General features: G+C 59.4%; 52 protein-coding genes (1 of these 52 only partly in view). 29 read left to right on the forward strand and 23 right to left on the reverse strand.

The genetic code is table 11. The features are described 5' to 3' along the window. The first annotated feature begins 455 nt into the window (after positions 1 to 455). From AC1RTP_RS06940 to AC1RTP_RS06985, 10 genes are all read left to right on the forward strand, one after another. Positions 456 to 1,934, forward strand: coding sequence for a B12-binding domain-containing radical SAM protein (locus AC1RTP_RS06940; RefSeq protein ID WP_498605846.1), 1,479 nt, complete (start codon positions 456 to 458; stop codon positions 1,932 to 1,934). A 107-nt stretch (positions 1,935 to 2,041) separates the two neighbouring features. Then, positions 2,042 to 3,163, forward strand: coding sequence for an MlaE family ABC transporter permease (locus AC1RTP_RS06945; RefSeq protein ID WP_498605847.1), 1,122 nt, complete (start codon positions 2,042 to 2,044; stop codon positions 3,161 to 3,163). Beyond that, positions 3,163 to 4,002, forward strand: coding sequence for an ABC transporter ATP-binding protein (locus AC1RTP_RS06950; protein WP_498605848.1), 840 nt, complete (start codon positions 3,163 to 3,165; stop codon positions 4,000 to 4,002). Before AC1RTP_RS06945 ends, AC1RTP_RS06950 begins: the two co-directional genes overlap by 1 nt. 10 nt (positions 4,003 to 4,012) lie before the next feature. Next, positions 4,013 to 4,951 (forward strand): MlaD family protein, encoded by a 939-nt coding sequence (locus AC1RTP_RS06955; RefSeq protein WP_498605849.1) that lies wholly within the window; start codon positions 4,013 to 4,015, stop codon positions 4,949 to 4,951. 9 nt (positions 4,952 to 4,960) lie between these two features. Continuing rightward, on the forward strand, positions 4,961 to 5,596 hold the full coding sequence (locus tag AC1RTP_RS06960; protein ID WP_498605850.1) for an ABC-type transport auxiliary lipoprotein family protein: 636 nt from the start codon (positions 4,961 to 4,963) through the stop codon (positions 5,594 to 5,596). 3 nt (positions 5,597 to 5,599) lie between these two features. Next, a complete protein-coding gene (locus AC1RTP_RS06965) occupies positions 5,600 to 6,778 on the forward strand; it encodes a VanZ family protein (protein WP_498605851.1) in 1,179 nt (392 codons plus the stop codon). Between the two features lie 27 nt (positions 6,779 to 6,805). Next, positions 6,806 to 7,135, forward strand: coding sequence for a (2Fe-2S) ferredoxin domain-containing protein (locus AC1RTP_RS06970; RefSeq protein WP_498605852.1), 330 nt, complete (start codon positions 6,806 to 6,808; stop codon positions 7,133 to 7,135). Further along, complete coding sequence (locus tag AC1RTP_RS06975) at positions 7,128 to 7,754, forward strand: alpha/beta hydrolase (RefSeq protein ID WP_498607129.1); 627 nt, start codon at positions 7,128 to 7,130, stop codon at positions 7,752 to 7,754. Before AC1RTP_RS06970 ends, AC1RTP_RS06975 begins: the two co-directional genes overlap by 8 nt. Before the next feature lie 24 nt (positions 7,755 to 7,778). Then, entirely contained in the window at positions 7,779 to 8,924 is a 1,146-nt protein-coding gene (locus AC1RTP_RS06980; RefSeq protein ID WP_498605853.1) for a D-alanyl-D-alanine carboxypeptidase family protein, read from the forward strand. Next, positions 8,924 to 9,799 (forward strand): aldo/keto reductase, encoded by an 876-nt coding sequence (locus AC1RTP_RS06985; RefSeq protein WP_498605854.1) that lies wholly within the window; start codon positions 8,924 to 8,926, stop codon positions 9,797 to 9,799. Before AC1RTP_RS06980 ends, AC1RTP_RS06985 begins: the two co-directional genes overlap by 1 nt. A 123-nt stretch (positions 9,800 to 9,922) precedes the next feature. On the opposite strand, the gene pssA is transcribed toward AC1RTP_RS06985, so the two are convergent. Then, positions 9,923 to 10,705 carry a CDP-diacylglycerol--serine O-phosphatidyltransferase gene (gene pssA / locus AC1RTP_RS06990; RefSeq protein WP_498605855.1) on the reverse strand — a complete coding sequence of 261 codons (783 nt, stop codon included), beginning with the start codon at positions 10,703 to 10,705 and terminating at the stop codon, positions 9,923 to 9,925. Between the two features lie 114 nt (positions 10,706 to 10,819). On the opposite strand from pssA, the gene AC1RTP_RS06995 reads away from it, so the two are divergent. Together AC1RTP_RS06995 and AC1RTP_RS07000 are read left to right on the forward strand one after the other, a co-directional pair. After that, the gene (locus AC1RTP_RS06995) at positions 10,820 to 11,785 is read left to right on the forward strand and encodes a CAP domain-containing protein (RefSeq protein ID WP_498605856.1); all 966 of its coding nucleotides are present in this window, start codon (positions 10,820 to 10,822) and stop codon (positions 11,783 to 11,785) included. 48 nt (positions 11,786 to 11,833) lie between these two features. Beyond that, entirely contained in the window at positions 11,834 to 12,433 is a 600-nt protein-coding gene (locus tag AC1RTP_RS07000; RefSeq protein WP_498605857.1) for an Hpt domain-containing protein, read from the forward strand. Positions 12,434 to 12,439: 6 nt separating this feature from the next. On the opposite strand, the gene AC1RTP_RS07005 is transcribed toward AC1RTP_RS07000, so the two are convergent. The 9 genes from AC1RTP_RS07005 to rpmH all read right to left on the reverse strand — a co-directional run bounded on the left by AC1RTP_RS07005 (position 12,440) and on the right by rpmH (position 18,642). Next, complete coding sequence (locus AC1RTP_RS07005; RefSeq protein ID WP_498605858.1) at positions 12,440 to 12,628, reverse strand: hypothetical protein; 189 nt, start codon at positions 12,626 to 12,628, stop codon at positions 12,440 to 12,442. A gap of 192 nt (positions 12,629 to 12,820) precedes the next feature. Beyond that, positions 12,821 to 13,543 (reverse strand): CPBP family glutamic-type intramembrane protease, encoded by a 723-nt coding sequence (locus tag AC1RTP_RS07010; protein WP_498605859.1) that lies wholly within the window; start codon positions 13,541 to 13,543, stop codon positions 12,821 to 12,823. Next, positions 13,540 to 14,196, reverse strand: coding sequence for an SdpI family protein (locus tag AC1RTP_RS07015; RefSeq protein WP_498605860.1), 657 nt, complete (start codon positions 14,194 to 14,196; stop codon positions 13,540 to 13,542). The genes AC1RTP_RS07010 and AC1RTP_RS07015 overlap by 4 nt, the downstream gene beginning before the upstream one ends. Further along, positions 14,189 to 14,476, reverse strand: a complete 288-nt coding sequence (locus AC1RTP_RS07020) for an autorepressor SdpR family transcription factor (protein ID WP_498605861.1) — start codon at positions 14,474 to 14,476, stop codon at positions 14,189 to 14,191. Before AC1RTP_RS07020 ends, AC1RTP_RS07015 begins: the two co-directional genes overlap by 8 nt. A 123-nt stretch (positions 14,477 to 14,599) precedes the next feature. Next, positions 14,600 to 15,979: a tRNA uridine-5-carboxymethylaminomethyl(34) synthesis GTPase MnmE gene (mnmE, locus tag AC1RTP_RS07025; RefSeq protein ID WP_498605862.1), complete on the reverse strand. Its 1,380-nt coding sequence runs from the start codon at positions 15,977 to 15,979 to the stop codon at positions 14,600 to 14,602. A gap of 172 nt (positions 15,980 to 16,151) precedes the next feature. Then, entirely contained in the window at positions 16,152 to 17,837 is a 1,686-nt protein-coding gene (gene yidC, locus AC1RTP_RS07030; protein ID WP_498605863.1) for a membrane protein insertase YidC, read from the reverse strand. An 8-nt stretch (positions 17,838 to 17,845) separates the two neighbouring features. After that, a complete protein-coding gene (gene yidD, locus AC1RTP_RS07035) occupies positions 17,846 to 18,079 on the reverse strand; it encodes a membrane protein insertion efficiency factor YidD (RefSeq protein WP_498605864.1) in 234 nt (77 codons plus the stop codon). After that, positions 18,076 to 18,483: a ribonuclease P protein component gene (rnpA, locus tag AC1RTP_RS07040; protein WP_498607131.1), complete on the reverse strand. Its 408-nt coding sequence runs from the start codon at positions 18,481 to 18,483 to the stop codon at positions 18,076 to 18,078. The genes yidD and rnpA overlap by 4 nt, the downstream gene beginning before the upstream one ends. Before the next feature lie 21 nt (positions 18,484 to 18,504). Continuing rightward, positions 18,505 to 18,642: a 50S ribosomal protein L34 gene (rpmH, locus tag AC1RTP_RS07045; protein WP_078035393.1), complete on the reverse strand. Its 138-nt coding sequence runs from the start codon at positions 18,640 to 18,642 to the stop codon at positions 18,505 to 18,507. 429 nt (positions 18,643 to 19,071) lie between these two features. On the opposite strand from rpmH, the gene dnaA reads away from it, so the two are divergent. The 6 genes from dnaA to AC1RTP_RS07075 all read left to right on the forward strand — a co-directional run bounded on the left by dnaA (position 19,072) and on the right by AC1RTP_RS07075 (position 26,550). Beyond that, positions 19,072 to 20,463 (forward strand): chromosomal replication initiator protein DnaA, encoded by a 1,392-nt coding sequence (gene dnaA / locus AC1RTP_RS07050; RefSeq protein ID WP_498605865.1) that lies wholly within the window; start codon positions 19,072 to 19,074, stop codon positions 20,461 to 20,463. Between the two features lie 171 nt (positions 20,464 to 20,634). Then, positions 20,635 to 21,741, forward strand: coding sequence for a DNA polymerase III subunit beta (gene dnaN, locus AC1RTP_RS07055; protein ID WP_498605866.1), 1,107 nt, complete (start codon positions 20,635 to 20,637; stop codon positions 21,739 to 21,741). Between the two features lie 140 nt (positions 21,742 to 21,881). Beyond that, positions 21,882 to 24,377 (forward strand): DNA topoisomerase (ATP-hydrolyzing) subunit B, encoded by a 2,496-nt coding sequence (gene gyrB, locus AC1RTP_RS07060; protein WP_498605867.1) that lies wholly within the window; start codon positions 21,882 to 21,884, stop codon positions 24,375 to 24,377. Between the two features lie 766 nt (positions 24,378 to 25,143). Next, positions 25,144 to 25,518: a hypothetical protein gene (locus AC1RTP_RS07065; protein ID WP_498605868.1), complete on the forward strand. Its 375-nt coding sequence runs from the start codon at positions 25,144 to 25,146 to the stop codon at positions 25,516 to 25,518. A 153-nt stretch (positions 25,519 to 25,671) separates the two neighbouring features. Further along, positions 25,672 to 25,896: a hypothetical protein gene (locus AC1RTP_RS07070; protein ID WP_498605869.1), complete on the forward strand. Its 225-nt coding sequence runs from the start codon at positions 25,672 to 25,674 to the stop codon at positions 25,894 to 25,896. A 381-nt stretch (positions 25,897 to 26,277) separates the two neighbouring features. Then, a complete protein-coding gene (locus AC1RTP_RS07075) occupies positions 26,278 to 26,550 on the forward strand; it encodes a type II toxin-antitoxin system Phd/YefM family antitoxin (protein WP_498605870.1) in 273 nt (90 codons plus the stop codon). A 193-nt stretch (positions 26,551 to 26,743) separates the two neighbouring features. Here the strand turns inward: AC1RTP_RS07075 and AC1RTP_RS07080 are convergent, their stop codons facing one another. Further along, entirely contained in the window at positions 26,744 to 27,229 is a 486-nt protein-coding gene (locus AC1RTP_RS07080; protein WP_498605871.1) for a hypothetical protein, read from the reverse strand. Between the two features lie 293 nt (positions 27,230 to 27,522). On the opposite strand from AC1RTP_RS07080, the gene AC1RTP_RS07085 reads away from it, so the two are divergent. From AC1RTP_RS07085 to AC1RTP_RS07095, 3 genes are all read left to right on the forward strand, one after another. After that, positions 27,523 to 28,485 carry an aspartyl protease family protein gene (locus tag AC1RTP_RS07085; RefSeq protein WP_498605872.1) on the forward strand — a complete coding sequence of 321 codons (963 nt, stop codon included), beginning with the start codon at positions 27,523 to 27,525 and terminating at the stop codon, positions 28,483 to 28,485. After that, positions 28,486 to 28,923, forward strand: coding sequence for a hypothetical protein (locus AC1RTP_RS07090; protein WP_498605873.1), 438 nt, complete (start codon positions 28,486 to 28,488; stop codon positions 28,921 to 28,923). Positions 28,924 to 29,006: 83 nt separating this feature from the next. Continuing rightward, a complete protein-coding gene (locus tag AC1RTP_RS07095) occupies positions 29,007 to 30,662 on the forward strand; it encodes an energy transducer TonB family protein (RefSeq protein ID WP_498605874.1) in 1,656 nt (551 codons plus the stop codon). A 14-nt stretch (positions 30,663 to 30,676) separates the two neighbouring features. Here AC1RTP_RS07095 and AC1RTP_RS07100 read toward each other — a convergent pair whose 3' ends face one another. From AC1RTP_RS07100 to AC1RTP_RS07115, 4 genes are all read right to left on the reverse strand, one after another. Beyond that, positions 30,677 to 30,943, reverse strand: coding sequence for a PAAR domain-containing protein (locus AC1RTP_RS07100; RefSeq protein WP_498605875.1), 267 nt, complete (start codon positions 30,941 to 30,943; stop codon positions 30,677 to 30,679). Further along, the gene (locus AC1RTP_RS07105) at positions 30,940 to 31,935 is read right to left on the reverse strand and encodes a T6SS immunity protein Tli4 family protein (protein ID WP_498605876.1); all 996 of its coding nucleotides are present in this window, start codon (positions 31,933 to 31,935) and stop codon (positions 30,940 to 30,942) included. The genes AC1RTP_RS07100 and AC1RTP_RS07105 overlap by 4 nt, the downstream gene beginning before the upstream one ends. A 94-nt stretch (positions 31,936 to 32,029) precedes the next feature. Further along, positions 32,030 to 33,682 carry an esterase/lipase family protein gene (locus tag AC1RTP_RS07110; protein WP_498605877.1) on the reverse strand — a complete coding sequence of 551 codons (1,653 nt, stop codon included), beginning with the start codon at positions 33,680 to 33,682 and terminating at the stop codon, positions 32,030 to 32,032. Between the two features lie 14 nt (positions 33,683 to 33,696). Next, positions 33,697 to 36,420 (reverse strand): type VI secretion system Vgr family protein, encoded by a 2,724-nt coding sequence (locus AC1RTP_RS07115; RefSeq protein WP_498605878.1) that lies wholly within the window; start codon positions 36,418 to 36,420, stop codon positions 33,697 to 33,699. Positions 36,421 to 36,708: 288 nt separating this feature from the next. On the opposite strand from AC1RTP_RS07115, the gene AC1RTP_RS07120 reads away from it, so the two are divergent. The 4 genes from AC1RTP_RS07120 to AC1RTP_RS07135 are packed head-to-tail and all read left to right on the forward strand — an operon-like array spanning position 36,709 to position 43,333. Continuing rightward, positions 36,709 to 38,190 carry a DUF3375 domain-containing protein gene (locus AC1RTP_RS07120; RefSeq protein WP_498605879.1) on the forward strand — a complete coding sequence of 494 codons (1,482 nt, stop codon included), beginning with the start codon at positions 36,709 to 36,711 and terminating at the stop codon, positions 38,188 to 38,190. Continuing rightward, positions 38,156 to 38,839 carry a DUF4194 domain-containing protein gene (locus tag AC1RTP_RS07125; RefSeq protein WP_498605880.1) on the forward strand — a complete coding sequence of 228 codons (684 nt, stop codon included), beginning with the start codon at positions 38,156 to 38,158 and terminating at the stop codon, positions 38,837 to 38,839. The genes AC1RTP_RS07120 and AC1RTP_RS07125 overlap by 35 nt, the downstream gene beginning before the upstream one ends. Further along, a complete protein-coding gene (locus AC1RTP_RS07130; protein WP_498605881.1) occupies positions 38,836 to 42,183 on the forward strand; it encodes an ATP-binding protein in 3,348 nt (1,115 codons plus the stop codon). Before AC1RTP_RS07125 ends, AC1RTP_RS07130 begins: the two co-directional genes overlap by 4 nt. After that, positions 42,167 to 43,333 (forward strand): Wadjet anti-phage system protein JetD domain-containing protein, encoded by a 1,167-nt coding sequence (locus tag AC1RTP_RS07135; RefSeq protein WP_498605882.1) that lies wholly within the window; start codon positions 42,167 to 42,169, stop codon positions 43,331 to 43,333. Before AC1RTP_RS07130 ends, AC1RTP_RS07135 begins: the two co-directional genes overlap by 17 nt. Before the next feature lies 1 nt (position 43,334). Here the strand turns inward: AC1RTP_RS07135 and tssF are convergent, their stop codons facing one another. Then, a complete protein-coding gene (gene tssF / locus AC1RTP_RS07140) occupies positions 43,335 to 45,011 on the reverse strand; it encodes a type VI secretion system baseplate subunit TssF (protein ID WP_498605883.1) in 1,677 nt (558 codons plus the stop codon). 227 nt (positions 45,012 to 45,238) lie between these two features. On the opposite strand from tssF, the gene AC1RTP_RS07145 reads away from it, so the two are divergent. Further along, entirely contained in the window at positions 45,239 to 45,841 is a 603-nt protein-coding gene (locus AC1RTP_RS07145; protein WP_498605884.1) for an OmpW/AlkL family protein, read from the forward strand. Here the strand turns inward: AC1RTP_RS07145 and AC1RTP_RS07150 are convergent. The 5 genes from AC1RTP_RS07150 to AC1RTP_RS07170 are packed head-to-tail and all read right to left on the reverse strand — an operon-like array spanning position 45,838 to position 52,495. Further along, positions 45,838 to 46,308 (reverse strand): DUF2244 domain-containing protein, encoded by a 471-nt coding sequence (locus AC1RTP_RS07150; RefSeq protein ID WP_498605885.1) that lies wholly within the window; start codon positions 46,306 to 46,308, stop codon positions 45,838 to 45,840. The two genes, AC1RTP_RS07145 and AC1RTP_RS07150, sit on opposite strands and share 4 nt — an antisense overlap. Before the next feature lie 52 nt (positions 46,309 to 46,360). Then, positions 46,361 to 47,584 (reverse strand): hybrid sensor histidine kinase/response regulator, encoded by a 1,224-nt coding sequence (locus tag AC1RTP_RS07155; RefSeq protein WP_498605886.1) that lies wholly within the window; start codon positions 47,582 to 47,584, stop codon positions 46,361 to 46,363. Continuing rightward, a complete protein-coding gene (locus tag AC1RTP_RS07160) occupies positions 47,584 to 48,192 on the reverse strand; it encodes a chemotaxis protein CheB (protein ID WP_498605887.1) in 609 nt (202 codons plus the stop codon). Before AC1RTP_RS07160 ends, AC1RTP_RS07155 begins: the two co-directional genes overlap by 1 nt. Continuing rightward, on the reverse strand, positions 48,189 to 49,019 hold the full coding sequence (locus tag AC1RTP_RS07165; protein ID WP_498605888.1) for a CheR family methyltransferase: 831 nt from the start codon (positions 49,017 to 49,019) through the stop codon (positions 48,189 to 48,191). The genes AC1RTP_RS07160 and AC1RTP_RS07165 overlap by 4 nt, the downstream gene beginning before the upstream one ends. Further along, the gene (locus tag AC1RTP_RS07170; protein WP_498605889.1) at positions 49,019 to 52,495 is read right to left on the reverse strand and encodes a response regulator; all 3,477 of its coding nucleotides are present in this window, start codon (positions 52,493 to 52,495) and stop codon (positions 49,019 to 49,021) included. Before AC1RTP_RS07170 ends, AC1RTP_RS07165 begins: the two co-directional genes overlap by 1 nt. A gap of 113 nt (positions 52,496 to 52,608) precedes the next feature. Between AC1RTP_RS07170 and AC1RTP_RS07175 the strand changes: the two genes are divergently transcribed. Then, complete coding sequence (locus AC1RTP_RS07175; protein WP_498605890.1) at positions 52,609 to 53,049, forward strand: hypothetical protein; 441 nt, start codon at positions 52,609 to 52,611, stop codon at positions 53,047 to 53,049. A gap of 4 nt (positions 53,050 to 53,053) precedes the next feature. Here the strand turns inward: AC1RTP_RS07175 and AC1RTP_RS07180 are convergent, their stop codons facing one another. After that, positions 53,054 to 53,980 (reverse strand): zinc-dependent alcohol dehydrogenase family protein, encoded by a 927-nt coding sequence (locus AC1RTP_RS07180; RefSeq protein ID WP_498607133.1) that lies wholly within the window; start codon positions 53,978 to 53,980, stop codon positions 53,054 to 53,056. Positions 53,981 to 54,099: 119 nt separating this feature from the next. Here AC1RTP_RS07180 and AC1RTP_RS07185 point away from each other — a divergent pair, with 119 nt between their 5' ends. After that, the gene (locus AC1RTP_RS07185; protein WP_498605891.1) at positions 54,100 to 54,978 is read left to right on the forward strand and encodes a LysR family transcriptional regulator; all 879 of its coding nucleotides are present in this window, start codon (positions 54,100 to 54,102) and stop codon (positions 54,976 to 54,978) included. On the opposite strand, the gene AC1RTP_RS07190 is transcribed toward AC1RTP_RS07185, so the two are convergent. Next, positions 54,975 to 55,976: an aldo/keto reductase gene (locus AC1RTP_RS07190; RefSeq protein WP_498605892.1), complete on the reverse strand. Its 1,002-nt coding sequence runs from the start codon at positions 55,974 to 55,976 to the stop codon at positions 54,975 to 54,977. The two genes, AC1RTP_RS07185 and AC1RTP_RS07190, sit on opposite strands and share 4 nt — an antisense overlap. Positions 55,977 to 56,077: 101 nt before the next feature. Here AC1RTP_RS07190 and AC1RTP_RS07195 point away from each other — a divergent pair, with 101 nt between their 5' ends. Next, positions 56,078 to 56,340, forward strand: the start of a protein-coding gene (locus AC1RTP_RS07195) for a LysR family transcriptional regulator (RefSeq protein WP_498605893.1). The gene runs 631 nt beyond the window's last position; only the first 263 of its 894 coding nucleotides appear in the window; it begins with the start codon at positions 56,078 to 56,080; its stop codon lies beyond the right edge, outside the window.

Genomic DNA, 56,340 nt, shown 5'->3' on the forward strand with positions numbered 1-56,340 from the left:
ACTTGCATGTGTAAAGCATGCCGCCAGCGTTCAATCTGAGCCAGGATCAAACTCTTCAGTTCAATCTCTGTTTTTCGGTATTGCTACCGAGGTCACTCACTCAAAATACTGACGAATCTCTTTCGAGATTACGTTTAATATATTTTGTGCGAGCGTTATAACGTATATTTTGAGCATCAGGCCCGAAGGCCTGGGCATATCGTCAAACGCCCACACTTATCGACTGTTGATTTTTAAAGATCGCTGCTTTGTTTTGTCGACGAAGCGTTGTGTTCGTCAGCAGCAGAGAAGCGAGATTATGCAGTGTTTCGTGTATCTCGTCAACCCCATCTTTTTCTCGTTTCGCTTACTGTTTTAACAGTGTTGCGTTGCGAGGGACAGAACTATAGCCGACCCGCGCCGACTCCGCAAGGGTAAAATGCATGGTTTCGTAATACCGTATTACTGCAGCCGCCATGACCATCCTCCTCTCCACACTCAACGCCCGCTACACCCACGCTTCGCTGGGCCTGCGCTACCTGCTCGCCAATATGGGAGAGCTGCAATCGCAAACGCGCATCCAGGAATTCGTGATCGGTGCGAAGACGACCGAGATGGTGGAGCGTATTCTTGCGGCGCAGCCGAAGATCGTGGGCTTCGGCGTATATATATGGAACGTGGAAGAGACCTGTCGCCTGGTGGCGACGCTGAAGCGCGTTGCGCCAAACCTGGTTATCGTCCTTGGCGGACCGGAAGTCTCTTATGAAACCGGCGAGCAGGAGATCACGCGCCTGGCGGACTACGTGGTGACCGGCTGGGGCGACGTGACCTTCCCTAAATTGTGCGGCGAGATCCTGAACGGGCCGAAGCCTTTGATGAAGGTGCATGCGGGCGTGCAGCCGCCGATGGCGGAGATCACCCTGCCCTATGCGCTCTATTCGGATGAGGACATCGCGCATCGCACCTTATATGTAGAGGCGTCGCGCGGCTGCCCGTTCAAGTGCGAGTTCTGCCTGTCTGCGCTGGACAAGACGGCGTGGCCGTTCAATATTGACGCCTTCCTGGCGGAGATGGAGGCGCTGCATGCGCGCGGCGCCCGCACCTTCAAGTTCGTAGACCGCACGTTTAACCTGAACATCAAGACCAGCCTGAAGATCATGCAGTTCTTCCTGGATAAGCTGGCCGCCAATCCGGATGATCCGGTTTACGCGCACTTCGAGCTCGTGCCGGACCACCTGCCGGATGCGCTAAAAGAAGGCATCGCCAAGTTTCCAGCAGGGACGCTGCAATTCGAGATCGGCATCCAGAGCTTTAACCCAGTGGTACAGGCAAACATCTCGCGCAAGCAGGATAACGCGAAGGCCGCTGACAATATCCGCTGGCTGTGCGAGCACTCCGACGTGCACATGCACGTGGACCTGATCGCCGGCCTGCCAGGTGAAACGGTGGAGAGCTTTGCCGAAGGCTTCGACAAGCTGTGGGCCCTAGGCCCGCACGAAATCCAGTTCGGCATCCTGAAGCGTTTGCGCGGTACGCCGATCATTCGCCACACGCAGGAATTCGGCATGGTGTACGACCCGTACCCGCCTTATACGATCCTGGCCAACCGCGATATTGACTTTTCGACCATGCAGCGTCTGGTGCGCTTCGCGCGCTATTGGGATCTTGTGGCGAATTCGGGACGCTTCACGCATACCGTGCCTGTGCTGCTGGGCGAGAACCCGTTCAATTCATTTATGGCGTTTGCGGATTGGCTTTATGCCAACACCGATGCGACGCACCGCATCGCTTTGGACCGCCTCGCCGTCATGGTGGGGCGCTGGCTGGGCGAAACCGGCATGCAGCCGGCCGCCGTTACTGAGCTGCTGGCGCGCGATGGCCATGGGGTGAAGCAGAAGGCGGCGGCGCCGGCTTCCGCGGCGCCGGCGCGGCAGGTGCGGCACTTGGCCGCCTAAACCCGGTAAGTCTGGGCCTCGCCGGCCGCGTGGCCCAAGGGCCGGACTCTGTCTGTTCACCCGCCGGTGGTGTGGCGCGACAGGCGAAACTCTTTTACACTGGCGGCATGCCTATTGCTCAAGAGCCAACGTTATCTGTCAGCCCAGATGGGCGCACGGTGTCAGCCGGGGGGACCTGGCAAGTCAGTGCGCTCGCAAGCAAACGGGTAATGAAGGGGATTTCCGCCTGCCTTGACCATGTGAAGGACATCCACGCCGTCGAATGGGACTTGAGCGGCGTCGAAATGCTGGACCACGTCGGTGCACAACTCCTTTGGCAGGCCTGGGATTACAAACGCCCATCCAAGCTGAAACTGGTCAACGGCCAGGAAGAAATCTTCAAGCGCATCGAAGCGGCAGGCAAGCTGGAATTCCCGCGCGCCCGCAAGCAGCACTTCGGCTGGGTGACCACGCTGGGCTTCGGCATCATGCACTTCCTCGAGCATATGCGCGGGTTCGTGCACCTGATTGGCTCGGTGGTGCAGGATGTGGGTCGCTTTGCGGCACATCCGATGCGCGGACCTTGGCGCGAGATTTCGGCGAATATTTTCCATGCCGGTTTCCAGGCGCTGGGCATTACGGCGCTGGTTGGTTTCCTGATCGGCGTGGTGCTGTCTTACCTGTCGGCGCAGCAGCTGCGCAACTTTGGCGGCGACATTTACCTGGTCAACCTGCTCGGCATGTCGATTGTGCGCGAGCTGGGGCCGTTGATGGCGGCGATCCTGGTGGCGGGCCGTTCGGGATCGGCAATTACAGCGCAGTTGGGCGTGATGCGGGTGACCGAAGAATTGGATGCGATGCTGGTGATGGGTATTTCGCACGGCTACCGCCTGATCCTGCCGAAGGTGATTGCGCTGGCGATTTCGATGCCGCTGCTGGTGATCTGGACCGACGCGGCAGCGCTGATCGGCGGCATGATCTCCGCAAAGTGGGAACTGAACCTGTCGATCCGCTACTTCATCATGAAGCTGCCGCAGGTGGTGCCGATCGCGAACTATTACATCGGCCTGTTCAAGGGCACGGTGTTCGGCATGCTGATTGCGATGGTGTCTTGCCACTTTGGCCTGCGCATCAAACCGAACACGGAAAGCCTGGGCCATGGCACCACCACTTCGGTGGTGACGGCAATTACGGTGGTGATCCTAGCGAACGCGGTGTTTGCGATCGTCTTCAATGGAGTGGGTTACTGATGAACGACCAGCCGCTGATTCCTGAAGAAAGCTGCGCCTGCCCCGAGGGCGAGGGCAAGCTGACGCTGGACGGCAGCGTGCCGGTGGTCGAGATCACCAACCTGCAGACCAAGTTTGGCCGCACTGTAATCCACAATGACCTGAACCTGACCATTGAACAGGGCGAGATCCTGTCTATCGTGGGCGGCTCGGGCACCGGCAAGACCGTGCTGCTGCGCCAGATGCTGGGCCTTGAGCGTCCGAGCAAGGGTTGCGTGCGCATTTTCGGCGAGGACATCACGGTCGCCTCTTCCGACCATTTGCAGGAATTGCGCAACCACTGGGGCATGCTGTTCCAGCAAGGAGCGCTGTATTCGGCACTGACGGTGTTCGAGAACATCGCGCAGCCAATGATGGAGCTGGGCACGCTGCCCGAGCAATTGATCCGCGATGCGGTGCTGCTGAAAATGAATATGGTGGGCCTGGGTCCGGAGCATGCGATCAAGATGCCGAGCGACCTGTCGGGCGGCATGATCAAGCGCGTGGCGCTGGCGCGGGCATTGGCGCTGGAGCCGAAATTGCTGTTCCTGGACGAGCCGACCGCCGGCCTCGATCCGGACTTGTCGGAAAGCTTCGTCTCGCTGATCAAGTCCCTGCACCGGGAGCTTGGGTTAACGGTGGTGATGGTGACCCACGACCTGGATACGCTGTTTGCGCTGTCGACGCGCATTGCGGTGCTGGCGGAAAAACATGTGTTGGCCATCGGACCGACGCGCGAGGTGATCAAGACCGATCATCCGTTTATCAAGGAATTCTTCCTGGGCGACCGCGGCAAGCGCGCGCTAGAGGCCCTGGATTAAGGAGCATGGCATGGAAAACAGATCTCACGCTTTGATGACGGGCTTGTTCACGATCGCACTGCTGATCGCGGCCATCGTGTTCGGCATCTGGTTCAACCGCGACCGGGTGAAGTACGAGCCTTACCTGATTGCGACCACCATGTCGGTGCCGGGACTGAACCCGCAGGCCGCGGTGCGCTATCGCGGCCTGGAAATCGGCAAGGTGGACGACATCGACTTCGACCCCAAGCTGGCAGGCCAGATCCTGATCCACCTGAGCATCGACCCGGCTACGCCGATCACCAAGACCACTTATGCGACCCTGGGCTACCAGGGCGTGACCGGCATCGCCTATATCCAGCTCGATGACGATTCCACCGGTTCCCCGGCACTCGCAACCAGCAAGGGCAACCCAAGCCACATCCCGCTGCATCCAGGCCTGTTCGACCAGCTGGAAAAGCGCGGCACTGCGATCCTGAGCAAGGCTGAGGAAGTGACGAAGAAGCTGGATAACTTCCTGGGTGACGACAACCAGAAGAAGATGCTGGGCGCCTTCAGCGACGTGAGCGACGCGGCCCAATCGTACCGCGACCTGGCGGCGCGCCTGGACCCCGCTGTACAGAAAATTCCAGCGCTGATGGAGCACGGCGACCAGGCCATTCGTTCCGTGGATACCCTGGCCACAGAAGCAAACAAGGTTGTAGTCTCGCTGCAAGGCCCGAATGGCGCCGTGCAGCGACTGACCAATTCGGTGGACCGCGCGACGACATCGGTCGAAGCGGTGGCCAGCGGCGTTGAACTGGAAACGCTTCCCGGCGTGACCGGCCTGGCCGATGAAACCAAGTCTTCGATGCGCGCCATCCGCCGCACCATGAACAACCTGAGCGACCGCCCGCAAAGTATCCTGTTCGGCGCACCAACGACGCCGCCGGGTCCCGGCGAACCTGGCTTTGACCCTTCCGGCAAATAAGGACAAGCAATGAAGAAGAACATCATCCTGATCGCCATTGTGACCGCCGCCGCACTGGCCGGCTGCGCCAGCAAAGGGCCGCAGCCGACCGCCTACGATTTCGGCCCGATGGGCGCACCGCTGCCTGCCGCGAGCACGGCGCCCTCCGGTACAAACGGCACGGACGGCTTGCGGCCAATGGCGATGCCCGCCATCGTGGTCGCCGACGTCAGCGGCCCCGCGTCGCTCGATTCGCAGCGCATGTCCTACCGCCTGATGTACGCCGATGCGCGCCAATCGCGCCCTTATGCCTACAACACCTGGTCGGTCACCCCGCTGCAGCTGATGTCGCAGCGCGTGAAGGCGCGCATTGCGCAAGCCGGCGTGAAGGTGGTCTCCACCACCGATTCCGCAGGCGGCCTGCCCCTGCTGCGCCTGGAGGCCGACGATTTCTCGCAGAACTTCGACAGCGCCACGCAGAGCAGCGCCAGCATCACCCTGCGCGCCTCGGTGTTCCGCAACCACAAGCTGGTAGACCAGCGCACCTTTACCCGCAGCGCACGCGCACCAAGCGCCGACGCGGCAGGCGGCGCCAGCGCCCTGGCCGAAAGCACCGACGGTATTGCCGCCGACATCCTGGCCTGGCTGGCGGCCATGCCCCTTTAAGCCATGAGTAAAGAAGCGCCCGCCCCAGCCCCCGAGCCAAAGCCCGCGCAGGCCTTGCGTAAGGGCTCGCCGGTGGCGCGCGCGCTATTGCTGGCCTATACGGTGCTGATCGTGTACGCCAGCTGGTTCCCCTTCTCCGGCTGGCAGAACCAAGGCTTGTCGCCGCTGATCTTCCTGGAATGGACTACGCTGCCGCGCTACTGGACCGGTTTTGACGCCGGCATCAACGTGATCGGCTATATCCCCTTCGGCATGCTGCTGGTGTACGCCATGCGGCCGAAGGTGACGGGCTTCTGGGCCTTCCTGCTGGCCGGCCTGGCCGGCATGCTGGTATCCGGCGCGATGGAAGCAGTGCAGACCTATTTGCCTACCCGCGTCTCGTCCAACCTGGACTTTTACACCAACACCCTCGGTTCGGTCATCGGCGCCTTTATCGGCGGGCTGACTGCGAAGAAGCTGATGGACAGCAGCAATGTCTACAAACTGCGCCAGCAATGGTTCGCCCAGCATGGCAGCCAGGGCATGGTGCTGGTGGCGCTGTGGCCATTGACGCAGATTTATCCGCAGGGCTTCCTGTTCGGGCTGGGCCAGCTGCTGCCCATACTGTCCGAATGGCTTAGCGAATTGCTGGACATGGAAATCGACCTAGCCTCCATGGTGCGGCCCGAAGCCTCGCTGACGGTGGAGCAGTACTGGCTGTCCGAAACCATCGTGACCGCCTGCGGCATGGTGGGCGCGGCCCTGACCCTGCTCTGCATCCTGCGCAAACCGGCCCCGCGCGCCCCGCTGGTGGCCCTGCTGGTAGGCGCGGCCGTGCTGGTGAAAACTCTGTCGACCGCCCTGCAACTCGGGCCCGACGCCGCTTTTGCCTGGGTCACCCCGGGCGCCCAGGCCGGCTGCCTGATCGGGGTAATCATGCTGGGCGGCCTGATTTTCGCCCCGCAGGTGGCGCAACGCCGGCTGGCTGTGGCGACGCTGCTGCTAAGCCTTTTGATCGTCAACACCACCCCGACCAACCCCTACTTCAGCGAAACGCTGCAGAACTGGGCGCAGGGCAAATTCCTGAATTTCTATGGCGCGGCACAGTTCCTGTCGCTGGCATGGCCGTTGGCAGCGCTCTGGTACCTTTGCCTGCCCTCGCACAAGCTGAACAAAGAAACCCGCGAAACGCCTGTAAAATAAGCGCCTGCATTGAAAAAGAGGCTTCAGATGAGCGACAACCAATACTACAAGCATCACGTGTTCTTCTGCATGAACCATCGTGATGACGGCCGCGAAAGCTGCGGCCCGCGCGGCGCCGAAGCCGCCCAGAAGCACGCCAAGAAGCGTTGCAAGGAATTGAACCTGAACGGCGCCGGCAAGGTGCGCATCAACCAGGCCGGATGCCTGGACCGCTGCGAACACGGCCCGGTGGCCGTGGTCTACCCAGAAGGCACCTGGTACACCTACGTCGACACCGCGGACATCGATGAAATCATCGACAGCCACCTGGTCAACGGCAAAGAAGTAGAGCGACTGAAGATTAAAGATGATGAATAAGTTTTCCGAGAAGTTTACGCTGCAGGGCAACGCAGGCCTGATGGAAGGCCTGATTGACCTGCCGGCCGGTGAGCCAAAAGGCATCGCCCTGGTGGCCCACCCGCACCCGCTGTACGGCGGCACCATGGAGAACAAGGTCGCGCAAACGCTGGCGCGCACCTTCGTGACGCTGGGCTATGTGGCTGCGCGTATCAATTTCCGCGGCGTCGGCGCATCCGAGGGCGTGCATGACCACGGCCACGGCGAAACCGACGACATGATGATCCTGTACCAGCACATGGTGCAGAAATACCCTGGCCTGCCGGTTTCGCTGTCGGGCTTCTCGTTCGGCACCTTCGTGCAGTCGCACCTGGCGCAGCGCCTGGCCGCTGCCGGCACCCCGGCCGAGCGCCTGGTGCTGGTGGGCACCGCAGCTGCCAAATGGGAGATCGCCAACGTACCGGCCGACACCATCCTGATTCACGGCGAGAACGATGACACGATCCCGCTGATCGACGTGCTGGATTACGCACGCCCACAGGACATTCCTGTGATCGTGATTCCCGGCGCGGACCACTTCTTCCACCGCAAGCTCGGTCACATCAAGACCTGGGTGATCTCGCTGTGGAACAACAAATAAATCGCAACCCCCTACAGAACTTCTATGAAAAAGATTATCGCCGCACTGGCAACCAGTGTCCTGCTCATGACTTCCGCAGTGGCGCAAACCCTGCCTCCGCCAACCATCGCCGCCAAATCCTGGCTGCTGCTGGACTCCACCAGCGGCCAGGTGATCGCCGCCCAGGACCCGGATTCGCGCGTGGAGCCGGCCTCCCTCACCAAGATCATGACCGCCTACCTGACCTTCCAGGCGATCAAGGACAAGAAGCTGTCCCTGGACCAGAAGGTGAACGTCTCCGTGAAAGCCTGGAAAGTGGACTCCAGCTCCTCGAAGATGTTCATCGACCCAGCCACCCCGGTTTCGATCAACGACCTGCTGTACGGCCTGATGGTCCAATCCGGCAATGACGCCGCCGTGGCGCTGGCAGAAGCGGTCGCCGGCGACGAATCCGCCTTCGTCACCCTGATGAACCGCGAAGCACAGCGCATGGGCATGGCCAACTCGCACTTCGCCAACCCGCACGGCCTGCCATCGCCGGAGAACTACACCACCGCGCGCGACCTGTCCGTACTGGCCCGCCACGTAATCCAGGATTACCCTGAGTTCTACAAGATCGACTCGGTGAAGAGCTTCACCTACAACAAGATCACCCAGCAGAACCGCAACCGCCTGCTGTGGCTCGATCCAACCGTAGACGGCATGAAGACCGGCCATACCGATTCCGCCGGCTACTGCATGGTGGCATCGGCCAAGCGCCCTGCGGGCAACCTGGAGCGCCGCCTGATCTCCGTGGTGATGGGCACCAACTCCGACGGTACCCGTACCGCGGAAAGCCAGAAGCTGCTGAACTGGGGTTTCCAGAACTTCGACACCGTGAAGCTGTACTCCAAGGGCCAGGCCATCGATACGCCTGAAGTGTGGAAAGGCTCCCAGGCTAACGTGAAGATCGGCTTTACCAGCGACGTGCTGGTGACTGTGCCAAAAGGCGTAGCCGCCAAAATGAAGCCTGTGCTGGAACGCAAAGACCCGCTGGTGGCGCCAATCCCGGTCAACGCCAAGGTCGGCACCCTGAAGATGATGGTGGACGGCAAACCGCTGCTCGAACTGCCTGTGGTGGCCCTGCAGCAGGTTGACCAGGCATCGATCTTCGGCCGCGCATGGGACTCCGTGCGCCTGTGGCTGAAATAATGGCGAAGCTGGATCTCTCCCGCATCGTCGCGGGCATGTGGCGCATGACCGAATGGGACATGACGCCACAGCAGCGGCTGGATTTCATTGAGCAGTGCATTGCGCTGGGCGTGACCTCCTTCGACCATGCCGATATTTACGGCGGCTATGGCGTGGAGGGCCTGTTCGGCGAGGCGCTGGCTTTGAAGCCTTCGCTGCGCTCGCAGATCCAGATCGTGAGCAAGTGCGGCATCAAGCTGATTTCCGGCCGCCGCCCGACGCATACCATTCAGCATTACGACACCAGCTCGGCGCATATCGTGGCGTCGGTGGAGAATTCGCTGAAGGAGCTGCGGACGGATTACCTGGACCTGCTGCTGATTCATCGTCCGGATCCTCTGATGGATTTCGATGAGGTGGCGAATACGTTCCAGCGTTTGCGTTCTGAGGGGAAGGTGAAGGAGTTCGGGGTTTCGAACTTCTCGCGGCATCAGTTTGCGACGCTGAATAAGCGCGTGCCGCTGGTGACTAACCAGGTGGAGTTTTCGCCGTTGCACCTGGCGCCGATGTTCGATGAGACGTTTGATGGGCTGCAGGACCTGGGTGTGCAGCCGATGATCTGGTCGCCTCTGGGCGGTGGGCGCTTGTTCACTGCGGGGGATGAACAGGGCGAGCACCTGCGCTTGAAGATCAAGGAAGTGGCGGATGAATTGAATCGTCCGTTTGCTAGCGTGGTGTTTGCGTGGATTATGCAGTTGCCTTGTAAACCAGTGCCGTTGACTGGATCCGGGCGGCTTGAGTCGATCAAGGTAGCGGTGGAGGCGACGCAGTTTACGCTGAGCAGGCCGCAGTGGTTTGAGATCCTGCGCGCAGCGCGGGGGCATGAAGTGGCCTGAAACCTTCAAAACCGGGAAACCGGTGTCTGACCCGCAGGGTCAGACACCGACACGCGGCCGCCGCAGACTGGGGTCCGACCCTGCGGGTCGTACCCCGGTTTACCGGTTTTACCCGGGTTGGAATCAATCGTCAAGGAACGTCTGCGGCGGCGCAATGCCAGTCCAGCCAGAACGCCAAGCCAGATTCAACCCCACGGTGAACGCAATGTACACCAAGAAGAACAGCACAAAATAATAAGCCCGCAGCCAAACCAGCAGCCCCACATTCACCGCCAGCAGCACCAACGCCGCCGCCGACTTCTTCTGCTTGGAAGAAGGAAAGCGAATCGTCGACACCATCAAACTGCCCACCACAAACAGCAGCGCCACAACGTAATAGCCCTCAATACGCGTATCCGGAAACTCCGGCCACGCCACCACCACCGAAGCCACGCAAGCCGCGCCGGCAGTAATCGGCATCCCCACGAAATACTTCGGATCCGTGCGCCCCACATTCACATTGAAGCGCGCCAGCCGCAACGCCCCGCAAGCCACAAAGAAGAACGACGCAATCCCGCCAATACGCAACAAGGTCGGATCCGCCGGCCCCATTTGCACGAAGCCATAGCAATACAGCAGCACCGCAGGAGCGCAGCCGAAGTTCATCACGTCCGCGATCGAATCGAGCTGCACGCCGAAATCGGAACTGGTGCCGGTGGCGCGCGCCACAAAGCCATCCAGCGCATCAAAGATCCCGGCCAGCACCAGCAGGAAGGCGGCCAGGCGGTAATCCTGGGAGAACCCGTAATGGGCGTTGTCGACGGAGATCACGATGCTGGCAAAGCCGCACGCGATCGAAAGCAACGTCACCGAGCTTGGTAGCGCAAATTTGGCACGTTGCAGCCGCTGTTGGCGTGGAGTATTCAAATTAAGGCAGAGATGGTCAAAAAAGAATGCCTATTTTACCTCGCCCAGCCAATCATAAAAGAAACACATCTTGCTTGAAATTGGCATAGAATCGGCGCATTGAAGGAGCCCACCATGCAATCGCTCGATACCTTGCACCGTAAGTTACCAGCCCTGTTGATTGCCGCACTGCTCACGGCATGCGGCGGTGGTGGAGGCGGCGGCAGTTCTCCGCCGACCAACCAACCGCCTGTCAACACGCCAGTCTCCACTTGCGTCGTCACCCCAGCCGGCGTGCCGGCTGCTACCGGAGACACCGCAATTGATGGCTTCAACTGGTTCAATTACCGCCGCGCCGGTATCGGCCTGACCATGTTGACCTGCAACCAGATGCTCAACACGGCAGCCGTCGGGCACTCGAACTACCTGCGCCTGAATAACACAGTGTCGCACGACCAGGTGGTCGGCAATCCTGGCTTTACCGGCGCCTCGCTGGGTGATCGCCTGGCCAATGCCGGCTACGTCTTGTCCGGCAATTACGCCTATGGTGAAGTAATTTCCGCCGCTGGCGACAGGTCGGGCTTCTTCCACGCGGAAGAACTGATCGCCGCGATCTATCACCGCTTCGTGATCTTTGAGCCGATGTTCCGCGAAATGGGCACGGGCGCTTCGACCCGCGGCGACGGCTATACCTACTTCACCGCCGACATGGCCGCCACCAGGGGCTTTGGCACCGGCCTGGGTAAAGGCAATATCGTTACCTACCCGTCCAATTTGCAGACCCAGATTCCGACCTCCTTCGACAGCGATACCGAATCGCCGGACCCGGTACCGAACCAGAATACGGTTGGCTACCCGGTCAGCGTGCACTCCGATATCACGGGCAGCATGACCGTAACCAGCTTCACCATTCGCCCGCGCGGCGGCGTGAACATGAGCACGCGCCTGCTGTCGAGCGCCACCGACACGCATACCCAGTCGCATGAAGCGGCCATTATTCCACTGGCAACGCTAACTTCCGGTACCACGTATGACGTGAGCTTCTCCGGCACGGTGGACGGCGTGGCCGTGACGAAGAATTGGTCATTTACGACAAAATAGAGTCTCTCCACTAGCCCGCGTCAGGACAGAGTGCTAAATTCTGTCCTGATGAGCAATTCACATTCCAGCGCACCAACACGCCAGCGCCTCGACGTCGAGGAGGGACTGGATCGCCTCATGGGCGAGCGTGCGCTGTACCTGCAAATCCTGCGCCGCTTCCTGCAAGACCACCGCGACTCCTGCGCGCGCATCACTACCCTGCTTTCGCAACGCCTGGAAGCCCAGGCACAACTCGCAGCGCATACGCTGAAAGGTTCGGCAGGACTGATCGGCGCGCAGCTGGTGCACGACCAGTCGGTACTGGTGGAGAACGCAATTGCCGGCGGCACCGATTCCGCCGCGCTGCTGGATCAACTCACTGAACTGTTGTGCGATACCTGCACCAGCATTGACAGCCTGTTACGTGAACATGGCGACAATGTGGCGCCGAGCGATGCGCCCGTAATCGATCCCGCACAATTGCGCGCACTGATCGAAGAGCTGGTGGGGCTACTGCGTGACGGCGATGGCGCTGCGATCGACCTGGTGGAGAAATCGGCGCCGGTGTTGGCGGCGGCGCTGGGTGTGCCTACCTTCCAGATGGTGGCGGCGGCGACACATGCCTTCGATTTCGAGATAGCGCTCGATGCGCTGGAGATGGAACTCTGATCTGACTTAACCGGTGTAGTGCGCCTCTTCATCGAAGGAATCCGCGCACTCTTTGCCGCAGAAGCGGCGCACGGCATCCAACGGTTTTTCACAGTACCAGCACGAACCTTTGGGAGGCAGTGATTGGCGTATCGCGCCCGGGCGCTTGGCCGTTGCGACGATTTCAGCGGGTGGGATTTCTTGTTGCGTCTCCACGGTATTCCCCTTTACAGACAAGCCTTGGAATCAAGGTTACTGCATTGCCCAGACAGGAACATGACCTGCCTCAACAAAATAATAGCAGGATTAAATCCGAGGCATGGGGGGCGCAACGTGTGCCAGCGCACCAAAAGAAACAAAAATATTCTTATTGGAAGCGCAGGCGCGATAGGACTTAGTTCCGTGACATCACATGGTGAAGAGGAGGATAGCGAGGTGCGTCGTGATATGCGCGATGATTGCCGACTCGAGGCCAACTTTCCAATACAGCCAGCCCGCGATGAGGGAGAAGGCTGCGTTCCCCAGCATGATCAAGACGACCACATTGGGAGTAAGGTGGCCGACCAGCAAAGCAGCGGCGGGCAGGTGGCCCGCACCGAACATGAGTGCCGTCGCAATGATCGCAGCGGCAATCACTGCGGCCGATGGCACGGAAGCGCGGCGCTGGAAAATGCGCCAGATTATCCAGGCCACCAGCGTCATGAAACCCCAGCGCATCAGTAGCTCTTCGGTGACGCCGCCATACAGCACACGCGCCAGCACAGGGAACGGTGTCAGGACTTTCAATTCCGGCGGCGTGAATTGGGCGGCCAGCAAAATCAATGCAGCGCCCAGGATGCCACCCACCAGGCCCGGAACGATCAAGGGCTTGCCTGCCTGGGCGAGCGGCGCGCGCGAGGCCCAGGCCATGAGCAGCGGCGCGCGCAAGCCGACCTTCGGTGCAAGGATAGCGCCGATGCATATTGCGATCGCCAGCATCACGCAGCTTTGAAGCGTAGAGCCCAACTGCGCAACCCACATGGGAACCGGCAGCGTCTTCCCGGCCAGCATTGCGGGTAGCATCAACAGATTGACGGCGATGACGCCGGGGATGCCTACAGCCAGTCCACCTGCGATCAGGCGTGGTTTCATGCGTGCTGCTCCTTCGAGAGTTGGTACGAACGCAGAACAGGCAGCACGACAACGATCGCAGTGCCGGTGATGATCAGGGCTTCTTCATATCCTTGAGCGGTGGTCCACCATGCACCGATGGCGATGATGGCGCCGACTGCAACCATAAGGCGTCCAGCGAAGCGGTGGGTCTTGTCCCATACGCGCTCGTTGGCGAGGGTCCACGGTGTGCGCACACCGACCGTATGATTCCAGCGCAGTTTGCCCATGACGTTCCCGCCCACGACAAAGAGCAGGCTGACGATGGTGACCGCGATTTTCCCGACCTGCATAGGGATGTTCAGCGCATGGGCGGCGATCACCAACTGCACCGCAACCAGCAAGGCCAGCACCGCGAGGAAAATCGTCTGGACGGCCGCTTGGGAGCGCAGCAGCTTGCCGCCATGGGGTTCGGTCTTCGGTAGCAGCACCGCCAGGCCGAAGATGGCGAGCGCGATCAGCGGAATGATCGACAAGCCAAACCAGGCAGGCGCCCAGCCATTAGGCGTGCCGGCCGCATCGAAATGAATGGCCAGCGGCATATCGAGCGGTACTTCAAACAGCACCCGCGCGGCGGCGCAGGCCATGACGACAAGAAGCGCCGTTGCTACGACGTTGGCGCGATGATTAAGCATGCTTCTTCCCCTTCGTTTGCCGGCCAATTTCAAAAGTGTCCGCGAAGCCGAGCAAAGCCTCTTCGAGGACGGACATGTTCAAGCGATAGGTAATCGTGGTCTTGTTCTTTTCGGCCATGACCAAGCCCGCCTCGCGCAAGACGGCAAAGTGGCCGGACAGGGTTGGCTTGGAGAGATCGAACTGCTCCGCGATTTCGCCAGCAGTCATTTCCCGCTCGCGCAGCAATTGCAGGATGCGGCGGCGGGAAGGGTCGGCTAGTGCTTTGAATACCTTATCCATGTTTCGTATTTTGCCAAATACCGAAATAACAAGTCAAGTAAATGTCCACCGTGGGGTCAGGAACAGAAGTGGACATTCCTTCGGGAATGTCCACTTCTGTTCCTGACCCCACGGTGGACATTTTTATTTGCCGATGCAGAAGCGGGAGAAGATGACGCCCAGCAGGTCGTCGGAGGAGAATTCGCCTGTGATGGTGGAGAGCTGGGTTTGCGCGAGGCGCAGCTCTTCGGCGAACAGGTCCAGCGACTGGTCGGTTTGCGCGGCGTGCTGGCCGGCGTAGTCGAGGTGCTTGGAAGCGCTGCGCAGGGCAATCAGGTGGCGTTCGCGTGCGAGGTAGAGCGATTCGCCGGTCTGCTGCCAGCCTGCGATGCGCAGCAGTTCGGCGCGCAGCAGGTCGATGCCAGTCTTCTCGTTGGCGGAGAGGTAGATGTGCGTGGCGTCAGGCATTTCGTCGACCGATGGCTTGTGGCCGGACAGGTCGATCTTGTTCCAGATGCGCAGCACCGGTACGCCTTGCGGGAAGTTGGCGACGATCGCTTCGTCATGCCGGGTCGGGCCGTGGTCGGCGTCCAGCAGGTGCAGGATGACGTCGGCCTTGCCGACTTCGCCCCAAGTGCGTTCGATGCCGATGCGTTCCACCACGTCCACCGCTTCATCGTGGCCGCGAATGCCGGCGGTGTCGATGATGTTCAGTGGGATGCCTTCGATCTGGATGGTTTCGCTGACTTTGTCGCGCGTGGTGCCGGCGATCGGGGTGACGATGGCGACTTCGGCGCCGGCCAGGGCGTTCAGCAGGGAGGACTTGCCGACGTTGGGTTGACCGACCAGTACGACGTTCAGGCCTTCACGCAGCAGCGCGCCTTGGCTGGCTTGCTTGAAAACTTGGTCGAGGGCTTCGACGATGCCTTTCAGCTGGCCGCGTGCGTCGGATTTTTCGAGGAAGTCGATTTCTTCTTCGGGGAAGTCGAGCGTGGCTTCCACCAGCATGCGCAGGTGGGTTACTCGCTCCACCAGGGCGTGGATGGTTTGCGAAAAGGCGCCGCTCAGGCTCGCGCTGGCGGATTTGGCGGCGGCTTCGGTGGAGGCGTCGATCAGGTCGGCGACGGCTTCGGCCTGGGCCAGGTCCAGCTTGTCGTTCAGGTAGGCGCGGCGGGTGAATTCGCCGGGTTCGGCGAGGCGCAGGCCTTGTTCGGCGCCGGCCTCCAGGACACGTTGCAGCAGCATTTGCAGGACGATGGGGCCGCCGTGGCCTTGCAGCTCGATGACGTCTTCGCCGGTGTAGGAGTGCGGTGCTTTGAAGTAGATCGCGATGCCCTGGTCGATGACCGTGCCATCCGCCTGGGTGAAGGGGATGTAGGTGGCGTGGCGGGGTTTCAGCTCTGTTCCGTTGAAGAGCGCTGCGGCCAGCGCTTGCAGATTTTTTCCGGACGCGCGGACGACGCCGATGCCGCCGCGGCCGGGGGCGGTGGCGATTGCTGCGATGGGGGAGGAGTCGAGATTCATGATTTGGCTGATTTTATTCTTAAACCGGTAAACCAGTGTCTGACCCGCAGGGTCAGACACTGGCTGTGCGGCGGCCTGCGGCTTCGGTATGGAAGGTGTCTGACCCTGCGGGTCAGACACCGGTTTACCGGTTTTAGAAAAAAGCCCGCGACTGGCGCGGGCTTTTTGGAAATTACTTGGCGACGCCAGTCTCTAATTTTTTGGTGATCACCCACTGCTGCGCAATCGACAGCAGGTTGTTCACCACCCAGTACAGCACCAGGCCGGATGGGAAGAAGAAGAACATGACCGAGAACGCAATCGGCATGAACATCATCATCTTGGCTTGCACCGGATCCGCAGGCTGCGGGTTCAGGCGGGTGGTGATGTACATCGAGATCGCGTACAGCACCGGCAGCACATAGAACGGGTCAGGCTTGGTCAGGTCGTGGATCCACAGCGCCCATGGAGCACCGCGCATTTCAACCGACGCGTTCAGCACCCAGTACAGGGCGATAAACACCGGCATCTGCACGAAGATAGGCAGGCAGCCGCCGAGAGGATTGATCTTCTCGGTTTTGTACAGCTCCATCATGGCCTGGTTCATCTTCTGCGGATCGCCTTTGTGGCGCTCGCGGATGGCGGTCATCTTCGGAGTCACGGTCTTCATCTTCGCCATCGAGCGGAAGGAAGCGGCGGACAGCGGGAAGAACAGCAGCTTGATCGCGATGGTGAAGGCGATGATGGTCCAGCCCCAGTTGCCGATCACGGAGTGAATCGCAGCCATTGCGGACCACATTGGACGCGCAACGATAGACAGCCAGCCGTAGTCCTTGACCAGATCCAGGCCTTCGGTGACTTTTTCCAGGGTGACGGTATCCTGCGGGCCGGAGTACAGGCGGGCATTGTTGGTCACGGAGGCGCCTGGCGCCAGGGTGCCCAGCGGCTGCACTACGCCGATCGAGTACAGGTTGTCGCCTTCCTTCTTGGTGAAGATATCGCGCGCCAGCTTATCCTGCGGCACGAAGGCGGACACGAAGAAGTGCTGCGAAATCGCGACCCAGCCGTCGTTCGACTTGGTTGCGTGTTCAGGCGTGAATGGCTTGCCTGGATTGTCCTTCTGCCACTCAGCGTCCTTCTCGATCTTCTTGAACTCGTACTTCTTGTAGCGCGCTTCTGCGGTGTACAGGCTAGGCGCGATGAAGGATGGGTTCATCCAGCCCGAACCTTCCGGCGGAGTGCCGTCGTGCTTCAGCTGCAGGTACAGCTGCGGCGCGATCGGCGCTGCGCTGGTGTTGGTGACGACGTGCTGCACGTCCACCACGTAGTCGCCCTTCTTGAAGGTGAAGGTTTTGGTCAGCTTGACGCCGCCCTGCTCTGCTTCCAGCACCAGTTGCAGCTGGTTCGCATCGTTCAGCATGCGCGCGCCAGGCTTGGCCACGAAGGCGGTCTGGTGATTCGGCAGGTTAGGCGCGCCTACCAGGCCGGTTTCGCCCAGGTAGATATGCTTGCCGTTCTCCGCGAACATCACCTGGTTTTTCTTGGCATCGGTGCCGTCGCTATGCTTCAGCAGTTCCAGATGCTTGATAGTGCCGCCCAGGGTGTCGATATCGACGCGCATCACGTCGGTGGTGATGGTCACCACTTCGGTCTTGATCGGGGCAGCGGCAGCTTCGCCATTGGCCGAAGCGGCAGCAGCGGCAGCAACAGCCGCAGGAGCAGGCGTGCCGGTCGCGGAGGCGGATGCCGAAGCCACAGGCTTGGCAGGAGCCGGAGCAAACATGGACGGCTTGCCGGTCGAGATCATCCAGTTATTCCACAGGATAACCAGCGAGACCGCGAAGACGATCCACAGGATTGAGCGTTTATTGATATCCATTCGGTTCTTCAGGAGTGGTTGAAGTGCTTGGGCGGCACGGGGTCGACCCCGCCCGCGTTCCAGGGATGGCAGCGGCATACCCGGCGAAACGCCAGGTAACTGCCTTGAGCCGCACCATGCTCGCGCACAGCTTCGAGCGCGTAGTTGGAGCAGCTAGGGTAAAAACGGCAACTGGGTGCACCCATCAGCGGACGGATCACCCATTGGTAAAAGCGCAGCAGGAGCGTGAGCAGCGTTTTCATTTCGCTGGCCTGGCCTTGTTGGCTTGAGCAAAGAGGCGCGTCAGTTCCTGGCGCAGTTCGGCCTTCAGTTTGGCTGTCGTAGCCGGGCCGTCCTTGCTGTTGACGGGGCGCGACAGGCGCACCACGCAATCAATGGCAGGAAGCTGGGTGACGCGGAACAGTTCGCGCGTGACGCGTTTGATGGTGTTGCGGGTGACCGCGCGCGGTGCAAAGCGTTTGGCAACGACGATGCCTAGCCGCGCATTAGGCAGCTGGTTCTGGCGGGTATAGAGCACGAAGTGCGCGCTCTTCTGCGTTGGCCGCAAACTAAAAACGGATGAAAATTCATCCGTTTTTATGATGCGCCGAGCGCGAGCGAAGTCGTGTCTGCCTTCGCCTGTCGAGCTGTTAGGACAGCTTTCCACGCGATCAGCTAACAAGCGTGCTTAAACTACAGCCAGACGCTTGCGGCCTTTTGCACGACGTGCGTTCAGGACTTGACGGCCACCACGGGTAGCCATACGGGCGCGGAAGCCGTGGGTGCGCTTGCGACGCACAACGGAAGGTTGGTAAGTACGTTTCATGTTGGTCTCGCTAAAAAATACAAAATCGGGACGGACGGTGTCCCTAAAAATGTTGGTGCCAATGACATTTCGCGCACTGCGCCAATCTCACTGCCCGCTAAATCCGCGCGTCGTATCTTGAAAAATCACGGACTACGGGCGGGGAACCCAGAATTATCAGGATTTTTCGGTTTACTGTCAACCACTTAAACCGGTAATTCGGTGTCTGACCCGCAGGGTCAGACACCAGCCTGCGCCGGCCGCGTGGGGGTGTCAGACCCTGCGGGTCTGACACCGGGTTGCCGGTTTGGTTGCAAAAAAGCCAACCGCAGCACGGTTGTGCAAAAATTCCGGTTAACCTGTGGATAACTTCCGACTTAGCGGCTAGAATAGCGCGTTACGTGTGGCGATTCGAACGCCCTCCCACACTTTTTGCATATAGATAGATTCATGGATAATTTCTGGCAGTCCTGCTCCCAGCAGCTGGAGCTTGAGCTGACGCCGCAACAATTCAGCGCTTGGATTAAGCCGCTTGTGCCCCTCGACTTCGAGGACAACAAGCTGCGCGTTGCTGCGCCAAACCGGTTCAAGCTGGATTGGGTAAAGACTCAATTTGCGAGCCGCATCACGGCCCTGGCCTGCCAGTACTGGGAAACCGTCATCGAGGTGCAGTTCGTCCTCGATCCGCGCACCTACGCCCTGAAAAAGCCCGCAGCACCGGCCGTGATCTCCGGCCCGCTGAGCGACATGCGCCCGGAAAGCCCAGCCGCAGCCGCAGCGCCGACCGCCGCCGCCGAATACCAGAATCCGAAGACCCGCGAAAACAGCCGCATCAACCCGGACCTGACTTTCGACTCCTTCGTGACCGGTAAGGCCAACCAGCTGGCGCGCGCCGCCGCTATCCAGGTAGCGAACAACCCAGGCGTTTCCTACAACCCGCTGTTCTTCTACGGCGGCGTAGGCCTGGGTAAGACCCACTTGATCCACGCGATCGGCAACCAGGTGATGGCCGACCAGCCTGGCGCCCGCATCCGCTACATCCATGCAGAACAGTACGTTCGCGACGTAGTGACCGCTTACCAACGCAAGGGTTTCGACGACTTCAAGCACTACTACCACTCGCTGGACATGCTGCTGATCGACGATATTCAATTCTTCGGCGGGAAGTCCCGCACGCAGGAAGAATTCTTCTATGCGTTTGAAGCGCTGATCGCGGCCAAGAAGCAGATCATCATCACCTCGGATACCTATCCGAAAGAGATCACCGGCATGGATGACCGCCTGATCTCGCGCTTCGACTCCGGCCTGACGGTGGCGATTGAGCCGCCGGAGCTGGAAATGCGCGTGGCCATTCTGCTGAAAAAAGCCAAGTCCGAAGGCGTGACGCTGAACGACGACGTCGCCTTCTTCGTGGCCAAGCACCTGCGCTCCAACGTGCGTGAGCTGGAAGGCGCCCTGCGCAAGATCCTGGCTTACTCCCGCTTCCACGGTAAGGATATTTCGATCGATATCGTGAAAGAGGCGCTGAAGGACCTGCTGTCTGTGCAGAACCGCCAGATTTCTGTGGAAAACATCCAGAAAACGGTGGCGGACTTCTTCAACATCAAGGTGGCGGACATGTATTCCAAGCGCCGCCCAGCCAACATCGCCCGCCCACGCCAGATCGCCATGTACCTGGCCAAGGAGCTGACCCAGAAATCGCTGCCGGAAATCGGCGAACTGTTCGGAGGACGCGACCACACTACCGTGCTGCACGCCGTGCGCAAGATTGCGGCGGATCGTACTAAGAACCCGGAGTGCAACCATGAGTTGCACGTGCTGGAGCAGACGCTGAAAGGCTAAAAAAAACCGGTAAAACGGTGTCTGACCCGCAGGGTCAGACACCGGGAACGCGACAGCCGCAGGCCATGGTGTCAGACCCTGCGGGTCTGACACCGGTTTACCGGTTCTAACTTGCTATACTGTCGAGTTAACAAAAGAACCAACGTACCAACCCATTAACTGAGGATATTTATGCAACTGGTCAAAACCACCCGAGACACGCTTCTCCGGCCACTGCAGATTGTGAGCGGTATTGTCGAGCGTCGGCACACTATGCCGATTCTGGCCAATATCCTCATCCGCAAGGAAGGTGAAAGCGTCTCTTTCCTCTCCACCGACACGGAAGTCCAGATCACCACCAACGCAGAAATCGGCTCGGGTGCCGACATCACCGGCACCACGGTCGCCGCGCGTAAGCTGCTGGACATCCTGCGCGCCCTGCCGGAAGCCGGCGACGTCACCATGACCCTGCTGAACAAGCGCCTGACCGTCCAAAGCGGCAAATCGCGCTTCGCCCTGCAGACCCTGGCCGCCGAAGAATTCCCAACCGTCCAGCAAGCCGAAAGCTTCACCGCAAGCTTCCAGCTGCCGCAAAAGACCCTGAAGCACCTGTTCAACATGGTGCACTTCTCGATGGCGCAGCAGGACATTCGCTACTACCTGAACGGCCTGCTGCTGGTCCTGGACGGCAACAAAGTCATCGCCGTAGCGACCGACGGCCACCGCCTGGCCTTCTGCCAGGTAGAGACCGACCAGAACTTCGCCCGCGAAGAAGTGATCATCCCGCGCAAGACCATCATCGAACTGCAACGCCTGCTGGAAGAGTCGGACGACGCCGTATCGCTGGACATCGCCGCGAGCCAGGTCAAGCTGACCTTCGCCGACATCGAGCTGATCTCCAAGCTGGTGGAAGGCAAGTTCCCTGACTACACCCGCGTGATCCCAAAGGGCTACACCAACAACTTCACAATTGGCCGCGAAGAGCTGCTGCGCTCCCTGCAGCGCGCCGCGATCATGACCAGCGATAAGTTCAAGGGCGTGCGCTGCATCATCACCCCAGGCTCGCTGAAGATCTCGTCCACCAACGCGGACCAGGAAGAAGCGGTTGAAGAACTGGAAATCGACTACGGCGGCGACAGCGTGGACATCGGCTTCAACGTGACCTACCTGCTGGACGTGCTGAACAACCTGAAGTGCGACCAAGTCAACGTAGCACTGGGCGACAGCAACAGCTCCGCGCTGATCTCGATTCCAGAGAACCAAGACTTCAAGTACGTTGTCATGCCGATGCGCATTTAAAACCGGCAGTGCGGTGTCTGACCCGCAGGGTCAGACACCAGGCCAGCGGCCGCCGCGTATCAAGTGTCAGACCCTGCGGGTCAGACACTGGTTTACCGGTTTAAAAGAGTAAAGAAACACGTCAAAAGAGAAAGCAGTCCATGTCCGAAAGCCACAACGAACAACCCAAGGCCAAAGCAGAAGAATACGGCGCCGCCTCGATCCAGATCCTTGAAGGCCTGGAAGCAGTCCGCAAGCGTCCCGGCATGTACATCGGCGACACGTCCGACGGCACCGGCCTGCACCACCTGGTATTCGAGGTGCTGGACAACTCGATTGACGAAGCCCTGGCCGGCCACTGCTCCGAGATCCACGTCACCATCCACAGCGACAACTCGATCTCGATCACCGACAACGGCCGCGGCATTCCCGTCGGCCTGAAGATGGACGACAAGCACGAGCCAAAACGCTCCGCAGCCGAAATCGTGCTGACCGAACTGCACGCCGGCGGCAAGTTCGACCAGAACGCCTATAAAGTCTCCGGCGGCCTGCACGGCGTGGGCGTCAGCTGCGTGAACGCACTGTCCAAGCTCCTGCGCGTGACAATCCGCCGCGACGGCAAAGTCCACCAAATGGAATTCGTCCGCGGCGCAGCCCAAAACCGCGAGATCGAAATGATCGACGGCGTGGCCGTCTCCCCGATCAAAGTGATCGGCGAAACCGACAAGCGCGGCACCGACGTGCACTTCTGGGCTGACGAAGAGATCTTCACCCACGTAGAATTCCACTACGAGATCCTGGCCAAGCGTATCCGCGAGCTGTCCTTCCTGAACAACGGCGTCAACATCAAGCTGACCGACCAGCGCAACGGCAAGGAAGAAATCTTCGCATTCGAAGGCGGCACCCGCGGCTTCGTTGAATACATCAACAAAGCCAAGACCGTACTGCACCCGACCGTGTTCCAGGCCACCGGCGAACGCCAGTCCGACCAGAACACCACCATCACGGTGGACGTGTCGATGCAATGGAACGACGCCTTCAACGAACAAGTACTCTGCTTCACCAACAACATTCCGCAGCGCGACGGCGGCACCCACCTGACCGGCCTGCGCGCGGCAATGACCCGCGTGATCAACAAGTACATCGACGAGAACGACTTCGCCAAGAAGGCAAAGGTTGAAATCAGCGGCGACGACATGCGCGAAGGCCTGACCTGCGTGCTGTCCGTGAAAGTGCCGGAACCAAAGTTCTCCAGCCAGACCAAGGACAAGCTGGTCTCGTCCGAAGTGCGCGGCCCGGTCGAAGAAATCGTCGCCAAGACGCTGACCGACTTCCTGATGGAAAAGCCGAACGACGCCAAGATCATCTGCGGCAAGATCGTGGAAGCAGCACGCGCCCGTGAAGCAGCGCGCAAGGCCCGCGACCTGACCCGCCGCAAAGGCATCATGGACGGCCTGGGCCTGTCCGCCAAGCTGGCCGACTGCCAGGAAAAAGACCCTGCCCTGTCCGAACTGTACATCGTCGAGGGTGACTCCGCAGGCGGCTCCGCCAAGCAGGGCCGCGACCGTAAGTTCCAGGCCATCCTGCCGCTGCGAGGCAAGGTACTGAACGTGGAGAAGGCACGCTTCGAAAAAATGCTGTCTTCCGAGCAGATCACCACCCTGATCGCCACCCTGGGCACCAGCATCGGCGCCGACGAATTCAATATCGAAAAGCTGCGCTACCACCGCATCATCATCATGACCGACGCGGACGTCGACGGCGCCCACATCCGCACCCTGCTGCTCACGCTGTTTTACCGCCAGATGCCGCAGCTGGTCGAGCGCGGCCACATCTACATTGCGCAGCCGCCGCTGTACAAGGTAAAGGCCGGCCGCGACGAGCGCTACCTGAAGGACGACCTGGAAGAAGCCGGCTACATGATGAACGTAGCGCTGAACACCGCCGCCCTGACCCCGCGCGACGGAGCCGACATCATCCAGGGCGAAGCGCTGGGCGAACTGGCACGCACCTACAACATGGCCAACGCCATCATGACCCGCCTGACCCGCGTGATCGACCGCGCCGCGCTGACCGCCATCATGACCGGCGTAACGCTCGACCTGACGACCATCGACGCCGCCCAGGCATCGGCCAAGGCGCTGGAAGGCAACATCAACGACAGCGCCGTCAAAGTCAGCGTGACCACCGACGAACTGTCCGACAAGCACACCCTGCGCATCGAACGCCTGCACCACGGTAACGTGAAGGTCTCCGCGATCGACGCCGACTTCGTGCAAGGCGCCGACTACAAAGTGCTGGCCGACGCCGCCGCCACCTTCACCGGCCTGATTGGCGAAGGCGCCGTGATCCGCCGCGGCGAAGGCGAGCGCACCAAGGAAAGCGCCGTGGTCGACTTCCACCACGCCATGCAGTGGCTGCGCGACGAAGCCGAACGCACTGTCAGCAAGCAGCGCTACAAAGGTCTGGGCGAGATGAATCCAGAGCAGCTGTGGGAAACCACCATGGACCCAACCGTCCGCCGCCTGCTGAAGGTGCAGATCGAAGACGCGATTGCCGCCGACCAGATCTTCACCACGCTGATGGGGGATGATGTGGAGCCACGCCGAAACTTCATTGAGACCAACGCGCTGCGCGCCGGCAATATCGACGTTTAACTTAATGTCAGAGCCCATGAATTCCAAGGGCTTCCATTTCGAGTGTCTCAGCAAAGGGGGCCATACGCTGTATGGGCCCCTTTTGTTTTTGATAGGCAGGTGGCATAGTTGATGATGCGCGGCCCGTACTCATTTCAGCGCCATCTTTCGAAAATTAGAACTGGAGAACCAATGAAAAAATCTATTCTCGCAATTGCAATTTGTTCATTAGTCACTTTCGTTCCAGCCCACGCCGGTAAATGGCATCCCGCGACTCGAGCAACACAAGAGGAAGCCATGCAAGCGGCTACAGCACTTGCGAAAGCGCGTGCTGTCAAAAAACGTACTTGCTACAAGCCAGCGTGGATTAAGGAAGTGATCGCCGCAAAGCCGTGCCAATCTACGCCTCAAGGCATTCAATGTTGGGCAACGAGCGCGAACGAACCAGGAAGTTGTGATAACGGGAAGTATGGTTGGCTGCTTCCCAGCAGACCTATGCAGTGGGCTCTCCCGCCAGTTCCAATATATCCTGAGCTTCCATCGATACCTCGGCCAACGCCAGCTCCTGCTTGCACTCCATACGATGCAAGCCAAGGGAAATGCAAAACAGCGAAGCCTTAGATTGATTTGACATGTGTAAGGAAGTCTTGCAACTAGTGGGATGCTGCAGCTGGTCGCATCCCTCAGATTGCGCTCGTGGCGGCCAGGCTTCACTTTTACAGAGGCATTTGCATAATGTAGATTTGGCCCGATCGCACATATCCCCAATTATTTCAACGGATTTTGTATGCCAGAGTTTTCTTGGGAGCCTCTAGATTTTCTCGACGCGTTAGGTGTCGTTCCCGTCGAAGAGGAGGACGGAATCTCCTACAAATATCAAGTTGATCGGCACCCGTTGATCGTGACTTTGATGATTTGGCCGCTTGCCGGCGACATCGAACTCACTATGCGATGTGAAGGCGTGAGCGAACCCGTAGTCATTTTGAATCTCTTAAGCAGCCCCGGCGCGAGGATGGTCAATGCTAAAGACGGAAAATTCATTGAATTCGCAGCAGCGAATCTCTTCTCGGGTCGATATGACAATACCCGGCCTGCGCCATATGGATTCCGCCTGTGGGTCGAGCCGAGCCTGCAAGTCACCACTTTCAGCTATGACGTATAACGCCTTGGGAAATTCACTCAATCCTAGTCACTGATCACACACATGCTACCTGTTCCTCAATTTGTCGCCGAGTTGACCTTCCATTTTCGAGAACACGGTACAGACCGGCAGCGAAAGTTCGTGTTCGACGGAAATTTGCATAGGCGTGTACCGATGAAGATGGAAGGGGTGAAAGGCCTCAATACAGTCGGAATGTGGATTGATGCCGCTGCTGAATTCAGAGAAGACGATTTGGCAGTAGTACGATGCGTCGTGATCGCCCCCGAACTCTTCGTGGACGTGGTAAAGACAGGCGTAGTATTCGAGTTGTGGGACGGAGGGTTCTTCGCTTCAGGCAAAGTCATTGAGCGAATCGACGCTGGATGGCGGAAACTCTAAGCGTTGGTCTTGGCCGCGCGGCATCTTCCCCTTCTTAAGTTATCCATTAAGCCTTGCAATGAACGAAATTCTCACTGCGCACAAACATAGCTCGAGGCATCGCACTGAAATAATGGGCAGTAGCCGTTGCGGCTGCTTCCATTGTCTTGCTAGCTTCAGTCCAAGCGAAATCCGAGACTGGGTTGATTGGCCGGGCGGAACGCCGCCTGAGCTGGAACTGGATACCGGAACGACAGCATTGTGCCCAAAGTGTGGGATCGACTCGGTAATTGGCGCTAGCTCTGGATTTCCAGTGACGACAGAGTTCCTTAGTCAAATGCGAAAGCATTGGTTTGAAGATTGATCAATCACCCGATCCGTCCGCAAATCAGGTGGTCTGCTATGAAAAGATTCACTCAAGTAAAACCAATCGACTTCTTGAAGAGTAATGCAGTGGAAGTCGTCAAAGTACTTTCCGAAACGCGAGAACCTATGCTCATCACACAAAACGGTGAAGCTAAGCTTGTGGTCACGGACATACAGATTTATGAGGAACAGCTAAATACCCTGACAATGCTAAGGCTCCTTGCTCTGGGCAAGAAAGAAGCGGATAGAGGGAATTTTCGCGATGCCGAAGATGTCTTCGTAGAGTTCGATATGAACGGTGAACTGTGAGCGCGGTGGCGCGCGCAGGTGATGCGTGTAACGTCGGCATAGCGTACTGGATGTCTTTTCGAGACTCGATCTATTTCGCTCCGAATCGCAATGGTTTGGTCTAACGAGGAATAGAAATTCAGGGGACCTCCAGATCTGTAGACCGAATGCGCCCCCTCAAAGAAATCTTTAGCCCGATTGGACTTTCAGCATTTCAGTAATGGACTCTGTTCGGCAACTCGATCTTACTTTTAGACTGGCTAGACAGAGAATCGTGATGTCGCAATCTGCATGTGCTCGCTCGTTCCCAGTAGTCGTTTCCAGGAAAGCGCAACCAGACGAAACGCCAGGCATTGCGTCCCTTGGCATGTCGGTTTGCGAATTGTGACGGCGTTACTTTTGTGCCGTCCTCGGCGACCACCTTATCGCCCACCACCTTCGCAAATTCGATGACGCTGCAATAGCTGGTTCGTAAAGCCGTCCCTTCAGGAAGGAAAACATTTTTCCATTGGAAGCCCCGCATTGGATAACCTCGCTCGCGCAATGACTGCCGTTCCATTTCCACGGCCAGCCAACGCTTCACAAGTTCCGCGACAAAGGCCTCTGGCTTGACGCCTGGACGCGCATCCATCAGGTAGAACTCCAAGTTAAAAAAATCAGTCAACGGCAGGTAGATCGCTTGTTTCGCTTCGTAGCCCATGATGTAGTCCTTTCGAAAATGGTCTAATCATTGGATCGCGGAACTGAAAAATGGTTCCCACTAGATTTTGGCGTCGAAATGTTGGATCGGATTCGACTTCGCGTTGCGATTCGTAGTTCCTCTTAGATTTTGGTCTCCGTCCCTTAGGTAGAAATATGCCGAAACGGCTGCGAATAGACTGAATTGGACGGCAGCCGTTTCATGAAGACCTAAGGTAGGTCTGACCGGAAAATGGGCATATTGATTTTCTGCTATGTATAATCTGCGGCTTCACTTCATCTGGTCCATCATTCATGCTCTACACAGCCCGCACCGTGCTGGCGGCCTTGCTGCTTTCTGCCATTCCCGCAATGACTGCAATGGCTGCAACGACCTACCCTCCTTCCGCCTACAGAGACGGCGCGATCAGGTGCCAGCAGGTGCGCCAGCTTGCATGCGCCGAGACGAACTGGGTTCAGTACATCAAGATGCGCCCTACCGATGCCCATGCCATCGCGAGCCTGGCCGTTATCTACAACTGGGACGACAAGCCAGAGTTGGCCATTGTGCAGGCGGAAAAGGCCATCGACATGGGCCAGGGCACTTACGATCTGTTCGCCGCCTATGCGCAAAGCCTAGAGAAGGTGGGTCGCATCGACGAGGCGATCGACTGGTCCTATAAAACGCTGGAAATCATGCCAAGCCTGGTCAATATTCGCGGTGACTTGGCCAAGATGCTGGTGATGAAGAAGCGGGAGTATGAAGCGCTGGCACTTCTCACTTCGTTCGACGCCACGCTGGAGGCGAAAGGCCATGGGCAGTATTTTGCCGGCCAGCGCATTGCCATCGAGTCGACCATTGAAAGGCAGGGCCAGGCTTTGGATAGCACTCAGAAGAGCCTGCGCCTGTCCAAGACTGGCGACCATTTCTACGCTCCGGTGAAGATTGGTGACGCCAGGGCCGTGGCATTCGTGGTGGATACCGGTGCCGCAAAGACAACGCTCAGCGACGAGATGCTCGCCAGCTCCAAGGCGAGTTACAAGGTTATCCAGCCTCAAATCGCCTTGCGAACCGCAGATAATCGCCGTGTCGTCGCACGTGTGGTTGTGCTGGATTCGCTCAAGGTGGGGCCTTTTGAACAGCGCAAAGTGACCGCCGTCGTCTGCCCGACGTGTGTTCCTCTGCTGGGGCAAGGGTCGCTCTCGCAGTTCAATATGGCGTCGGCTAAAAAGCAGGGTGTGGAGTTCATGACGTTGGAACCAAGGGCGGTGCGATAAATGGAACAACAACCAGCAAACCTGGGGCAGGTCTTGGCTGCGGCACGTGCGTCGGGCGCGAATAGGCCGTCCTTCAAACGGGTGCCTACCTGGGCGGAATTGGGCTTGGATGGTCACCTTAAACGCCTTGGATGGGGTGTGCTGGTCTATCTGCTGGTTCTCGCGGCCTTCTGGATAGTCATCCTCGGTGATTTTTGGTCGTCAACACAGATATGGCTGGCGAGTCTCGGCGCTCTCATTTTCAGCTATGCCTTCATGTCATTGAGTGCCTTTTTTGTGCAGGCAAAGCTCAATAAAGCCGAATTGAGCGAAAGCGGAGCGTGGCAGGTTTTGGTTGGGGCGGTAATCCTGAATCCTGCCATCATCGGCGGGTATGTTTCGCTGTCGGTATTCTTCCGGGCGCGCGGCATTAAGAAGCGGCTGGAAGCTAACAAATAGTAGTGTTGCTTATTCCCCCTCCCAGTTGACATTCGATTAATAGGCGCATGCCTTTGTGATAGTCTGTGTTGATGTCCTCAACAATGACTATCAGTCGATCTGGCAGCTTCCAGCGCGATCAATGGCGATTGAGCACCGCATTGGTGATCTCGGCCATCATCCACGCGCTGCTGTTGAGCATTACGCTGGGGGGACAGACGTTCGGGATTCCAGCCCTTAAATTCCCATGGCTGGACAGGCGCCTGGGCGCCAGTGATTTGCAGGTATTGCTGGAGCGGCGACCGGCCCCCAGCGCCGCATCGACAGCGCCGCCCTTGCCTAGCACCGCGCAGACTGTGAATGCCAATCCGGTGCTTGCTCCAGTGGAAAGGCCTGCTGCTGCCAGCCCGGTGGCATCCATGACTTCGCCCCCGCCAGCAATTGGCAATAGCCAGGCGCCTGCAGTTTTGATTCCGCCGCCGCCACCTGCTCCTGCGCCGGCGCCAGTTCCATCTCCGGAAACTAAAGCAGAAAAGCGCGCCGACGTGACGCCGCCGATCACGCCGGTTGCGGCGCCGGTGAATGCGCCCGCCAACTCCATGGAACGCAGCATCCCCATCCAGGAGCGCGAAGCGCCTGTCCCCGACAACGCCAGTGATATCGCACAAAAGCAAATCGAAAAAGATGCGCGCGAACGTGCGGAAGAAGCCAAGCTCGAACAGGAAAAGCAGGCCGCAGAAAGACTTCGCCAGGCGGAGCTGATGGCGGACGCACAGCGCCAGGCCGCACGACTGGAACAGCAGCGGCAAGAGGCAGCACGGCAGGAGCAGGAGCGCATCGAAGTCGCGCGCAAGGAAACGGTTCGTCAGGAACAAGTAAAACAAGCGCAAATCGAAGCAGCACGCCAGGAACAACTCCGCCAGGATGCTGCCCGTGCAGAGCAAGCCAGGAACGATGCCGCGCGCCAGGAGGCTGAACGCGTGGCGCAAGGCCGTCAGGAAGAGCTTCCCCGCGAGCAGGCACGGCTGGAAGAGAAGGCGCGCCAGGATGCGGCTAAACAGGCGCGGGAACGCGCGGAAATCGCCCGGGTAGAAGCCGCGCGTAAGGAAGCCCTGCGTCAGGAACAGGCAAAGCAAGCGCAGCTTGAAGCGGCGCGACAGGCGCAACAATTGGAGGCTGCGCGCCAGGATGCAGTCCGGCAGGAGGCAGCGCGGCACGAAGCGGCTAAGCAAGAGGCCGCACGTCTGGAACAAGCCAAGCGCGAGCAAGCGCAGTTGGAAAAAGCAAAGCAGGAAGCTGAACGCGAAGAGCGCCTGAAGGCGATTGGCCGGCAGCTCAATGAAGAAGCTGCGCAGCGCGAGGCGGCAGCAAAGAATCCATCCAAGTCTTTGCTGCCTTCAGCAAGTGGGCTCCGTCGCGGCTGGCTTTTCGGCCGCGCTGATCCGAATATCGACTTGGTTCAATACGCGGAGGCCATGAGCAAGAAGTTCGAATTGAACATGGCGTTCGACATGGTGCACGACGTGGTGAAACAGCGCCACGTGCCGCCGATGGTGACGGTGGCAATTCGTGCTGACGGCTCTGTCGAGAAGGTGACTTTCGTCGTCTCCAGCGGCGTACCGGCGATCGACGAAGCGATCAGGAAGGTCGTCACCACTTATGCACCGTATGGCGCGTTCCCGCCTGCATTGGCGCGCCAGTACGACGTGATCGAAATTCGCCGCACCTGGATTTTCGATACGGCGATCCGCCTGCAATAAGACGCGCTGCTCGACTAGTTCGAGGAGAACGTCGTGACCGTTGAAATCAAGGTAGCGCCACAGCTTGTCTTGTCACCGTGGTATGCCACAGCTTTGCCATTGACTGCGTGTCTGTTATTGCCGCTGACGATGACGCAGTTTTGATGTCCCGTCATCGGACACATGCAGCGGTCACCTACTAGGACCACAGGCTTTCCACTGACTAGCACGTGTTGGGCGCTGGTTTCGACGACTTTTCCGCCATGTGACGTTGGATCACCGACTCGGATAACGTTTTTCATTTTGCGGCCTTTGCGTTAGGCTGCGAAACAGAGTTCACCCTTGGTTCATCGTCCCCATAACGATCTCGAAGTGACGAGGAAATCTTATTCCAAAGCGCTATCGCCTCGGCCTTTGATAATGTTGAACTGACGGGATTGCCAGGCCGGCCTTTTCCAGTATCCATCTCCAACAATATTCGCGGCCTCTTGACAGTCTTTTTCTCCATTGCAGACTCCCACTGAAAGCTAAAAGCAGTGGTACCGTTGAACTCCACAACCTCGTCAGCGATTTGACCTCCTTTTATGCCATTAATCGTTCGGGATCCGCTTCCCAGGTCCTTGAAGCGACCCGCATACTGCTGTTTAACTGAGTTGTTCATTTCTCTCTCTAGCAATGGGGCTTCCAGTTGAATATTTGCCCAAGTGCTAATTGCGATGGCGAGATCCGGATGCTCCTTCATGCCAACATACATCATGACAAATTCGTTTTCTTCTACCGATAGTGGTTCGGAAACGAATGCGTTGCCAATGCAGAAGCCTGGCTTCAATGGCAGGCGATCGACGGACCAGGATTCAAACTGTTTCGCCACTTGTACTTGTGCCGACAATTTCTCCTCTGATCGAAATTCTGCCAATAGCTCAAGACTCTTCCCCTGCAAATGAATCATCGACTCGAACGATACTGATTCGAAGTTTACACGTTGCCCATCCTGAATATAGTGGTCACGCATCCTTCCGAACATGAAGGCCTTGCCAAGAACGTACTCCGTCTCTATCACCTTTACGGTTTCCAGACTTGACTGACCTAGACCGTTTTTTTGAATTCGCAGTTCGCGCTCTCGATTTTCGAGTCGCTTGAAAAAATTGTCTTTAGACTCGTCGATTGGGGATGAAACCTCCCATCCACCGATTCTCCCGCCACCAAATGAAATCACAGCGGTTGATGGTATGTCCACCAAGAATCGGCCGATACATACAGTCCTCATTGGGATATTGTCGATATCGATTTCCATGGCCCTCTTTCCATTCGTCCATCCAGCAACTAGAAGAATCGCCAGCAGCATCACGAATGTTCTGCAGAACGAGAAACAAATATTCATGACACCCTCACGCATTTACTATTCGAACGACAAGATGCAGCGTCAATTTCAACATCGCTTCGGTGTTGTAACTTCCTTGATGATCAAAACCACGCACCCGAAACAACTGCTTCACTTTTCCCTGGGGTCCTGCACCGGACGATGCCGGCACCGTTCCGTCCCCCGCCACATCTTGTACTTCAATCTTCAACGTTGTCGTTCGCCCATCTGAGAGTCCAACTGTACGGGAACCATTGAAACCTCGATTCAGGAATCGAGCATCCCGAAAATCCGTGGCGGTTAAATTCGAACCGCTCGTCGTGGGTGTCCACCTGCAGCTACCAAATGACAGAAATGCAGGGTCATCACCGTAGAAAGCGAAAGTGTTGGGGTGGTAGTAATCGCCGAGTAGCTCGGTATGAAATTTCTCCGCGATGCGAACTGTCGCCGCAACACGCTGCTCCACTGCGCCTCCATATTTATTCATTGGATCTGCAAGCGCAACGTCAAATAGCCGATACCAAGAACTGACATCGCGATACAGGTCGTATGGGCTTCCAACTGGCAGTTGCACCAAGTTCGTCCATGCATTTGACATGTTTCTCACAGATGCAAAAAGCCAGGGTTTGGGGAAAAGATGGTTTGGCAATAATTCCAATGGGCCAGCTGCTACCGCCATTACAGGAGTCGTCTCGGCGGGAGTGGCTCCGGCTATTTCCGAAAGCACCTCTGATTTCTTGTTATCGATAGGTCCGTTACTTGGGCTCGAATCCTCCGTCCCACACGCAATCCGTCTATAGCATGCCGGGGCACCCAATGCTGGGAGTACACCATGAACTATCCCCTTAATCTTCGAAGGAATTCGCTTGGCGCATGCGCGAGCGACCAAACCACCCATCGAATGGGTAACGAGAATGACTTGGTCACAACTGCTTCCAGACTTGGCCCAAAATTCGATTGCATTGCAAATTCGCTCTTCGAGGCGCTTCGCTGATAGCTCATTGGATTCCAGCCAGTTGTAGCCACATGCGTAGACGGGGTAGTGGTATTCGGCAAGCTTGGTGAGTTCTCCGTCCGTTAGCGGAGCGGCGACGCCAGTGCGAGTAGCTCCCCATTTTGCCCGGTCAAATAAATTGATATGAATCCAATGTCCCTCAATGTCACAGCGGTCATAAACGGCGCGAAAAGTAGCGTTCAGATAGATATGTAATGTTGAAAGCAATTCTCCGTAGCTGTCCGAATGTACTTCTCCCCATCCCCGTTCCCGTGCCATGTCAACGGTAATGGCGCGCCCATCGGCATCGGGCTTGATTAGAATGTCGCCGGAGCTATCTACTTCTAATGCGGGGCCATTGAGGATCTGTTGCCTTGCCGCTCCGTCTCGAGCTTTCCACTTCTTTGCTTCGCTCAAACCCGCACTGATCCCATTGGGGGGACGCCAAGCACTTTCACCAGGTCTAAGCCCTTCATTTCTTGGCTTCCCACCTAATTTGGCGCGCAAATTGCTCCCCATAATTCCCGGCACAACAATCACTGGGATCACCTTGGTCGGCGGAACCGCTACCCTTGCGCGTGTTGTGCATGAAACCGGGGTTAAGTAGGTTGTTGCGCGGACCGTGCCATTTTTCTCAGTGCGTGACGGAATTCGCCGCGTTGGTTCAGTAGGTGGATTTGTCGCCATGATCAATGCGGCTCCTAGAGCTCATTGGGATAAATGCTTATCTGGATCTCGCCTATCACGTCGCCAGTGGCCAACTCCGTTCGGCCACAATCATCGGTAATGCCGGTGATGGACCGGCCATCCGGAAGATCGAGCCTGTACTTTCGACCTACAACTGGAAGGCCATTTTGCGCCTGATAGATGATCACGCGCTCGTCAGTTTTTACCTTTGTCGATGGCAGCTTTAGCTTGTCGGCAGTGCCACCTCCACCGGTCGTGTGCACAAACTTTGACGACTTAATTATGTGGTCCCCCTTCGATTGCTCGACGATAGAACCAGATCCAAAAGTCGCTTGGGCTCCGTCAGCACCAATCTTGACCTTGGGAGCTAAAATCTCAATTTCCTTCCCGGCCGAAATCTTCACTTTCCCAGGCGAGGTCAGCTCGATATCACCGTTATGGCTCTGAATGATTATGTTTCCATTTGCAGCAATGAGCTTCAGGCCAAGCTTATGAGCGAGAAAACTCAATTCGCCCACCGCTCTCACGAAAACCGATGCGCCGGACGTAACCTTGGTATCGCCGCCACTCATATAATTGGCCCCGTGTTGGGCGCCAATTGCAATTGATTTGGCGCTGCTTAATGCTATTCCGTCATCGCCGTTTATTGCGATCAAACTCTTCGCCTTAGATGAACTGGTGTCCCATTGCTTAATGTCTTCAATAAGCTCACGTAATCTCTGATCATCGTCAGTATCCAAATTGTGAGTTTTCGCCAGTGACGTTAAGAGTTCATCGATACTACTTAGAGCATCCAGGAGCCCTGTCATTTCTTGGCGATCCAGGAGTCTGTGATCGCCGTCCAAGCCAGTCGTGACCAGCACACCTTTTCGTCCCCTGATCACTGCACTTTCTGCGCTTCGCAATTCCGCCCCATCGCCGCGCGATTTGGCTTCGCCAGATGTTCGCTCCTCCGTTAAGAAACCCAGATTCAACTGCGACGCTGCGTGTTCTGATGCTAATTGAACGCTTATCTCGCCAGGCGCATCGTCAAACCGAAGCCGATTTGACCGAACGCCGTTCACTTCTCGACTCCTTATGCCGGAAAACCAACGATTTCCAGTCAATCCTCCGCCATCGCTGAAGACCGGAGGTTGGGACCGCTCGTTATAGACTTGCCCGACGATTACAGGACGATCCGGATTACCATCCAAAGAAGCCACCAACACCTCAGTTCCCTTGCGGGGAAGATGTAAACTTCCAAACTGCCCCGACCCGACAGGCCCACTTCCCGCCCAATTGCTCACAACTCGCACCCATGCGGAATCGTTGTCAGCGTCTGACGCACCTATTCCGTTTGCGTGAACATGGTCTTCCTCTCGAGTACATCTAAACCGGATCTTTACGCGACCAAGTTCATCGCAGTGGACTTCTTCTCCCTCTGGCCCGACAACCATGGCACTTTGCATTGGGACGTTAGGCAGGTCAATGCGCGAGTCGTATGCTGGAATAATGGCGACGCCGCGTCGGACGGTGGAGAAGGCCACTTTAAGCTTCGTAGCAGCGTCTTCGCTTTCCGGCGTTTGCATCCATCGACTTCGGGAGAACAGGCGCTCGACGCGGGCGGTTAGGTCTTTTGAAAGATTGTTTGTGACCGCCATCTGCAGCGACGTGATAACAAACTGGCGCTCACTGTTAGGATGCGCGTCGATTTCTGGGTGACCTTCGAGCTCGAAGTATTCGCCTACGCAGAAGTCACGCACGCTGCCTTCGCCGTGGAAGCACTTGGATTCAAGGTCGTGGCGATTCATAGCCAACTGGCCCAGTTGGCAAAGATCGTCGTGGTCATCGCCTGCATGGGGCGAGAGGATCAGGTAGTCGTCCAGCGTGGCGGACATTTCGTTGCCGTTTGATCCCTGGTCCGACTGGCCCGTGACCGTAGTGGTCATGAATTCAGTATCGGTGGGATTCTTGTAGTTCCAGCTGAAGCGCGAGACGCGACCTGGCTGCAGGGTGCGAACGGCGCACCAGGAGGTGATGCTGTCACGTTCTTCAGTGGCGGCGTCGCGGTGGTAGCGCACGATGCCGGCGGCGTTTGGTGGCAGGGTGTCGGAGTTGTTGAACAAGACCATCGTGTGCGATGGCCAATTTGATTGATCGGCGCGGAAGTACCAGGCGATGCCTCTGCGCTTAAGCAAACGTCGGATAAAGGTTGCATCCGATTCGTTGTACTGCATGGTGAACTCTCGCTGCGGGTAGCTCGTGCTGTTGAAGGATTCATCCATTTCGTAGCGGAAGCAGGTGCCGATGATGGGATTGGTCTGCATCCATTCATCCAGGATCACCTGCACGATCTCCACTTCGTTCTTATTGCGGAACACGCGGGTGTTGTTTCGCTTTTCCATGATGGAGAGCGCGTCGCGCATCACCAACTGGTAGCTGGCCAAGCCGCCGTCGCTGTCGCCTGCATGGGCTTCGGTGACGATGCCGCATACGCTGCGCAAGTCGCCGCGGTCGGTCACGATGTCGACTGCCACGGGTAACGCGATCAGTTCTTTCAGCGAGATGAAGGCATCCAGGGAAACGCAGAGGATGCGGTATTCAATGCTGCCGCAGATCGATTCGCTGCCTTGCACACGCTGCGGCAGCAGCACGTCTTCCAGCATTTGCGTTGGGTGGGCCAGGCGAAGTCGCAAGGGACGGTTGTCAGTGATCAGGTCCTTATCTTGCTGGAAGAAGCTGAGCAGGGCGTTGTCCACGGCGGGCTCCATTCGTCTGATTGACGTAGGGACCTATGGTGGCATGCGTAAATTTTATCGACATTGATTTTTGGCAAAGGGAGCGGGTGATGCTTCTGGCAACATGGGTCTGGCATCGATAGTGTTTGGTGGCGCTATAATGCCCACCACTCACTCTTAATTTCGATGCGCTTGAGTTCATCGTGAAGCCATCCAGAGCCCCTTCAAAATTGCCTGCAAAGAGACAACCAACATCTCGCTATCAATGGATCTGTATCAAATGAATGGCGATTGTTCTGAAGAATCGCCATGAAACCGGACAAGTCCCTCGCCGCCTATCGAAAAATGCGCCAGCAACCATTGTGGCGCCTGCTGGCGGCTGCCAATGGACCTACAATCCTGGCTCTGTTGCAGGCGCATCTGTACGAAGGCGAGCGCAGCCTCCCCGCTTCTATCCTGCACGAGCGTCTTGAGCGCGAGCTGGAGCGCCTGCGGAACCTCGGCGAAGACTGGCCGCAAACGGCACAGCAATATGCCGCCTCCTGGCTGGCGGATGGTTACCTTGAGCGCCGCTTCCCACCCGGTTCGAAAGAGGAGGAATACGAACTCGCTACATCCACGGTCGAGGCGATCCGCTTCGTATCCAGCCTGGCTAAGCCGCATAGTGCGGCAACCGAAAGCCGTCTTGGCCTGGTGATCGACGCTTTGTCCAAACTGTCCGACGACACGGATGCCGACAAAGCCCGCCGCATCGCACGGTTGCGGACAGAGCAGGAACGCATTGAGCGCGAGATTGCCGCAATCGAAAATGGCAAGGTCCAGATTCTGCCGGAGGTGGCCGCTCTGGAACGCACGCGCGAAATCATCGCGCTGGCTGACAACCTGGCCGGCGACTTCCGCCGCGTGCGCGACCAGTTTGAACAACTGAACCGAGAGCTGCGTGAGCGCATCATGGATAACGACGGCAGCCGCGGCGAGGTATTGGACTCCCTGTTCGCCGGCATCGACCTGATCGGCGAAAGCGAGGCGGGACGCACCTTTGCCGCTTTCTGGCGCCTGTTGACCGATCCGGTGCAGTCAACCACACTGGAAGATGCGCTAGACCAGCTGATGTCGCGCGACTTCGTGGCGGCGCTGGAGCCGGCCGAGCGAAAATTCCTGCTGCGCCTGACCCGTACGCTGCTGGAGCAGGGCGGTATCGTGCATGAGGTGCTGCAATCCTTCGCCCGTAGCCTGAAGCACTTTGTGCAAAGCCGGGAGTTCATGGAGCAGCGCCGCCTGACCCAACTTCTGCGTGCGGCGCAGCGTTCCGCCCTGGCGCTGAAGGAGGAAGTCAAGGCGACAGACACTCTCAATTACACCCTTGAGCTCACCAGCAGCAAGCTTTCTTCATTGTCGCAATGGCTGCTGCACGATCCCGCTTTGCAGGCGTTGCCGGACAGGATGGCCGACGGCGCCGCCGCGCCGATCGACCTGGTCACCATCGGCGAACTGGTGGCCCAGTCGGAAATCGACTTCCGTACGCTAGCGGCGAATGTGCAATCGGTGCTAGCGACGCGCAGCCAGGCATCGATCGCCGACGTGCTGGCGGAATTCCCTGCCGCACAGGGGCTGGGCAGCGTCATCGGCCTGCTGTCGCTGGGTAGCCGCTACGGCATGGTAGCGCAGGCCAGCGAGACCGTTTCCTGGTTGGGCGGCGACAACGTGCAGCGCAGGGCTACAATACCGGCTATTTACTTCTTCAAGGATCAACAGGATGGACTTGCCAGAGCAGGCGGCGCCGCAAGCTGAGGCGGAGCCTCAGCCAAGCGCACTTTTCCTCAACGACACGGGGGAACTGCCGCTGGAAACCCGGCGCGTGCTGGTGCAATTGCTGTCCGGACCGTCGCTGGAAGGGCGCCGCCATGCCAAGCTGTGGCCCGTGCTGCTGCGCGACGAGGCCGTCGTGCAGCGCCGCCTGCACGACCTGTTCCTGGAGCTGGTGATCGACCGCGACATGCAGGTCGCCTTTACGCGCCAGGTGGACGCCGGCGATCTGGAGGTGCCGATCCTCTTGCGCCGCGCCCAGCTGACCTTCATCGATTCCGTCCTGCTGCTGTTCCTACGCCAGCGCCTGACCCAGGCCGAGGCGCATGGTGAGCGCGCCGTTGTCTCGCGCGACGAGATCGTGGAAAACATGGTGCTGTACGAACGTGCCGCAAGCACCGACCGCGCCGGATTTACCAAGCGTATTTCCGCCTCGATCGAAAAGATCAAAAAGCACAATATCCTGCAGAAGATCCGCGCCAGCGATGACCGTTTTGAGATTTCCCCGACACTGAAGCTGCTGTTCACCGCCGAAGAGATCGTTGCACTGACGGCCCTGTACGACGCAATGGCCGCCGGCGAGGCGCCTACGCTGGCGCGTCAGCCGCTGGATGATGGCGAGGACGAGGAATGAGCCACCAGTTCCGCATGGCGCGCCTGCAGGTATTCAACTGGGGCACCTTCAGCGGCCTGCACGAGGTGCCAATCAGCGAGCGGGGCTTCCTGATCGTCGGCCCTTCCGGCGCAGGTAAATCCACCTTGCTGGACGCTTTCTCCGCCCTGCTGGTACCGCCGCGCTGGGCCGACTTCAATGCAGCAGCGCGCGAGGCCGACCGTAAGGGACGCGACCGCAACCTGGCCAGCTATATTCGCGGCGCGTGGTCGGCGCAAAGCGACAGCACGTCCGGCGTCACCACAACGCGCTACCTGCGAGGGGGCACCACCACCTGGTCTGCCATCGCGCTGCATTACCACAACAGCAACGGGCAGGATGTAGTCCTGCTCCAGCTGTTCTGGCTGAGGGGTAACAGCAACGCCAATACAGATGTCAAGCGCATTTTCCTGATAATGGAGCGTCCGTTCGACCTACGCGAATTGCAGGATTTCGCAAGTACCAACTTCGATGTGCGCAAGCTGAAGCTGGCTTACCCGGAAGCCTACATCAAGGACGACTTTGCCCCGTATTGCGAGCGTTTCTGCCGCGTGCTCGGCATCGATAATGAAATGGCGCTGCGCCTGCTGCACAAAACGCAATCGGCCAAGAACGTCGGCGACCTGAACGCCTTCCTGCGCGATTTCATGCTGGAGAAGCCGGAGACGTTTGACGTGGCGGACCGCCTGGTCAATGAATTTGGTGAATTGAATGAGGCACACCAGTCCGTCGTGACGGCGCGCAGGCAGGTGCAGACACTGGCGCCGGCGCGAACGCGGCACCAGCAGATGGAGCAGTTGCAGATGGAACGCAATGGCCTGCGCGAGCTTGAGGTGGGGCTGCATAGCTACCGTGAGCAATTGCGGATCCGCCTGTTGACGGCGCATATCGCAGCGCTGCGCATCGAGACCGACGGCCTGTCCGGCCGCGTGCAGCAATTACGTGGCACGCTGGACAATCGCGAAATGACCCTGCGCGACCTGGAGCAACAGCGTAGCGCAGCAGGCGGCGACAGGATCGAACAGCTGGAACTCGAACGCGGACTGGTGAATGAACAGCGCGTGAGCCGCATGGCCAGGCGTAAGCAGGCAGTGGACGCTTGCAATGCCCTGGACTGGAGCTTTGCCGGCTCGCCGGAAGGCTTTGCGGCCTTGGTCGGGCAAGCCCGCCAGGAGCTGGAAGACTGGCAGCAGCAAGCCGCCGGGGAAGACCGCCTGCTGGAGCTGGGCCGCGCGCGCGACGACGTCAAGCGCCAGCGCGACGAGGTCCTGTGGGAGCTGCATTCGCTGCGCCGCCAGCCAAGCAATATCCCGGCCCACATGCTGGAGATGCGGCGCCAGTTGGCCATCGCCATCGGGGTCGGGCCGGATGCGCTGCCCTTTGCCGGCGAGCTGCTGGACGTTAAGCCGGAAGACGAGGAGTGGCGTGGCGCCATCGAACGTGTGCTGCACGGATTTGCGCTCTCCATCCTGGTCGATGAAGAGCAATACGCGGCCCTGTCCAACCATGTCAATGACGCCAGCCTGGGCCAGAAGCTGGTCTATTTCCGCACTGGCCGCGCCGAACAGCCGCAGGCGCGTCCGCTGCGCGCCGCCTCGCTGGTGGCCAAGCTCAATGTAAAGGGCGGCCGCTTCGCGGAATGGTTGCAGGCCGACCTGCGCCAGCGCTTTGACTACGAGTGCGTGGAGTCGATGAAGGCCTTCCGCGTCGCGCCGGAGCGCGCCCTGACGCGTGAGGGTCAGGTCAAACATAACCGCTCTCGGCATGAAAAGGATGACCGCAGCAGCGTCAACGACCGGCGCCACTGGGTGCTAGGCTTCGACAACCGCGACAAGCTAGCCCTGTACGAGCAACAGGAACAGCAATTGCGCCAGCAGCAGGAAGGATTGGAAGCACAGTTGGAGACGCTAGGCAAACAGCGTTACCAGGCTGGCGTGCGGATGCTGCAATGCCACACTCTGGTCAACTTGCAATGGCAGGAAATCGAAGCGGAACCGCTGGTCCAGCGCATCGCCGCCATCGACCGGCTGCTAGCTTCGATCCGCGAGGGCAATGCCAACCTGCAGGCGATCGACGAGCGCTTGCGCCAGCAGCGCACACTGGTGAAGCAGGCTGCGGACGACATGGAGAATGAAAAGGTCTCGCTGCGGGCGCGCGAGCGGGAAATCGAGGCAAACGAAAACCAGCTGTCTGCGGCACAGCAAGATCCGTCCATAGTGCCCTTGACGCCGCACCAGCAATCCGGCCTGGACCAGCGCTATCAGGGGCTGGCGCAGCCACCGGCGCTCAAGGACGTCGATAGCGCCGACCGCACTGTGCGCAAGGCAATCTCAGACGACATACTGGCCCTGAGCGAAGCAATTGGCGACTGCGTCAAGTTCATCGAGGCGCAGTTCTCCACCTTCATCAGCACATGGCGTGCCGACGCCGAAGGCCTCGATGCAACAATGCCTGCTGCCGGCGACTTCTTCACCAAACTGGCGCGCCTCGAAACGGACGGCCTGCCGGCCCATGAACAGCGATTCTTCGACCTGTTGCGCAACCAGAGCCACCAAAACCTTGCTGCTCTGTCCACCTATTTGAACGATGCGCGCAAAGCCATCCTGGCGCGTATGGAGCTGGTGAACGAAAGTCTGCGTCAGGTGCCGTTCAATCGCAACGAGGAATGCACGACCTTCCTGCAGATCCAGCCCAAAGACCGGCAACTGCCGGAGGTGCGCCAATTCAAGCAGGACATCCTCGACGCCTTGAGCCATGCCTGGCATGACGATCCGCAAGCTGCGGAAGCGCGCTTCGTGGAATTGCGCCGTCTTGTCGAGCGGCTGTCAAGTCAGGACGCCGATTTGCGGCGCTGGCGGGAATCAGTGCTGGACGTGCGCCTGCATGTCGAGTTCATCGGCCGTGAATACGACGAGCAAGGCGTGGAACATGACGTGCTGGAAAGCGGCGCCGGCAAATCCGGCGGCCAGCGCCAGAAACTGGCTACCACCGTCCTGGCCGCGGCATTGCGCTACCAGCTAGGCGGCAGCGAAAGCGGGGTTCCGGTTTACGCACCCGTGGTGCTGGATGAAGCCTTCGATAAGGCCGACAACGAGTTCACTGCGCTAGCCATGAATATCTTTGCCAACTTTGGCTTCCAGATGATAGTCGCCACGCCGTTGAAGTCCGTGATGACGCTGGAGCCGTTCATTGGCGGTGCTTGTTTCGTCGCCATTCGCGACCGTCGCGAATCAGGCGTACTCTTGATCGAATACGACGAAGCACAACGGCGGCTGAAATTGGCCGCCGAAGTGCGCGCGGAGGCTGCGCTTGAAGCTGCCGGTTGATGTTGAGTCGCTGCTGAAGAAGCGCTTCGCCGGCAAGCATCGCGATTGGCTGGCCGACGACGATTCGTTGCAGCAATGGCCACTGGTAATTTCACTTGGTCCGCCAAGCGAAGCTGAAGCATTGAAGCATACTGACGCTGTAAGGGGCTGGGCTTCCTCCTGGCGTGAATGGTGTGGTGAAGGTAAGCTGCAATGGGTTGAGCGCCGCTGGCGCGTGCTCGGTACGCAACGCTTGCCAGAAAGCCTGCGCCTGGATGGTCCTCACGCAGTTTGCGCCTGGATCGGCGAATTGGGCCGCTGGCAGCTCGCAGAGCAGCGGCACCAGGCATTGTGCCAGCGCTGGCCGAGCGTGACATCAGCCGCCGCGCGTCAGTTCAACATTTTGGCGGACATGGAAGACGCCGATTTCACGCGCATCCTAGCGGTTCTCGAATGGTTGTACGCCAATCCATCCTCCGGCCTCTATCTCCGCCAGTTGCCAGTTCCGGGCCTCGATACTAAATGGATCGAGTCGCGCAAAGGGCTGTTGGCAAGGCTTCTTGCAGGCATTTTCGGGCTGCCCGAACCTGACAGAGACTTTTACGACATGTGCGGCCTGCGTCAGTTGCCAAAGCTGGTTCATATGCGGGTGCTCGATCCCGCATTGAGGGCTGAAATACGTGGCCTTCACGACATTTGTTCGCCGATTTCACAACTAGCCGGCATGAACCTGGCCCCGTCAACTGTATTGGTCGTAGAAAACCTTCAGACAGGGCTGGCCTTGCCGGACTTGCCCGGCACTGTGGCCTTCATCGCGTTGGGATATCACGTCGAAGTGCTGTCGCATATCCCCTGGGTCAGGGGCTGCAACGGCCTTTATTGGGGTGACATTGACACGCACGGTTACGCCATCCTTCACCGCGCGCGTAGCCATCTTCCACAGCTTCAGTCGCTCCTGATGGATGAAGAAACTTTGCTGCAATTTTCATCGCTGTGGGCTTCTGAGGCGAACCAGTCCAATGCAGAAGACTTGTCTCTCTTGCAGCCGTCCGAACTCGCAATATACCAAAGCCTCAAACAGCATCGGTGGGGGCATTGCATACGCCTTGAGCAGGAGCGAATTTCGTGGACGGTGGCGATGCATGCTCTCCTAAAGCATTTCGATCGCTGATTCAAGCCAGAGGGCGCGTACCGGCTCGCAGACTGGTCACGTATAGGATGGTTCCGTTTTCGTTCGCAATGCGAAGCCGAGCAAAGCGGTTTTCGCGCAGTTTGTCGGCGAGGACTATTGTCAGGATCTCGGCCAGGATGTAGATGCTGTGCTCTTGCATGGCTGGTTCATTCACCACGATGGTGAATTCTGTTCCGTGCATGTGGATGCGGCCCATGGGGTGCTCCAGCCAGGCGGTGGATGGCTTGGCGACCAGGCCTTTCAGGCTTTCGGTGAATTTGCAGCCGTGGAGCTGCAGTTGTTTGCTTAGGGCGGGGAACGTCGCATCTTCTGTGCAGAGGCTTTCTGCGAGCTGGGCGTAATCGGGGGAGAAGGCAGGTGAAGTAATGTCGTTCAGGAATTGGATGGGGAAGCCTACGGCGTTCGTTTCTGTTGTCAGCTTGGTGGATCGGTGCAATGGGTCGCTGTTAGTGCACGCCGGCTGCGCGGCGATTGTTCCGCTTTCTAGCTTGACCGAGAACTGGTCACGATCGACGAACTTGATGGCAAAGCCTTCCTGTTCGTCCAGCTGCCAATAGGGGCCGGGCATGCTGTGCTCAGTGCCGTGGAAGGGTGGCAGGACGTGGTCGCCGCTTGCCTTCACCACCGCGACTTTCTCGACGCTGTAGATTTCGCAGCCTGCCTGCTTTGGTGTTATCGGGTATGACTCGTTGCGGCCATCCAGGCGGATTGGTGCTGCAGGAAGGTGGAATAGGTTGATCACCGGGGTGCAGCCAAGGCGCAGGTTCTCGGCATTGGCATGGCGGAGGCGCGCGTTGTAGCTGGGGAGAACGATGTGCAGCACGATACGTTTGCATCCTGGCGGGCAGGATGGTGCGAGGGCTTCCATATTCAGGTCTACGAAATCGAACTTTGGAGGCAGGTGAAAGTATTCGGTCAGTATTCGTGGGCTTTGCGGGCCGGGTTGGCCTGGCAGGAGTGTTTCGTTGGCGTCAAAGCCGGCGGCGGTGAAAGGAGGCTTGGCAAGGGTCTGCCACGTGCCATCTGCCTCGATGCATATGCAGCGGCCATGCAGGAGGATGGCGTCGAGCAGCGCGGCGCGTAGGGAGGGCTCGCCGGCGATGTGGATTCTCAGCTTGTCGATCAGAGGCTGCTTGAAGGATGCGTTGTTGGCGGTGCATTGCAGCTCGATGATGAGTGCGGAGGTCGCATTACTGGGGATGCTTAGCGCAGCCGGCAGGTCGATCGTGGGTTGGAATCTGACTTCGGTGATGACGATTGGCGCGATGGTGGTGTTGAAGGCGGTGGTGAATTTGTTTGCGCCGTTGTGCAGCGTTGATCCGCGTGGCAGGTGGCTGACCGAGCTGATTTCGTTCGGGCGGGCTGACGATATGTCGACCTGAATGATGCCGCATGCCGGAACTATACGCAGGTAATGCGGCTGCAGGGTTTGCAGCAGGGCCTTGTGGAACTCCGCGCGGCCATCTTCGATCATCTTCTGCGTGGCTGCGTTGAGCAGGGCGACGGATTGCAGCAGGCGCTCGACTTCCGGGTCTGTACTGGCGTCGGCACCGAGTTCCAATGCGTTTGCGGTGATGGGGTGCTTTTCAGCATACCGACGCGTAGCTTCGCGAAGGCGGACCAGCTCTTGCTCGTAGTGGTGCAGTAGCTTTTCCATGATCAGTCCTTGTGGGGATCTTGATCAGCCAATGGTGGCATTCAAGAGCTTGCCAACCTTTGAGAAGAAGCAAAGCTTTGGCGAGCGACGAAAATGTCCACCTTGGTTCCTGACCCCAAGGTGGACATTCGTTTTGGCAATTTTGACTTAGGTCAAAGATTTTGCTGCGCCGCATCAATAGACTTTCACTTACCGAATATCAATGACCAAGTGAAAGAGGTAGTGAAATGAAGAAAGCGATTTTGGCAGTTGTGCTGGGTGGCCTGGCTTTGAATGCAGTGGCGGAAGAATCCCCTTGGCTGGTGCGTGCGCGTGCGGTGCATATCAACCCGGCGGACAAGTCTGATCCGATTGGCGGCGTGGGCGCTTCCGACCGCATCAGCGTCAGCAGCAAGACCATTCCGGAAGTGGATATTTCCTACTTCTTTAGCCCGAATATTTCCGCGGAGCTGGTGCTGACTTATCCGCAGAAGCATGATGTCTACCTGGATGGGCAGTCCATCGGTACCTTCAAGCACCTGCCGCCTACGCTGTTGGCGCAGTACCACTTCACGCCGTCCTCGCAGTTCAGCCCTTACGTGGGCCTGGGTGTGAACTGGACGACCTTCTCCAATAACAAGATCCTGAACGGTACCGGTAGCCTGGAACATGACAGCATCGGCTTGGCCGTTCAAGCGGGTGCGGACTTCAAGCTGGATAAGAACTGGTCGCTTAACGTGGATATCAAGAAGGTGCAGATCCGCAGCGATGTGATGATCTCGGGCGCCAAGGTCAGCAAGGCCAAGGTGGACCCTGTGCTGTTCGGCGTGGGCGTGGGCTACCGCTTTTAATCGTTGAACAGGCCGCCCTGCACTTCTGCGCGCAGCTCCTGGGCGAGTGCGCGGCGGCGCGGGTCGGTGGCGAAGTAGCCTATGTCGACTGCTACGCCTTTCGATTCAAGGTGGATCAGGTCGCTGGGGTGGGTGGGCATTTGCAGCCGCAGGAAGTAGAGTTCCAGCTGGGTGGTGCTCATTTTGCCGGCGGAGACTTTTTCCACCAGCAGTTGACCGTTGGCGAGCACGATATGCTCGTAGTCCGTGGCATGGCGGGCGTAGTGGAGGAAGGCGGCTGCAACGGCTGTCATTTCCAGTACGGTGAAGAGCAGTACTTGCCACATGCCGACCAAGACAAAGCCTGTTGCTACGGCAAACGAGAACAGGCACATCAGGGCGTAAGCCATCCCCATCTGCTGGGGCGACAATGAGCAATTGCGCCGCAGTAGCCATTCCCTGCGTTCCCTGAGCAAGTCTCGTTTCATGGAGACATTCTAGGCATAACTCGTGGCTAAAAGCAAAATGTCCACCTTGGGGTCAGGAACAAATGTGGACATTCTCCTCGGAAATGTCCAACTTTGTTCCTGACCCTGAAGTGGACATTTCGTCGGGGCGGGGGAGGGTGAAGATGAAGGTGGAGCCTTCGCTGGGCTTGCTGCGGGCGGTCAGGGTGCCGCCGTGGGCTTCGGCTAGCTGGCGGGAGATGAACAGGCCGAGCCCCAGGCCGGCGGGGACGTTTTCCATCTTGCCGCGCTCGAAGGGTTCGAAGATTTTCGGCAGCATTTCTTCGGGAATGCCGAGTCCTTGGTCGATCACTTCTATGCGTGCGAATTGGCTGTCGGCGTGCAGGCGTACGTCGACTGGCTTGCCGTCGCCGTAGCGCAGGGCGTTGGTGATCAGGTTGACGATCACTTGCTCGACGCGGAATTCGTCCCAGCAGCCGGCGACTGGCTGCACGATCGTCAGGCGTAGTTCGGTGTGCATGTCGGCTGCCTGGTGCGACAGGTCGCCGACGATGCGCTGCATCAGCGCTTCCAGATCCACGGCCGCTGGGCGGATCGAGAGCTTGCCCGAGCGGATGCGCGATACGTCGAGCATGTCGTCGATCAGGCGCACCATGGCGTGAATCTGCCGCATGTCACGCGCAACCATGCGTTCCAGCTGCTCGGGGGCGAAGTGGTCCATATTGCCGCGCTCCAGCTGCAGCTTGCGCATCTGCGCTTCAAGGTAGAGGGTATTCAATGGCGTGCGCAGTTCGTGCGCGACCATGGACATGAACTGGTCGCGCATTTCCAGCGCGCGTTCCAGCTCCTGCTGCACGGCATTCAGCTCGCTCACGGTGGCGTTGCGCTGTTCGACGATCTGCCGCACTTCCTGCTTTTGCTTGTACAGGTCGACGAAGACATTGACCTTGCTCCGCACAGCATCCGCATCCAGCGGTTTGTAGAGGAAGTCGACTGCGCCCGCTTCGTATCCTTTGAAGGCGTAATTCAGTTCCTTGCCGGCGGCGCTGACGAAGACGATCGGTATCTGGCGCGTTTTTCCGGTGCCGCGCATCAGCTCCGCCAGCTCAAAGCCGTCCATGCCGGGCATTTGCACGTCGATGATCGCCAGTGCGAATTCGTGCTCCAGCAGCAGCGCCAGTGCTTCTTCGCCGGTATGGGCCTGGAAGATCGCGCGGTCTTCGGCGCGCACCAAGGCGGTCAGTGCGCGCAGGTTTTCCGGCAGGTCGTCTACCAGGAGGACATTGGTAGTTTCCATCAGTACTTCTCCAGCATCGGCAATAGTTTCTTGATTTGCTCCAGCGGCAAAACCAGGCTGGGGGCGCGGAGGTTGATCGCCTCTTGCGGCATGACGTTGACCTCGGCTTCGCCGGGGTCTTGCACCACCGTCAGGCCGCCCTCCCTGCCAATGGCGGCCATGCCTGCTGCGCCATCGTCATTGGCCCCGGTCAACAATATGCCGGCCAAATGCGCGCCATAGGCATCGGCCGCTGTTTCCATGGTGATGTCGATGGCGGGGCGTGCGAAATGCAGCGGTGCGTCGCAGCTCAGTGAGAAGCTGCGGTCGTTTTCAATCAGCAGGTGATAGCCTGCCGGGGCAAAGTAGAGAGTACCCGGAATGATGGCATCCTTGTCGCCCGCTTCGCGTACAGGTACCGCGAGCTTTTGCTGGAACACGTCCACCAGCTGGTTGGGGCGGCCGCTGCGTACGTGCAGCACCACAATGATCGGGATGCGGTATGTGCGCGGCAGCGCGGGCAGCACCTGCATCAGCGCACTCACGCCGCCGGCGGACGCACCTATCACTACCGCCTCGGTCTTGCGGCCATGCAGGGCCATCTCGAGCGAGAGGGGTGTGTTCATCATTTTTTCCTGAACAGGCGGTCGCGCCGGGCCAGCACTTCGAACTTCGGCCCGAAGGCGGAGAAGTCGATGCTTTCCTTGCTGCCCAGGCCTAAAAAGCCGCGGTGGCACAGCGAGTCGTGGAACAGCCCTAGCGCCCTGTCCTGCAGCTTGCGGTTGAAGTAGATCATTACGTTGCGGCAGCTGACAAATTGCGTCTCGGCGAATACGGCGTCGGTGGCCAAGCTATGGTCGGCAAAGGTGACGTTTTCGCATAGCGAGCGGTCGAACAGGGCGGCGTTGTAGGCTGCCGTGTAGTAGTCGGAGAAGGCGTGCTTGCCGCCGGCTGCCTGGTAGTTGGCGGTGTAGGTGCGCATATGCTCCAGCGGGAACATGCCCTTGCGCGCTTTTTCCAACGATTGCGGGTTGATGTCGGTGGCGTAGATGATGCTGCGTTCGAGCAGGCCTTCTTCCTTCAGCAAAATCGCGAGCGAATACACTTCTTCGCCGGTGCTGCAGCCGGCTACCCAGATTTTCAGCGAGGGATAGGTGCCCAGCACCGGCATCACATGCTCGCGCAGGCCGACGAAATAGCTGGGGTCGCGGAACATTTCGGTCACCGGTATGGTGAGGTATTGCAGCAGGCGGCTGAAGGCGTCCGGTTCGTGCAGCACACGCGACTGCAGCTGGGAAACGGTCTTGCAGCTCATTTCGGCCATGGCGTGCAGCACGCGGCGCTTTTGCGAGGCGCCGGTGTAGTCGCGAAAGTCGTAGCTGTACTTGAGGAAGACGGCTTCCATCAGCATGCGCAGCTCAATGTCGATGCTGCTGATCGGGGCGCCGTCGTTCATCACACGGTTTCCAGGGTTGGCATCCACACCCGCAGCAATGAGTACAGGCGGGACAGGTCGATCGGTTTGGCCAGGTAGTCGTTGGCGCCGGCGGCCAGGCATTGCTCCTGGTCGTCTTTCATGGCCTTGGCGGTGATGGCGATGACCGGCAGTCGCAGGAAGCGCGGGTCGGCGCGCAGGCGGCGCGTGGCTTCCAGGCCGTCCATGCCGGGCATCATAATGTCCATCAGCACCAGGTCGATGTCGGGCACGGTATCCAGTTTTTCCAGGGCTTCGTGGCCGTTGCGGGCGATTTCCACCAGGGCGCCTTTCTGCTCAATGGCGCTGGTCAAGGCGAAGATGTTGCGCACGTCGTCGTCCACCAGCAGGATGCGGCGGCCTTCGAATACGCGGTCGCGGCTGCGTACTTCTTTCAGCATTTGCTGCCGTTCGCTGGAGAGCTGCGATTCAACCTTGTGCAGGAAGAGCGTTACCTCGTCCAGCAGGCGTTCCGGCGAGCGGGCGCCTTTGATGATGATGGAGCGCGAGTATTTCGATAGCTCGGCTTCTTCGGCGCGGGTCATGCTACGTCCAGTATAGACAATCACCGGCGGGAAGCTGGCGATCTCCTGCTGGGACATTTTTTGCAGCAGGTCGCTGCCCTGCATATCGGGCAGCTTCAGATCCATGATCATGGTGTCGAAGATGGTTTCGCGCAGCTGGTCCAATGCTTCGGCGCCGCTGGCGACGGCGGTGATGTCGATGTCTTCGTCTTCAATCAGCCGCACCATGCTTTCGCGCTGGCGTTCGTCGTCTTCCACCAGCAGGATGTGTTTGATCTTTTGCGTGAAGCGGCGTTCCAGGCGGTCGAATGCGGCCAGCAAGTCCCGGCGCTCGGCCGGCTTGCGGACGAAGCCGATGGCGCCCAGGTGCAGGGCTGCTTCGCCGCTGTCGCTGGCGCTAATCACGTGCACTGGAATATGGCGGGTTTGCGGGTTGTCCTTCAACATCTGCAGGACCGACAGGCCGGAGCGGTCGGGCAGGCGGATGTCGAGCATCACCGCTTCCGGCTGATGTTCTTCGGCCAGCTGCAGGCCTTCCTCGGCGGTGAAGGCGACCAGGGCGCGGTAGCGGGATTCGTGCGCCAGGTCGAACAGGATGCGGGCGAAGGCGGGGTCGTCTTCGATGATCAGGACCATGCGTTCAGGCGGCGGGGCGACGTTGCGGTCGTCTTCGAAAGGGCGCGGCGGGGCGGACGTTGCGCTGCCTGGGGCGCCCTGGAGGACGTTTTCAACCTGCGCAACGTGAGCACGTCCGGCGTCGATCATCGGCGGCTCGCCTTCCGGTGCAGCGATTGCCCACTGCGTCGGCAGCAGCAGGGTGAAGGTGCTGCCCTGCCCTTCCACGCTGGACAGTTCGACCTCGCCGCCCAGCAGGCGCGCCAGGTCGCGCGAAATCGACAAGCCAAGGCCGGTGCCGCCAAAGCGCCGGCTTGGCGTGCCGTCGCCCTGCTGGAATGCTTCGAAGATCGAGGCTTGCTGCTCCGTCCGCACGCCAACACCGGTATCGATGACAGAAAAGCGCAACAGGCCCGCTTCGCCCGGCGAAATGCGCAGGATCACCTTGCCTCGGTCAGTGAACTTGACCGCATTCGACAGCAGGTTCCTGAGAATCTGTTCCAGGCGCTGGCGGTCGGTGTAGACCGTATCCGGCAAGCCTGGCAAAAGGTCGATCACAAATTCCAGGTTCTTTTCCTGCGCCAGCGGGCCGAAGGCGGCCTCCAGATTCTCGACCATGGCCTGCAGGTGCACGTCTTCCGGCACCAGTTCCAGCTTGCCCGCTTCGACCTTGGAGATATCCAGGATGTCGTTGATCAGCGCCAGCAAATCATTGCCTGCGTTGTAGATGGTGAGCGCAAAGCGCACCTGCTCTTCATTCAGGTTGCCCTGGGCGTTATCGGCCAGCAGCTTGGCCAGGATCAGTGAGCTGTTCAAGGGCGTGCGCAGCTCGTGCGACATATTCGCCAGGAATTGCGATTTGTACTGGCTGGCACGCTCCAGGTCAAACGCCCGTTCTTCCACGTCGCGCCGGGCGGAGGCCAGTGCGGCATTGCGCAGGTCCAGCGTTTCGGCCTGGTTTGCCAGTTTCTCGTTGCTTTGCTCCAGCTCGAGCTTTTGCGTCTCCAGGTTCACTTGCGAACGTTCAAGGATGCGCGACTGCTCTTCCAGCTCCTCGTTGGCGGTGCGCAGTTCCTCCTGTTGCACCTGTAGCTGTTCGTTCAGCAACTGCGTTTGCGACAGCACTTCGGCCAGCCGCTGGCGCGCGGTGGTCGCATCGATCGCCATGCCAATATTGCCGGCCACCAGTTCCATAAAATCCAACTCGCGCCGACCTGCCTCGCGCAGGAATCCCAGCTCCACCACGCCATTCACCCGCCCGTCGCTGTGCACCGGTTGCAGCACCAGCTGCTGCGGCTCGCCGTTACCGAGTGAGGACGATACCTTGATATAGCCTTCGGGCAGATTCGGCACATGCATCGTGCGCCGTGTGCGCGCCGCCTGGCCTACCAGCCCTTCTCCCGGCGCCAGCGTATGCCCTTCCACTTCGTCGTCGGCACTGAAGCCATAGGCGGCCGTGCGTTCCAGCGAACCGTCCGGCTTCACCACGTAAAACGAGGCCACCGCCACGTCCAGGTAGCGCGCCAGGAATTCCAGCAGCGTGGACGACAGCAGCGGCAAGGCCAGTTGGCCAATGCCTTGCTCGGCCAACTGGCTCTGTCCTTCCCGCAGCCAGGACTGGTGCTGCAGCTGGTAGGCGTGTGTGTGCTGTTCCTGCAGCGCGTCGCGATAAACATTCGACAAGCGCAGCAGGTCGCGCCGGCCCAGCCACGCCAACAGCGCGCTGACCGCCACGCTCACGGCAAGAAAAATCGCCACCGTCCAGAATCCCACCAGGCGCAGGGTCTCGTTGCGCGTGGCGCGCTGCAGTTCTTCGTGCGCGATAAAGTCGCGGAACTGCTCGCGCAATTCGTCGGATGGCACCTTGCCCACGCCTGCCTTCACCATGCCGAGGTAATCGCCCTGCTGGCGGCGCGCGGCAATCATCTGCTCGGCGGCACGCAGCCATTCTTTCTGCTGGCTGCGGATGTGGCGCAGGCGCTCGACCTGGGTCTTATCGTCGGCGACGATCTCGGACAGCATATCGCCCGCCGTATCGAAGCGCGGGCGCGCTGTGATGAAGGGCGTGAGGAAGGCGTCATCTCCCGTCAGCAGGAAGCCGCGCATACCGGTCTCCATCTCCACGGACAGCTTGCGCAATTCCTGCGCACCGCCAATGGCGCGCTCGGTGCTTTCCACGGCGCTCCAGGTGCTCATCAGGTAGGCGAACAACGCCACGAAAATGCCGGCAGCAACAAGCCCGCCAAGCAGCGGTATTCTTACGTTGCGGTTGAGTATTCGGCGAAAGCCCTGGTCGTCGATGGTCGAACTACGCTGCATGTCATTGATTAACAGTCATCGGGAAGATTCCAGTGTACGCCTACGGCGGAGCTTGCGCGGCAATCGTGCGCGGGGGCTATAATTGCTTTCAAACCAATCACTTCCTATCGCCCATGCGTAAGATCCTGACTGTCCTGCCTTTGTTCCTGCTGGCTGGCTGCGTGAACGACTCCGCGACCTTTTATGCGGACGGCACGCGCGAACACACGCTGACCGTGCGGCGGCAGCAGGAATTTTTCTGGAAGGAAGATGCGCAGTACACGCTGATGGCTGCGCGCCTGCCGGACTGCCAGCGCGCGATTCCTTTGGGCGAGATGCCGCTCGAGGACCTGGAGTTCGAATTGTTCGCCAGTGGCGACAATGTCTGGAGCCTGCGCGCCGGAAAATATGTGTGGCAGGTGGAAACTCAAGGCTGCACGCTGGTGTCCGAGGGCGGCACGACTACCGCCACCGGTTCCAAACTGGGGACTTACGTGGCGGCCGGCAAAAAGACCAAGATGCGATTTGATGCGGAGGCTGCGGCGCAGCCGGCGCCCGCACCGGCTGGCCAGTAGCCGTTCAAGCGATATCCACCACCACCTTGCCGGCGCCTAGCGCGGCGTGCGCCTGGTTGGCTTCCTCGAGGGTGAATCGGGCTGGATGCAGTTGCACCTTCAGCTTGCCCGCATCGACCAGCTGTGCCGCTTCCTTCAGGATGGCGCCGTGCGCGGCGCGCCCTTTCCCCGTCAACAAAGGCATCAGCGTAAAGACGCCCGAGTAAGTCGCCGCACGGAATGACAGCGGCGCCAGGGCATGCGTGCCCCAGCCCAGGGCGCTCACCACATGGCCGCCATAGGTGCGCGCAGCGCGGAAGGAAGCATCCAGCACTTCGCCGCCGACAGTGTCGTAGACAATGTCGAATTCTTCGCCCTCCGACTGCTCAATAAAGCGTGCGCCCATAGCTTCGATCTGCTCTCGTTGCGCTGACCGCCCCGTGGCCGACACGGTGGCGCCGCACGCCAGCGCCAGCTGCACCGCCATGCGGCCGACGCCGCCCGCCCCGCCCTGCACCAGCACGGACTGGCCAGGCTGCACACGGGCGCGGTCCACCAGGCCTTCCCAGGCGGTGATGAATACCAGCGGCAAGGCGGCAGCTTCGCGCAGGCTGATGGAGCGCGGCGCATGGGCCAGCAGGTCTGCATCGACGGCCGCATATTCCGCCAGCGAGCCCTGGATTCCGCCTACGCCGCCGGTCATGCCGAACACCTTGTCGCCTGGCGCAAAGCCGGTTACGCCCGCGCCGACGGCTTCCACCACGCCCGCCATGTCGATCCCCAGGACGGCCGGCAGCGGCATGCGTGCATGTTCCGCCTTGCCGGCGGAGATCTTGAGGTCGAGCGGATTGACACTGCTGGCGTGAATGCGGACCAGGACCTGGCCTGCGGCCGGTATGGGTTTGGCAATTTCGCGTGGGACCAGCGGCTTGCCGGCGGCTTCGATCAACATGGCTTTCATAAGAACTCCTGTGAGTTGGGTTGGTATGGAAGCCAGTGTAGGCAGCATCCGGCGCGGGAAAAACAGGGCCGGGATGCAAACAGAATTCACGAATTGTGGATAATGGCGGGATGGACAAACTCGATGCCCTGCGCGTGTTCTGCACTGTTGTGGAAACCGGCGGCTTTTCCCGCGCGGCCGAAAAGCTGGGCATTTCCACGTCGTCCGTCACTGCGCAGGTGAATGCGCTGGAGGCCCATTTCCACGTCAAGCTGATGAATCGCACCACGCGCAGCATGTCGCTGACCGGCGAGGGACGCGAATGCTACGAACAGGCCCAGCGCCTGCTGGCCGGCATGGAAGAGCTGGAGGCGAACCTGCAGGGTGCGGCGCAGGAGCCGCGCGGCTCCCTGCGCGTCAACATGCCCGGCCTTGTGTCGCGTCTTTATGTGGCGCCTGCCTTGCCGCGATTCCTGGCCCGCTATCCCGGCATCACGCTGCAGGCCAGCGCCAGCGACCGCATGGTTGATATGGTGGAAGAAGGCTACGACGTGCTGCTGCGCCTGGGCGATGTTGGCGATGCGCGTCTCATCGCGCGGCCTTTGCTGCAGACGCGCTTCATTTGCTGCGCATCGCCTGGCTTTGTCGAGCGCCACGGAGTGCCCTCCGTGCCGAGCGACTTGGCGGGCTTTGACTGCCTGCACTTCATCCTGCCGCGCGCGGGACGGCTGCGCGAATGGCAGTTCGCGGATGGCGAGACATTCACACCGCCGTCGCGCGCTTCCTTTGACCATGTCGATTCGCTGGTGGAGGCCTGCAAGGCCGGCGCGGGGATTGGTCAATTCCTGTCGCTGTCGGTGGAGGCCGAATTGCGCAGCGGGGCGCTGGTGCCGCTGCTGGCTGGGCGCCAGGCTCCCGGCCCCGCGCTGACCGCCCTTTACCAGGAACGGCACCAGCGCGCGGCCAAGGTGCAGGCCTTTGTCGACTTCCTGGCGGAAGTCTTCGCTTAAGCGGCCTTCTCGCTGTCCAGGTGCGACAGCTGGTAATCGTTGTAGCGGCCACCGGCTGCTGCGCCTTGCGGCACGATCAATTCCAGCGCCTCCAGGTCGGATTGCAGCAGCATCGCATCCAGCGCGCCAAGGGCTTCTTGCAGGCGCGTGCGGGTGCGGGCGCCGACCAGCGGCACGATGTCGGCGCCCTGCGCCATCACCCACGCAATCGCCAGCTGCGCCACGCTGATGCCTTTGGCTTGCGCGACGCTGCGCATACGCTCCACCAGTTCCAGGTTGTGCCTCAGGTTCTCGCCCTGGAAGCGTGGGCTATGCAGGCCGCGGTAGTCTTTCTCGCCTTCGCGCTGCGCCGTCCAGTGGCCGCTGATCAAGCCGCGCGACAGCACGCCGTAGGCGGTGATGCTGACGCCCAGCTCGCGCGCTGCCTGCAGCAGGCCATTCTCGATACCGCGTGAAATCATCGAGTACTCAATCTGCACATCGCTGATCGGGTGCACGGCGTGGGCGCGGCGCAGGGTTTCGGCATTCACTTCCGACAGGCCGATGTGGCGCACGTGGCCCTTGCGCACCAGGTCCGCGATGGCGCCGATGGTGTCTTCAATCGGCGTGGCGGGATCGAGGCGCGATGGGCGATAGATGTCGATGTAGTCCGTGCCCAGGCGGCGCAGCGAATAGGCGGCGAAATTGGCGACGGACTGCGGGCGCGAATCGTAGCCGATAAAGCCGCCGTCCGGATCGCGCAGCGCGCCGAACTTCACGCTGATCTGCACTTGCTCGCGGTCGCGGCCACGCAGCGCTTCGCCCAGCAGCATCTCGTTGTGACCCATGCCGTAAAAGTCGCCGGTGTCGAGCAGGGTGACGCCGGCATCCAGCGCAGCGTGGATGGTGGCGATGCTTTCAGCGCGGTCGGCCGGGCCGTACAGGTCGGACATGCCCATCAGGCCCAGGCCAAGCTGGGAGGTTTGCGGGCCGGTGCTGCCAAGTTTGCGGGTTTCCATGAGTGGTCTCCAGGTGGGGTTTCGATGGAATCCATTGTGCTATTATCGAAAACAACAATAAATGCGGCATTCGCTACATCTTTATTCGACAATCGATAACAATGGACCAGCTGAAATCCATGCAGGTTTTCCTGGCGGTGGCCGACAGCAAGAGCTTCACCCAGGCCGCCGAACAGCTGGACCTCCCCCGCCCCACCGTGACCAATGCCGTGCAGGCCATTGAGCAGCAGCTCGGCGTGCGCCTGCTACAGCGCACCACGCGCAAAGTGAGCCTCACCGTTGAAGGGCAGCTGTATGTGGAACGCTGCCGCGCGCTGCTCAACGAATTGGAGGACATCAACGCCCTGTTCCTGACGGATGGGCG

This window comes from Pseudoduganella sp. GW821-FHT11H04 (genome assembly GCF_058807935.1).

What these genes read in the sequence shown, in the direction of transcription:
- AC1RTP_RS07105 (WP_498605876.1), bottom strand. Translation starts at nt 31,935, where the DNA reads ATGGAAATCGATATCGACAATATCCCAATGAGGACTGTATGTATCGGC.
- AC1RTP_RS07185 (WP_498605891.1), top strand. Translation starts at nt 54,100, where the DNA reads ATGGACAAACTCGATGCCCTGCGCGTGTTCTGCACTGTTGTGGAAACC.
- AC1RTP_RS07110 (WP_498605877.1), bottom strand. Translation starts at nt 33,682, where the DNA reads ATGGCGACAAATCCACCTACTGAACCAACGCGGCGAATTCCGTCACGC.
- AC1RTP_RS07160 (WP_498605887.1), bottom strand. Translation starts at nt 48,192, where the DNA reads ATGATGAACACACCCCTCTCGCTCGAGATGGCCCTGCATGGCCGCAAG.
- AC1RTP_RS07130 (WP_498605881.1), top strand. Translation starts at nt 38,836, where the DNA reads ATGAGCCACCAGTTCCGCATGGCGCGCCTGCAGGTATTCAACTGGGGC.
- AC1RTP_RS06950 (WP_498605848.1), top strand. Translation starts at nt 3,163, where the DNA reads ATGAACGACCAGCCGCTGATTCCTGAAGAAAGCTGCGCCTGCCCCGAG.
- AC1RTP_RS07065 (WP_498605868.1), top strand. Translation starts at nt 25,144, where the DNA reads ATGCCAGAGTTTTCTTGGGAGCCTCTAGATTTTCTCGACGCGTTAGGT.
- AC1RTP_RS07080 (WP_498605871.1), bottom strand. Translation starts at nt 27,229, where the DNA reads ATGGGCTACGAAGCGAAACAAGCGATCTACCTGCCGTTGACTGATTTT.
- AC1RTP_RS06970 (WP_498605852.1), top strand. Translation starts at nt 6,806, where the DNA reads ATGAGCGACAACCAATACTACAAGCATCACGTGTTCTTCTGCATGAAC.
- AC1RTP_RS07020 (WP_498605861.1), bottom strand. Translation starts at nt 14,476, where the DNA reads ATGGATAAGGTATTCAAAGCACTAGCCGACCCTTCCCGCCGCCGCATC.
- rpmH (WP_078035393.1), bottom strand. Translation starts at nt 18,642, where the DNA reads ATGAAACGTACTTACCAACCTTCCGTTGTGCGTCGCAAGCGCACCCAC.
- AC1RTP_RS07070 (WP_498605869.1), top strand. Translation starts at nt 25,672, where the DNA reads ATGAAGATGGAAGGGGTGAAAGGCCTCAATACAGTCGGAATGTGGATT.
- AC1RTP_RS07145 (WP_498605884.1), top strand. Translation starts at nt 45,239, where the DNA reads ATGAAGAAAGCGATTTTGGCAGTTGTGCTGGGTGGCCTGGCTTTGAAT.
- AC1RTP_RS06965 (WP_498605851.1), top strand. Translation starts at nt 5,600, where the DNA reads ATGAGTAAAGAAGCGCCCGCCCCAGCCCCCGAGCCAAAGCCCGCGCAG.
- AC1RTP_RS07090 (WP_498605873.1), top strand. Translation starts at nt 28,486, where the DNA reads ATGGAACAACAACCAGCAAACCTGGGGCAGGTCTTGGCTGCGGCACGT.
- dnaN (WP_498605866.1), top strand. Translation starts at nt 20,635, where the DNA reads ATGCAACTGGTCAAAACCACCCGAGACACGCTTCTCCGGCCACTGCAG.
- AC1RTP_RS06975 (WP_498607129.1), top strand. Translation starts at nt 7,128, where the DNA reads ATGAATAAGTTTTCCGAGAAGTTTACGCTGCAGGGCAACGCAGGCCTG.
- AC1RTP_RS07150 (WP_498605885.1), bottom strand. Translation starts at nt 46,308, where the DNA reads ATGAAACGAGACTTGCTCAGGGAACGCAGGGAATGGCTACTGCGGCGC.
- AC1RTP_RS07175 (WP_498605890.1), top strand. Translation starts at nt 52,609, where the DNA reads ATGCGTAAGATCCTGACTGTCCTGCCTTTGTTCCTGCTGGCTGGCTGC.
- AC1RTP_RS07120 (WP_498605879.1), top strand. Translation starts at nt 36,709, where the DNA reads ATGAAACCGGACAAGTCCCTCGCCGCCTATCGAAAAATGCGCCAGCAA.
- yidC (WP_498605863.1), bottom strand. Translation starts at nt 17,837, where the DNA reads ATGGATATCAATAAACGCTCAATCCTGTGGATCGTCTTCGCGGTCTCG.
- AC1RTP_RS07190 (WP_498605892.1), bottom strand. Translation starts at nt 55,976, where the DNA reads ATGGAAACCCGCAAACTTGGCAGCACCGGCCCGCAAACCTCCCAGCTT.
- AC1RTP_RS07165 (WP_498605888.1), bottom strand. Translation starts at nt 49,019, where the DNA reads ATGAACGACGGCGCCCCGATCAGCAGCATCGACATTGAGCTGCGCATG.
- AC1RTP_RS06940 (WP_498605846.1), top strand. Translation starts at nt 456, where the DNA reads ATGACCATCCTCCTCTCCACACTCAACGCCCGCTACACCCACGCTTCG.
- AC1RTP_RS06960 (WP_498605850.1), top strand. Translation starts at nt 4,961, where the DNA reads ATGAAGAAGAACATCATCCTGATCGCCATTGTGACCGCCGCCGCACTG.
- AC1RTP_RS07015 (WP_498605860.1), bottom strand. Translation starts at nt 14,196, where the DNA reads ATGCTTAATCATCGCGCCAACGTCGTAGCAACGGCGCTTCTTGTCGTC.
- AC1RTP_RS06945 (WP_498605847.1), top strand. Translation starts at nt 2,042, where the DNA reads ATGCCTATTGCTCAAGAGCCAACGTTATCTGTCAGCCCAGATGGGCGC.
- AC1RTP_RS07000 (WP_498605857.1), top strand. Translation starts at nt 11,834, where the DNA reads ATGAGCAATTCACATTCCAGCGCACCAACACGCCAGCGCCTCGACGTC.
- AC1RTP_RS07010 (WP_498605859.1), bottom strand. Translation starts at nt 13,543, where the DNA reads ATGAAACCACGCCTGATCGCAGGTGGACTGGCTGTAGGCATCCCCGGC.
- tssF (WP_498605883.1), bottom strand. Translation starts at nt 45,011, where the DNA reads ATGGAAAAGCTACTGCACCACTACGAGCAAGAGCTGGTCCGCCTTCGC.
- AC1RTP_RS06985 (WP_498605854.1), top strand. Translation starts at nt 8,924, where the DNA reads ATGGCGAAGCTGGATCTCTCCCGCATCGTCGCGGGCATGTGGCGCATG.
- AC1RTP_RS06980 (WP_498605853.1), top strand. Translation starts at nt 7,779, where the DNA reads ATGAAAAAGATTATCGCCGCACTGGCAACCAGTGTCCTGCTCATGACT.
- AC1RTP_RS07075 (WP_498605870.1), top strand. Translation starts at nt 26,278, where the DNA reads ATGAAAAGATTCACTCAAGTAAAACCAATCGACTTCTTGAAGAGTAAT.
- AC1RTP_RS06995 (WP_498605856.1), top strand. Translation starts at nt 10,820, where the DNA reads ATGCAATCGCTCGATACCTTGCACCGTAAGTTACCAGCCCTGTTGATT.
- AC1RTP_RS07170 (WP_498605889.1), bottom strand. Translation starts at nt 52,495, where the DNA reads ATGCAGCGTAGTTCGACCATCGACGACCAGGGCTTTCGCCGAATACTC.
- AC1RTP_RS07180 (WP_498607133.1), bottom strand. Translation starts at nt 53,980, where the DNA reads ATGTTGATCGAAGCCGCCGGCAAGCCGCTGGTCCCACGCGAAATTGCC.
- gyrB (WP_498605867.1), top strand. Translation starts at nt 21,882, where the DNA reads ATGTCCGAAAGCCACAACGAACAACCCAAGGCCAAAGCAGAAGAATAC.
- dnaA (WP_498605865.1), top strand. Translation starts at nt 19,072, where the DNA reads ATGGATAATTTCTGGCAGTCCTGCTCCCAGCAGCTGGAGCTTGAGCTG.
- AC1RTP_RS07125 (WP_498605880.1), top strand. Translation starts at nt 38,156, where the DNA reads ATGGACTTGCCAGAGCAGGCGGCGCCGCAAGCTGAGGCGGAGCCTCAG.
- AC1RTP_RS07100 (WP_498605875.1), bottom strand. Translation starts at nt 30,943, where the DNA reads ATGAAAAACGTTATCCGAGTCGGTGATCCAACGTCACATGGCGGAAAA.
- mnmE (WP_498605862.1), bottom strand. Translation starts at nt 15,979, where the DNA reads ATGAATCTCGACTCCTCCCCCATCGCAGCAATCGCCACCGCCCCCGGC.
- AC1RTP_RS07155 (WP_498605886.1), bottom strand. Translation starts at nt 47,584, where the DNA reads ATGGAAACTACCAATGTCCTCCTGGTAGACGACCTGCCGGAAAACCTG.
- AC1RTP_RS07085 (WP_498605872.1), top strand. Translation starts at nt 27,523, where the DNA reads ATGCTCTACACAGCCCGCACCGTGCTGGCGGCCTTGCTGCTTTCTGCC.
- AC1RTP_RS06955 (WP_498605849.1), top strand. Translation starts at nt 4,013, where the DNA reads ATGGAAAACAGATCTCACGCTTTGATGACGGGCTTGTTCACGATCGCA.
- yidD (WP_498605864.1), bottom strand. Translation starts at nt 18,079, where the DNA reads ATGAAAACGCTGCTCACGCTCCTGCTGCGCTTTTACCAATGGGTGATC.
- AC1RTP_RS07095 (WP_498605874.1), top strand. Translation starts at nt 29,007, where the DNA reads ATGACTATCAGTCGATCTGGCAGCTTCCAGCGCGATCAATGGCGATTG.